Below are 57671 nucleotides of genomic sequence, written 5' to 3' on the forward strand. Positions count from 1 at the left end.
GCGGCAACGCGCAGAAGGTCATCATCGCCCGCGAGTTCTCCCGGCCCCGCCGGTTCCTCGTCGCGGCGCAGCCGACCCGCGGCGTCGACGTGGGCGCGAGCCAGTTCATCCACTCCCGGCTCGTCGCCGAGCGCGACACCGGCACCGCCGTGCTGCTCATCTCGTCCGAACTGGACGAGATCTACGCGCTCGCCGACCGCATCGCGGTGATCTACAACGGCCAGATCGTCGGCGAGGTCGCCCCCGACACGCCCCGCGAGGTGATCGGCCGCCTCATGGTGGGCGGCGGCATCCACGACGGCGCCGCAGCGGCGAGCCCCGAGGAGCCGGGCGCCCCCGAGCCCCCCGCGGCCGAGGAGGCCCCCGAGCCCCCCGCCGCCGATGAGACCAGCAACGACGAGGACGCCAACGGAGGTGACCGATGAGCACGACGGATACCCAGGCCCCGGCCGCCGACCAGCCTGAGGCGGCGGAGGAGAAGCCGAACTTCATGCGGCTCTTCGGCCGCTACCTGACCGAGGCGAACTCGGTCATGGTCACCATCTACTCCCTGCTCCTGGCGTTCCTCATCGGCGCGATCCTCCTCATCGTCTCCGACGAGTACGTGCGCTCCACCTATACTTACTTCTTCGCCCGCCCCCAGGACGCCCTCACCGCCTCCTGGTACCTCGTGCGCGACTCCTACATCGCGCTGTTCGAGGGCGCGATTCTCAACCTCAACATGCTCGACCGGTTCGCGGCGGGCAACGCCGAGTTCGGCGACCTGCTGCGGCCCCTGTCCGAGACGCTCACGTACGCGACCCCGCTGATCTTCACCGGCCTCGCCGTCGGCCTCGCGTTCCGCGCCGGCCTGTTCAACATCGGCGCCCAGGGCCAGATGATCTTCGGCATGCTCGGCGCGCTCATCATCGGCTTCGGCCTCAGCCTCCCGGCCGTGATCCACCTGCCGCTGGCGATCATCGCCGGCGCGATCGCGGGCGCCGCGTTCGGCGCCGTCCCGGGCCTGCTCAAGGCCACCACGGGCGCGCACGAGGTCATCTCCTCGATCATGCTGAACAACATCGCGGCGCTCTTCCTGGTGTGGGCCATCGGCACCGACTTCCTCCACTCGGAGACGAAGACCGACCTCATCACCAAGCCCGTCGACGAGACCGCGGTCATGCCGAAGCTCCTCTCCGGACTGAGCGAGAGCCTCCGCGTGAACTGGGCGCTGCCGCTCGGGATCCTCGCGGCGGTCTTCACCTGGTGGCTGCTCTCCCGCTCCACCTTCGGGTTCCGCATCCGCGCCGTCGGCTTCAACGAGCACGCCTCCGCGACCGCCGGCATGCGCATCGGCTCGACGTACACGACCACGATGGCCGTCGCGGGCGGCCTCGCGGGCCTGGCCGGCGCGGCCCTGTCGCTCGGCGTCGGCTCCGCGGGCCTCACCACGAACACGGCCCTCGAGTACGGGTTCGACGGCATCACCGTCGCGCTCCTCGGCCGCGCCAACCCCGGCGGCATCGTCGCGGCGGCGCTCCTGTTCGGCGCGCTCAAGGCCGGCGCCCTGTCGGCCCAGCCCGATGTGCCCGTGGACATCTCGACCCTGCTGCAGGCGATCATCGTGCTCTTCATCGCCGCCCCCGCACTGGTCAAGGCGATCCTGCACCTGCGCACGCCGCGCGGCGGCCTGGTCACCCTCGAAGCGAAAGGCTGGTGAGCCCCATGGCAGTGGACACCATGACGGCCTCCCCGGCCGTCGTCGACGAAAGCGTCCCGGTCAAGTTCGCCAAGCCCGGCGGCGTGCTCGCCGCGCTCGGCCTGCTCCTGGTCGCCATCGCGTTCGCGGTGGTCGGCGGGGACGACACGACCACGATCGCGTTCGACAGGACCCTCACCGACGTCGAGTGGGCGCTGCCCACCTCGATCACGGTGGCGCTCCTGGGCGCGGTCACTGCCGCGGGCGGCGCCTGGATGATCATCGGGCTCCCCAAGCGCCGCTTCAAGCTCGTCGCGGGCGTGGCGGTCACCGCGTTCGTCCTCGGCCTGCTGTTCTGGGCGTACTCCCAGCCGGGCACCGTGTTCCGCGCGGAGTCGATCCTCGCCGGGGCGCTGTTCCTCTCGCTCCCTTACCTGTTCGGCGCGCTCTCGGGCGTCGTGTGCGAACGCTCGGGCGTCATCAACATCGGCATCGAGGGCCAGTTCCTCATGGGCGCCTTCACCGGCGTCCTGGTCGCGAACATCACCGGGAACGTCTACGCCGGCATGGTCGGCGCCATGGCCGCGGGCCTCCTCTCGACCATGCTGCTCGCGCTGCTCGCCACGAAGTACCAGGTGAACCAGGTCGTCGTGGGCGTCATCCTCAACCTGCTGGCGCTCGGCTTCACCAGCTTCATGTACGACCAGCTGAAGAAGGCCGAGGGCCTCAACAGCGCGTTCTCGATCCCGGCGATCTCCTGGGGGCCGCTCGCGGACATCCCGGTGCTCGGCCCGGTCCTGTTCAACCAGAAGATCTTCGTCTACATCGGACTTGTGCTGGTGTTCGTGATCTGGTTCCTGCTCTACCGCACCCGCTGGGGCCTGCGCACCCGCGCGGTCGGCGAGCACCCGGCGGCCGCGGACTCCATGGGCGTCAACGTGAACCGCCTCCGCTACTGGAACGTCACCCTCGCCGGCCTCATCGCCGGTTTCGGCGGCGCCTGGTTCACCATCGCGAACTCGCTGGCGTTCAGCAAGAACATGACCGCTGGCCTCGGCTTCGTCGCGCTCGCCGTCATGATCGTGGGCCGCTGGAACCCGCTCGGCGTGCTCGCCGGCGCGCTCATCTTCGGCTTCACCACGCAGGTCGCGCGCGACCTGGACGCCTCGGGCGGCTCGGTCGTGCCCGGCGAGTTCCTGCAGATGCTCCCGTACGCGGTCACGCTCGTGGTCGTCGCCGGGCTCATCGGCAAGGCCAAGGCGCCCGCCGCCGACGGCGTGCCCTATAACCCGGGGGACAAGTAGCGATGGCCGACGTCGACTGGGACGCCTTGCGCGACAAGGCTCGCGAGGCGATGCGCCACGCGTACGCCCCGTACTCGAAGTACCCGGTCGGCGTCGCCGGCCTCGTCGACGACGGCCGGATCGTCTCCGGCTGCAACGTCGAGAACGCCTCCTACGGCCTGACCCTGTGCGCCGAGTGCGGCATGGTCTCCGAGCTCGCCGCCACCGGAGGCGGCCGCCTGGTCGCCGTCGCCTGCGTCGACGCCGCGGGCGAACCCCTCACCCCCTGCGGCCGGTGCCGCCAGCTCCTGTTCGAGCACGGCGGACCCGACTGCCTCGTGGACGACCGGCCCGGGCCGACCACCGTCGGGGCACTGCTCCCCGGCGCGTTCGGCCCGGACCACCTGTCCGCCGATTGAACCCGTACCGCGAGGGACGGCCCGCCCGGGTCGTCCCTCGCGTTCGGGCTGTCCACCATGGGAACTAGCGAGGGAAAGCCAATGATCACCGCTGTAGACGTCATCCGCACCAAGCGCGACGGCGGCGAGCTCTCGACCGCCCAGATCGACTGGGTCATCGACGCCTACACCAAGGGCGTCGTCGCCGACGAGCAGATGTCCGCGCTCGCCATGGCGATCTTCCTCAACGGGGCGCGGCCGCGCGAGATCGCCGACTGGACGGCCGCGATGATCCGCTCGGGCATCACCCTCGACCTCTCGGCCGTGGGCAAGCCGTGCGTGGACAAGCACTCCACGGGCGGCGTGGGCGACAAGATCACCCTGCCCCTGGCGCCGCTCGTCGCGGTCTTCGACGTCGCCGTCCCGCAGCTCTCCGGCCGCGGCCTCGGCCACACCGGCGGCACGCTCGACAAGCTCGAGTCCATCCCCGGCTTCCAGGTCGACATGACCGAAGCGCAGGTCATCGAGCAGCTCAAGGACATCGGCGCGGTCATCTGCGCTGCCACGGGCGACCTCGCCCCGGCCGACAAGAAGCTGTACGCCCTCCGCGACATCACCTCTACTGTGGAGGCGATCCCGCTGATCGCCTCGTCGATCATGTGCAAGAAGATCGCCGAGGGCGCCGACGCGATCGTCCTCGACGTCAAGGTCGGCTCGGGCGCCTTCATGAAGGACTTCGCGCAGGCCCGCGAGCTCGCCGAGACCATGGTCCGCCTCGGCGGGGACCACGGCGTCGACACCCGCGCCCTCCTCACCGACATGTCGATCCCCTTGGGCCGCACCGCGGGCAACGCCCTCGAGGTGCGCGAGTCGGTCGAGGTCCTGGCGGGCGGCGGCCCCGAGGACGTCGTCGAGCTCACGGTCGCCCTCGCCAAGGAGATGCTGGCGGCCGCCGGCAAGCCCGACGCCGACCCGGCCGCGGCGCTCAATGACGGCCGCGCGATGGACGCCTGGCGCAAGATGATCACCGCCCAGGGCGGCGAGGTCGACGCCCCGCTCCCGGTCGCCCGCGAGTTCGAGGAGATCAAGGCCGACGCCGACGGCTTCATCGCCGAGATGGACGCCTACGCGGTCGGCGTCGCCGCCTGGCGCCTCGGCGCGGGCCGCGAGCGCCAGGGCCAGCCGGTCCAGTTCGGGGCGGGCATCGAGATCCTCAAGACCGTCGGCGAGCCGGTCAAGGCCGGCGAGACGGTCTTCCGCCTCCACACCGACACGCCCGAGCGCTTCGCCGCCGCCAAGGAGACCCTCGCGGGCGAGTGGACGATCGGCGCCGAGCCTTCGAAGCGCGGCCCGATCATCCTCGACCGCGTCACCGCCTGACGATTGCAAGGCCGACCCTGCTCCAGCAGGGTCGGCCTTTTGCATGCAATGAATAACAATACAGATTAATTGGACAATTGCTGTACCTGCCTCGAATGTCCATCGTTGTTCACTGTGGAAGGTGCTTCCACGGATGAAAGGACAAAGAATGAACGTTTCGCGTTTCGTCGCCTCCGCTGTGGCTGGTGCCGCTGCCGCCGTCGCCATCGCCGCCCCCGCGCTTGCCGCCGCGCCGGTTGATGCCGAGCAGGCGCTCGGCTCGGTCACGCAGGACGCGGGCGCGATCCTGAACGCCACCACCTCGCAGGCCGGCCTCGAGTTCGGCCTCGACACCGAGGGCAACGGCATGGACGACGGCGAAGGCTCGAACTCGGCGGACGACTTCGGCAGCGCTTACGGCGACGCGGTCTTCCACGACAAGCAGTCGGCTCTGATCGCCTCTTACGGCGCCCCGCTCGTGCACGTCGACGCCCGCTGCGTCGACGCCATGGGCGGCATCGGCGGCTACGGCAACGGCGTGCTCGGCAACTCGGCCAAGTGCAACCTGGACGACGTCACCCAGGTCGACGACTCCAACGGCCTGCTCGGCTAAGCAGTCGCGACGGGCACCAGCGCAGGGGCCCGATGCAACAAGAGCGGGGGTCGGACCCGATCGGGTGCGACCCCCCCATCGCGTGTCCGCGGTGGCCCACCGGCGGCCGGACCCGGCGACTCGGGCCGGGCACTTTCCGCTACGCTCCCGACCTCCGGCGCTGCAGTGCCTCTGCGACCGCGAGCAGTGCCCTGGTCCGATGCTCGCCCGGCTCCATCGCGAGGGCCAGCCGCTCAGCCCGAGCCGGCGCCGACTCGCAGAGCTCGCCGACCAGCACCGCTATGGTCTGCAGGCGCTCCCACTGATCGCTGATCTTGAACGCGAACTGCTCGGCCCGCCTGGGATCGGCGGGAGCCATCGCAATCGCAGCACTGCGAAGGTAAAAGTCACGGCTCCTCGAAGACTCGCGCGATTCCGATGCGATCCGCTCCGCCTGCGTGGGCGCGATAGCCGCCCAAGCGACCATGATCTCGAGCCGAGTCTTGCCGATGAGCATGTTGCCGCCGGCCGCTTCCGCTGGCACTAGCCGCTCTGCTGCAGCGAGCAGCTGGGAAACCCGAAAGGATACCAGCCCGCTCTTGATGTAGGAGTTGGCGATATTGCAGATCACCGATCCCTTGAGGGGGCCGTCGTCCATCAGGTCGGCACTGCGCTCGGCCAGTGAGAGCAGGTACTCGGCCTGGTCCGGTCGATGAGGGGAGAGCGCTCGACTCGCACTGCACAACGCGGTGGCCCTGTCGAAGGCGCATTTGGCATCAGTCGGGATCTTCCGGGCGAGGACAGCTGCCCGATCGGGGTCGGCTGCCGCGATCCTGCTGACGAGCGAGTGCAGCGTGTGGGCGCGTTCGGCCGTGTCGCTGAGGCCGAGCGCGATCTCGGAGGCTTGGTCCGGCTCGCTCAACATCAGGTTTCTGGCCGCGAGAGCGATGATTGCCTGCTTGTCCCGCGAATCCGCCATCGACGCCACGAGTCCGACCGCGAGGGCGGGGTCGACTTCGGCGATCCCTGAGTAGACATCGAATACCCGGCGCTCGTCGTGGGAGGTGAACTCGACGGCGAGGGGTTCGATCCGGTCCGGGAATGATCTCGTGAAGACGTTGGCGACCCGCCTGATCGCACCGGCTTGACGATAACTTGTCTCGGGAATCGCCCTGACCAGTCGAAGCGCGTGGTCGGGGTCGATCGCGGCGAAGGCTTCAGCGAGGGAGGCGATCTTGTCGGCCTGCTCGGTCTCATCGAGGATCGAGAGCACCAGGCGCTCGGCCGCGGTCGCTATGGACCGCGCCGCGACCGCATCCACGGTCGCGGCCTTTCTCGCCAGACTGATGAGTCCCGCTCGTGCCCGGTCTTCGTCCGGATCGAGCCGCAGCAGACGACCTGCAGCCGCTGGGGCGGTGGCGACCAGGTGGTCCGGTGTGACACGGAGCTGCCAATACTCGTCTTCAGGGACTTGATCGACTGCCCGCTCCACCGCGGTGACCAGGTGTCCGGCGATCGCGGGCGCGGGTCCGGGCGAAGCGCGAAGCAGTTCGTGCAATGCGCTGTACAGCGCGGTCCAGTCTTCTGCGGTGTGGCAGCGTCGCTCAGCGATCTCGAGAAGTCGGTGACCGGTCGGTGGGTCGAAACCAAGCATGGCGCCCGCGCCTCGGACGATTACAGGAATGGCCACCTGCGTGAGGGATCGCTCTTGCAGGAAGCGCCCTTCAAGGACAAAGAAGTCGAGGGCGGACCCGGGATCGAACGTCGCGAGTCGCAGCGCCACCTCGGTATGGAAGGTCGGCTCCGACGCGGGGACCCGATCCTGCTTGAGGAACGCGTGGAGTTCGGCAACCGCGTCAGTCCATACTCGCGGGTCCCACTCCATCAGGTCCCGCGCCACGCGAGCGAGCGCGGCATCGGCTTCTCCGGGCTCCCGCCCGCATGCGTAGGAGTGGATCTCTAGAAGCCGCAGCGCCAGCAGCACTTCGCGTTCCCCATAGTGCGAGGTGCTGTGGTTGATCGCGGTTTGCAAGCTCCGAAGCGCCAGCTCAGGTTCGCTTTCAGGAAGAGCTGAGGCGATGGCCAGGTGCGCGCCGGTGTGCTCCGGGGAGCCTTCGGTGAACTCACTCGCGAAGTCGAACGCGCGGTGCGGGTCGCGCTTCGCGAGCCCGGCGGCCGTTGCTTCGACGAATGCCTGCTTCTCGCCGCCGTCAGCGAGGCGTTTGAAGACTGCCCGGGACCACCGTGCATCGAGACCGACCGATACGTCGATTACCTCGCGCAGCCGGTCGACGCTCGCCTGCTCGCCTCCGGCGGAGAGCGAGGAGGCGGCCGCTTCGTTGAGCAGGCTCCAGAGGTGGCTGCGGGGCTCGGGAAGCGTCAGCCATGAGGGTTCGTCCTCTTCGCCGTCCGCGCCAGGGGATTCGGGTAGTTCCCCTGCCATGGGATGCTGCTCGGTCGGATCGGATTCGGGCCTCCGATCCGGCTGTTGAGGCGTGGAGAGCTCGAGAGCTGACGACGGAGGGCCATGGGAGTACCTGCGGGCGAGGGGGATCGCTCCTTCACCGTCGAAGAAGAACTGGGGGCGGGAGTTGCCCGCGGAACTGAGTTCGGTCTCCAGGTAGTCGTAGAGGACTTGGGCGGTCAGCCGGCCTTCGGCCCGGGCGTATCGCAGGCCGGTGACCAGGGCGCTGGTGAATGGGCTGGTGCCGCCGGGGCCGATGGTGTCCAGGGCGAGTTCGGTCGCGCTGGCGCTGGTGATGACGCACCGGCCCTTGCCGGTGGCCTTGACCTTCAGCTCGCCGCCGCGGAAGGCGCCGCTGTGGCAGCAGTCGAGGACGGTGACCGCCGAGGAGGCGGGAGACTCCTTGACGAGCGCTTCTATGTCCTCTTTGTACTTCAATGCCGTGACCGGCAGCGAGCCGACCCGCGTATCGCTCGCGCACAGGTGCAGGCGCCCTTGAAGATCGAGTTTGCCGTGGCCGCTGTAGTAGAGGAGCAGGACATCGTCTCGCGCCGCCTCTTCGATGAAGAAGCGGTACAGCTCCTCGCGGAGGCTCTGCACGTTCCGGTCGATGAGGGGTTCGATGTCCTCGGGGGCGAACAAGCCGGACTGGGGATCGGCGAGGGCCTCGCAGAGGGCGTCCACGTCGGCGCGCGGCCCGTGCAGTTTCGGGAGGCCTTGGGGGTCGCGGCGGAAGACGGCGTTGCCGATGAGGAGGGCGCGGTACCGGCGGTCGGTCATCAGCGGCCCTCGATCATCCGGCCGATCGATTCGCTGAGCGCGGTGAGGGACTGCTGGTCGAGGTTTTCACCGGTGAGGGTGATGCGGCGCTCCCTGCCGTCCTCGTCGGTCCAGGTGGCGGTGATGGAGCGGGTCTTGTCGCGGCCGACCCAGGCGCGCAGGATCTCGACGGCGGCTACCAGGGCACCCGAGGTGCCGAGTGCCAGGATGACGTCGACGAACCCGCCCTTGGTGCCGGGGGCGGGCTCGGATCGCATTGCGACAGCGCCGGTCTCGCGCTGCAGGTCGGTGCGGAGGGCGGCGACCTGGTTGCGCCAATCGGGATGGTCGGGGTCGTACTTGGCGGTCTGCGTGGAGATCGCGACTTCGACGGTCGAGGACATGGCCACCTCTCAGGCGAGTGTCGCTCAATGATATTTGCCGACCGCCCCACGTGGCGGCCCGCAAGCGGCCCCGGCGACAGCGGGTGAAGATTTGTTTCACTGGAGGACTTCTCAACGAAAGATTTCTCCGATATGGTTCCGTTACACGACAGATGTCGCGTCGATCACCCCTCGGTGCGAAGCTCCTGGAAGGGACCCAATCGATGACCTCCCAACCGTCCGCAACACCCGACACCCACTCCCGGCGCTGGCTCCTGCGCCGCGCCGTCATGGCCGCCGGAGGCATCGGCGCCGCCACCGTTCCCGCCGTGTTCATGGCAGGGACCGCCGAGGCTGCCGCCACGGTCGACATGGAACTCGTGCTCGTCGCGGCCATGGTCGACCCGCCGAAGTCCGGCACCGGGACCACGCTCACCGCGGGACCGCACGTCAAGGTCGTCGAGCAGGCCCTCGACGCCAAGAACTTCCTCGCGGCGAGCTCAGTCGACGGCCACTACGGCACCACGACCGTCAGCGCCTACGCCGCGTGGCAGAAGTCGCTGGGGTACAGCGGACTCGACGCCAACGGCATCCCCGGCCCGACCTCGCTCACCCGTCTCGGGTCCGAGACCGGCCTGTACACCGTGACCCGGCAGATCAGCGTCGGATCGAGCACCGACTCGTACGGCGGCCGCCGCGTCAACACCCGCACCAAGAACATGCTCGCCGCCGCGGACGCGAAGCTCTCGTGGAGCATCGTGCTTTCGCAGGGGTCCTACACGACCGGGAACCCGGACTCGGCCGGGACGCACGACGGCGGCGGCGTCGTCGACATCAGCGTCAGCTCGATGTCGACCACGCAGCGCTGGCAGACGGTGAAGGCGCTGCGCGATGTGGGGTTCGCGGCGTGGCTGCGGACGCCTGAGCAGGGGTTCACGTACCACATCCACGCGAATGCGGTGGGCGACACGGACATGTCGAGCCCGGCGCAGCGGCAGGTGCACGACTACTTCTACGGCAAGAACGGCCTCGCGAGCCACGCGGCGGACAACACGCCGGCCGCGTATAAGGGGTCGTTCACGTGGTGGGAGCAGTACAAGCGGAGCCTGTAGACGGCGGCCGCTGATCGCCGATTGAGCCGAGCCGACCGGTCCCAGCCCCCGTGGGCCGGTCGGCTCCTTGCCGCGCGCGGCGGTTGATGGCGTGGATCACCGCAAATCGGCGGAATGGGGGCGGGGTCGTCGCTCGTTGTGACGGGTTATGAGCATCATCGGACTTATCGGCAGCGGCCACATCGGCGGCACCATTGCGCGCCTGGCAGTGGGCGCGGGTCACGAAGTCGTCCTCAGCAACCGGCGCGGGCCCGATTCGCTCGCCGACCTCGTCGCGGAGCTCGGGCCGAAGGCCCGGGCGGCGACGCCGGCCGAGGCGGCCGCTGCAGGGGACCTCGTCGTGGTCACCGTCCCGCTCCACGCGTACAAGAGCGTCCCGGTCGAGGAGCTGCGGGGCAAGGTCGTCATCGACACGAACAACTACTACCCGCAGCGCGACGACACGATCGCCGAGCTCGAGGACGAGTCCACGACCACCAGCGAACTCCTGCAGGCCCACCTCCCGGAGTCGTTCGTCGTCAAGGGATTCAACAACATCTACTTCAAGCACATCGCCGAGCTCGCCCGCCCCCGCGGCGACGGCGGGCGCTCCGTCCTCGCCATCGCCGGCGACAGTGAGGCCGCGAAGCTGGCGGTCACCGACTTCCTCGACTCGATCGGTTGGGACGCTTACGATGTCGGTCCGCTCGCCGAGGGTTGGCGCTTCCAGCGCGACACCCCGGCATACGGCCTCCCGTACCTCTCCGAGAAGCCGCAGAACGGCAGCCTCGACGTGCCCGGCCGCCAGGCCACCGCTGACGACTTCGAGCCGCTGCTCAAGGCCGCCAAGCGATACCGCGACATGTAGCCGGACCGCGCGAGAGCAGGGCCGACGCCTCCTGGCGTCGGCCCTGCCGTGCGCCAGGTGCCGTCAGCGCGACGACAGGTCCGCGACAGGTCGGGACGCGAACATGCTCTGCATGAACACGCAGACCCCGGCCGCGAAGACCGCCGCCCACCCGCACCGCCGCCCGATCCGATTCGTCGAGAAGCTCCTCGCCGACAAGCACTCCATCCCGTTCTCGATCGCCCTCCACCTCGTGCCCGGCGCGCTGATCGTCGCCGTGTACGCCTTCGTCGCCGCGCCGCTGGTGCGCCAGACCCCGTTCCCGCCGTTCCTGTCCTGGGCGATCGCGCTCGCCGTCGTCCTGTTCCCCATGCACTTCGGGATGCTGTGGCTCGGCAAGTACCGCACCGGCAAGTACTCGCTGCGGGGCGCCCTGGGCTACATGGACCGGCCGGTGTCGCGCGGCAAGGTCACCGGCATGATCATCTTCTGTCTCGTGTGGATGTTCGTGGTCTCGCTGGCGCTCATCCCGTACGTGGACACGCCGATCTACAACGCGCTCTTCACCTGGGTGCAGTACGAGGGCGCGGACCCGTCAGGGGTGGGCTACCTCGACGGCTACTCGCAGCGGATGCTGCTGATCACGCTGCTCATCTGCGGGCCCTTCACCGGGTTCACCCTGCCGCTGATCGAGGAGTACTACTTCCGCGGCCTGCTGCTGCCCCGCCTGCCGCAGCTGGGGAACTGGGCGCCGATCTTCAACATGTTCCTGTTCTCGGTCTACCACTTCTGGGCGCCGTGGACGGTCGTCTCCAAGATGATCTTCCTCTTCCCCGGCATCTGGCTGGCCTACAAGAAGCAGGACATCCGCATCTCGATCGGCATGCACCCCGGTGCCGCCGCCCTCTCCACCGTCCTCGGTGTCATCGCCATCTCCCTCGGCTACACCTCCCTGTAGGACCCGCACGGCAAAAGGGCGCCGTCCGCGAGGACGGCGCCTTATTCGTCTCTAGTGGACTGACGTGCTCAGCCCTTGAGGGCCTGGGTCTGGTTCTGGAGGTTCTCCAGCGAGTCCTTGGCGGCCTGCAGCATTCCTTGGACCTGCTCGAGGCCCTCCTTGATCGCCTGGGCCTGGCCGACCTTGTCCTCGACGCCGAGGACCTGGAACTGCCCGATCAGCTCTTCGCCCGTCGCCTTGGCCGCTTCGATGGCGGCGCGGGCCTGTTCGACACCTTCGCCGCCCGCCGCGATCGCGCTTGAGAACTCGTCGATATTCGCCATAGCCGAGGCCTTCCTGGTTTCCTGACTGCGCTTCCCGAACCGCGCTCCGCGCGACACGACCGCAGCTCACCTTACCGGAACCGGCGGTCCGCCACATCCCGCAGCATTGCGGCGACGCCGCACTGGCCATGCCTCGCAACAGGTGCCAAGTCATCCGACAGCACGGCCCCGACCCTCGAGCGTAAGCGGTGCACGCCGAGGACGAGCGCACGACCCAAGCTATCGGCAACCACACCCGCAAAAGTTATCCACAAGCACCTGACCTGCGACTACCCCGAGTTATCCACAGGCAGGAAAGTTCTTGTTGCCTTGCAGTCACCATGCGTGAAGTATTGAGTAGCAAAAACACCTCAAACGGATCAGCTTGAATCGGGTTCTCGTAGGAGGCGGCAAGTGGGACGATCGGAGCCGCCAGCAAAGGCCGCGGGCGGGTGCACCCGCCCGCCCGCGGCGCCTACGAGAACCGCTGGGTCCGTGCCTGACTGAGGCAGTCGGGCGCGGACCCGGAATCCCCGCGCGGGGGACGCGGGTGGGCCTGTCGCGACAGGCCCACCCGCGAAATACTCGGCAGCGCAACGCAAGGGCCGCAACCTCGCGGGGCGCGGTACGGGCTCCAATAACGCCGCTGCCCGCGGTGTGGCCCTGGCAAGACGCTGCTCGCGGTACGGGCCGCAATAACGCGCTGCTGGCGGCCCTCGAATCGCTTTCGGCTGCGGCGGTGAGCAGTTCGTCGATGAGATGCCGGGCGTATCGGGGGCACTCGTTTCCGGGCTCCCAAGTGCAGGCGATGGTCATCGCGGCGACTCTCCCGGTGGCGAGCACGCCCAAGGCGGCCTCCCGCAGCTGCTCGATGCTCGGGCCGGGCGAGAACGGGTAGCGAAGGCCGGGAAGGGAGTCGGCGTCGATGACGTCCAGGTCGAGGTGCAGGTAGATCGGGCCTTCGGGGGTGCTTGTCGCGGCTTCGACGGGGATGCGGCTGACGGGGCTGTCGGCCAGATATTCGCGTTCGGGTCCGTCGAGGTCGCGGGCGTCGACCAGGGTGATGCGGTGGGGCGGGACGGGGGTGAGTCCGGTGGTCTCGGCGACCGTGGGGTCGCCGTCGCCGATGAGCATGCGCAGGACCATGCCGCCGGGGTAGGCGGAGGCGCTGCTCTCGGGTGTGTGGAGGTCGCCGTGGGCGTCGAACCACATGATCGAGGGTTCGATGCCCTGGCGCTGGAGGCCGCTGACGACGCCGAGGGCCACGGTGCAGTCGCCGGTCACGACGACGGGGTGCGGGGCGGTGGCGACGGCGTCGCCGACGAGGTCGTAGAGGCCCGCTACGCGGGACCAGAATGTCTCCCCATGCAGCTCTTTGGAGACGACGCGGTCGGCGGTGACGGGGAACTCGCTGTCGGGCAGACGTTCGTCGAGGTGGTACGGCACCAGGAGCACGGTCATCGAGAGCCTCCGAATCGGGTCGCGGGGTTCAGCGTGGTCTGGCCCATTATTGCCGGAAAACCGGTGGATCGGTCAAGACCGTTGTGATGCCGCCGTGGCGGACGCCACCGGTTCCCGGGCTGGGCGGGTTCGGTCGGCGGCGCTGGTCAGCAGTGCCAGGAGCCCGAGGGCGCCGATGACGGCGACGCCGGCGATGACGGCGCGCATGCCCGCGAGCGAGTATCCGGCCAGACCCCACGCGAGGGTCGCGAGGGAGGGGGCCATGCCGATGGCGCTGTGGCGGAAGAGGCTGATCGCGCCCGAGGCGGTCGAGGCGAGGTGCGGGGGGATCGCGGCGAGGGTCATCGCGGTCTGGGAGCTCGCGTAGAGGCCGACGCCGACGCCCACCAGGGCGATGCGCCAGAGCAGGTCGATGATCGTCCATTCGGGAGAGAGGAACGCGATCGCCGCCGCGCCGCCGGTCATCGCGGCCATGCCGAGGGCCGCCGTGGGGCGGGTGCCCCAGGCGTCGGCGAGCCAGCCGGCGGCGAGGCTGGTCGCGGCCATGGTGGCGGCGAGGACCATGCCGGGCAGGCCGATCACGGACTCGGCGACGCGCAGCTCGCCGGAGAGGAAGAACGGGATCATGAGCATGATGACGAGCTGCACCGACATCTGCGCCGCGAGTGAGAGCAGTGCGCCCCTGGCTCGGGGGACGTTGAAGATGCCGCGCACGTCGCGGCCGGGCGCGGTTCGCAGCCACGCTACGACTGGCGGCACCGCGATCGGCAGGAGCAGCAGCCAGATCGGGCCGAGCTCCACCGTGAGGGTGAGTGCGGTGAGCGTCGCGGCGGCGGCCGTGAGCAGGTACGCGGCTTGGACGAGCGTGGCCCGGTCGGGCGCGCGGAGCGGTTCGGTGCGGGGGCGGCGCAGCACGATCGCGAGGATCGCGGCGGCGACGGGGAGGTTGAGGAGGAAGGCGGCGCGCCAACCGAACTCGTCGGCGAGCAGTCCGGCGAGGACCGGCCCGGCGATGCCGCCGACCGGGCCGATCGCGAAGACCAGGCCCATCGCGCGTCCGCGCAGCGCCGGCGCGACCGCTTCGGCGGCGACGAGCGGGAGCAGCACATACGTGACGGCCGCGAAGCAGCCCTGGAGGAAGCGGGCCGCGATGAGCCAGCCGATGCCGTGTGCGAGCGCGACGAGCACGCCGACCCCGGCGAACCCGCCGACCGAGAGCAGCAGGGCGGGCCGGCGGCCGACCTGGGCGAGCCAGGTCCCGGCCGGGACGACGGCGGCGATCGCGGGGAGGGTGAAGCCGAGGACCGCCCATTGGGCGGCGGCGGGCGAGATCGCGAAGTCTTCGGTGATCGCGGGGATGACGGTGGCGACGGTGAAGACGTCGATGTTGATCATGAAGAGGATCAGCCCGGCGGCTACGACCATCGACCAGTGGTTGGATCCGTTTGGTTGGGCTGCAACGGGAGACGGTGGCGGAGGTGCTGGTGTCATCGACATGGCTCCTTCCGGAACTTCACGGGGTGTGAAGCTAGTAAACTACACGCCATGGGAAGTTGCAATGGCGTGAAACCGGCGTCACCATGAGCCCCGCCGAACCGCAGAACGCGCGCGGCCGCCGCACCCGCGCCGCGCTGCTGCGCGCCATCTCGGAGATCGTCGAGTCCCAGGGCTTCGGCGCCCTCACCATGAACGCCGTCGCCGACAAGGCCGGCGTCTCCCGCCGCGCCGTCTACCTGCACTTCCGGTCCCGCGCCGAGCTGATCCCGGCCCTGCACTTCTACGTGGTCGAAGAACTCGGCCTCACCGAATCCATTGCGCGCGTGTGGGAGCACGACACCCCGGAGGCCGTGCTCGACGAATGGGCCGCGCACCTCGTCCGCGTCAACCTGCGCGCCATCGGCGTCGACCGCGCCGTGCGCTACACGCGGCACACCGACCCCGACGTCGAGGCGTACCGCAGGGGCGTCGCCGAGCGGCAGCGCCGCTACTGCCGCATGGTGATCGAACGGGTCGAGGACGCCGGGAGGCTGGCTCCGCAATGGACCGTGGAGGACGCGGTCGACATGCTGTGGTCGCTCATCTCGACCGACATGCTGGAGGCGCTGGCCGACGAGTGCGGTTGGGAGACGGTCAAATTGGCGCAGCGGTTGGGGTTGCTGCTGCGGCGGACGTTCCTGGCCGATTGAGGGGCACGGCGAAGGGGCCGGAGCATCGGCTCCGGCCCCTTCGCTCCTCGTCCCTGAAGCGTTAGCCCAGGAAAGCGGTGTTCAGCAGCAGGTTCGGGCTGCCGTTGGGGTCGGCGACGGCGTCCGGGACGGCGCCTTCGGTGAGGGCGGTCGCGACCTCGTCGGGGGTCGCGCCCGGGTTGGCCTCGAGGAAGAGCGCGGCGACGCCCGCGACGTGCGGCGTGGCCATCGAGGTGCCGGAGATGGTGTTCTCGGCGTCGGTGCCGTCGATCCAGGCGGAGGTGATGCCCACGCCGGGGGCGAGGAGGTCGACGCATTCGCCGTAGTTGGTGAAGGAGGCCGCGGCGTCGTCTTCATCGGTGGCGCCCACAGTGATCGCGCTCGCCTCGGAGCCGGGGGAGACGTTGCAGGCGTCCTGGCCCTCGTTGCCGGCGGCGATCGCGAAGGTCACGCCGGACTCGACGGCGGCGGCGATGGCGTCGTTGAGCGCCTGGCTGAAGGACCCGCCGAGGCTCATGTTGGCGACGGCGGACTCGCCGGCGTTGGCGGCGACCCAGTCGATGCCGCCGATGATGGCGGCGTAGGAGCCGGAGCCTTGGCAGTCGAGGACGCGGACGGGGCGGATCGTGGCGTCCTTGGCGACGCCGTAGGTCGTGCCCGCGATGGTGCCGGCGACGTGGGTGCCGTGTCCGTGGCAGTCGGCCGGGTCGGCGTCGTCGTCGATGAAGTCGTAGCCTTCGCCGATGCGGCCCTCGAACTCCTGGTGCTCGAGGTTGACGCCGGTGTCGAGGACGAACGCCTCGACGCCCGTGCCGGACTGCGTGTACTCGTACTGCTGGTCGAGCGGGAGGGCATCCTGGTCGACGCGGTCGAGGCCCCATGAGGGCGGGTCGGCCTGGACTTCGGAGGCGTGGGCCATCTGGTTCTGCTCGACGTAGGCGACGGCGTCGTCGGCGGCGAGTTCGACGGCTTCGGCTTCGCTCATCTCGGCGACGTAGCCGTCGACGAGGCCGAGGGTGTCTTCGACGTCGACGCTGACGCCGAGGTCGTCGGCGAGGGCGTTGAGGCCGCCGGTGGCGTCCGCCGCCTTATCGTCGAGGACGACGATGTACTCGCCGGCGATGGCGTCGGGGGAGTCGGCGCCGATGATGAGGTCACTGGCGTCCGGTGCCGGGGACTCTGCTGCGTTGGCGAAGGCCGAGGCCGCGACGAGCGAGCCTCCGGCCGCGGCCGCCGCGATGCCGATCGCGGTGGCGGTTCGGATGCGCCGTTTCGTTCCTGCCATAGGAACTCCTTCGGTTGTGCGGGGCGTCCGCCTGCTTGGGGGCGGCCGTCCCCGGGGGGAGGGTGGTGTGGACCGGCGGGCGCGGACCGGGCGGGGGCCCGGTCCGCTTCACCCGTCCGGGCCCAGCGGCTCTGCGACGGGCCGTCAGGCCCTGGCAGTGAGCCTAAGGGCTAGAACAAACTGTGTAAACCCCCCGAATCACATCAAGAGATCAGTGAATGAGCAAATCCAGCGTTTGGTCTAAAAGGGATAAACAGAACGAGGCCTTGCGCTCACTGAGCGCAAGGCCTCGCGGGTGCTGCGGTTTACAGGGTGTACAGCAGCCGGTTCGGGCTGCCGGTGCCCGCGCCGGTCACCAGGCCGGTGGTGGCGTTGCCGGTCACCCAGCTCGCGACCGCGGAGGTCGACGCGCCCGGGTTGGCCTGCAGGTAGAGCGCGACGGCGCCCGCGACGTGCGGGGTGGCCATCGAGGTGCCCGAGATGGTGTTGGTCGACGTGTTGCTGGTGCGCCACGCCGAGGTGATGCTCGAGCCCGGCGCGAACACGTCGAGGCAGGAGCCGTAGTTGGAGTAGCTGGCGCGCGCGTCGCTGGAGGTCGTCGCGCCCACGGTGATCGCCGACGGCGTGGAGGCCGGGGAGACGTTGCAGGCGTTCTGGTTCTCGTTGCCCGCCGCCACGGCGAAGGTGACGCCGGAGGAGACCGCGGCCGCCACGGCGTTGTTGATCGCCGAGGAGTAGCCGCCGCCGAGGCTCATGTTCGCCACGGCCGGCTTGATCGCGTTGGCCGCGACCCAGTTGATGCCGTTGACGACGCCCGCGGTGGTCCCCGAGCCGGAGTTGTTCAGCACGCGCACGCCGTGGAGCGTGACGCCCTTGGCCACGCCGTAGACGGTGCCGCCGATGGTGCCGGCGACGTGGGTGCCGTGGCCGTTGCCGTCCTGCGGCGTCGAGTCGTTGGAGACGAAGTCGTAGCCGTTGCCCACGCGCCCGGTGAACTCGGTGTGCGTCGAGTTGAGGCCGGTGTCGATGATGTAGGCGTGCACGCCCGCGCCGGTGTAGTTGTATGTGTAGGTGCCCGAGAGCGGGCGGTTGCGCTGGTCGATGCGGTCGAGGCCCCAGGTCGCGTTCGACTGGGTGGCGCTGAGGGAGACGACGGCGTTCTGCTCGACGAACGCGACGCCGTCCTCCGCGGCGAGCTCCTTGGCCTCGGCTTCGCTGGCCTCCATGAGGAAGCCGTCGATCTGGTCGAAGGTCTCGACGACCTCCTCGCCCTCGATGCTCTTGACGGCGGTCGAGACCGAGGTGCCGTCCTCGAGGACGACGATGTACTCGCCCGCGATGGCGCCGGCGGCGTCTTCGCCGACGATGGCGCCGACCGCCGGTTTCGCCTCGGCGGCGGTGGCGGTGAACGCGAGTGCGGTGAAGGCGGCGACGCCGATGACGGCCGCCGCGGATCGCTGCTTGTGCTGCATGGACATGGGGTCCCTTCGGGTGGTCCGGGCCGGTCCAGGGCCCGGACGGGATGCGGAGGTGTGGAAATCGAAAACGGACGGGGATCGGATCGGCTCGCGCCGACGTCTACTAGGGGGTGCGGGTCCGCGGTGCGGGACCTGGCGCGGCGCTCGCGGCGGGCGACGGCTCCAGGTCGCTGCCGGTGCGCCGCGGTCGACGGGGAGGGCCCGCCCGCGGTCGCCCGCTATTCAGTTGTGCGGGGGAGTCACAGCTCGAGGGTCCAGGAGTTCAGCGTCCCCGAGTCCCCGGAGTACGCGTCCACGATGCGCAGGGTCCAAGTGCCCGTGGCGGTCTCGCTGGAGAGGTTGACCGGGTAGGTGGCGACGACGTTGTCCGCCGAGTCGCCGCTCGAGGAGGTCTTGAGCGTGTAGCTCGTGCCGTCGGGGGCGATCAGGTAGATCGCGAGGTCCCCGCGCCAGGTGTGGGTGATGTTGACGGCCACGCTGCTGTTGCTGCGGGCGTTGCCGTCGCAGGTGAGCGCCAGGGTCGAGTTGACGGTGGCCCGGTCGGGGAGCGCGGTGGCGGTCGACTTGGTGGCCTTGCAGTCGCTCGGGTCGGGGTCGGTGCCGCCGCCGGTCCCGGTGTAGAGCAGCAGGTTCGGGCTGCCCTGGACGTCGGCGACCTTGCCGGTGGAGGCGTTGCCGGTCACCCAGCCCGCGACGGCGTCAGTGGTTGCGGACGGGTTGAGGCCCAGATAGACCGCGGCGGCGCCGGCCACGTGCGGGGAGGCCATCGAGGTACCGGAGATGGTGTTGGTGGCGCTGTTGGAGGTGTGCCACGCGGAGGTGATGCCCACGCCCGGCGCGAACACGTCCACACAGGACCCGAAGTTGGAGAAGTAGGCCCGGGTGTCGGTGTTGTCGCTGGCGGCCACGGTGATTGCCGCCGGGGCCGAGGCCGGGGAGACGTTGCACGCGTCCTGGTCCTCGTTGCCCGCCGCGACCGCGAAGGTCACGCCGGAGTTGACCGCCGAGGTGACGGCGTTGTTGAGGGCCGAGGAGTAGCCGCCGCCGAGGCTCATGTTCGCCACGGCCGGCTTGATCGCGTTCGTGGCCACCCAGTTGATGCCGTTGACGACGCCCGCGGTGGTGCCCGAGCCGGCGTTGTCGAGGACGCGGACGCCGTGCAGCGTCACGTTCTTCGCGACGCCGTACGTGGTGCCGCCGACGGTGCCCGCGACGTGGGTGCCGTGCCCGTTGCCGTCCTGCGGGGTCGAGTCGTTCTGGATGAAGTCGTAGCCGTTGCCCACGCGCCCGGTGAACTCCGAGTGGGCCGCGTTGATGCCGGTGTCCACGATGTACGCGTGCACGCCCGAACCGGTGCCGAGGTATTCGTAGCTGTTGCTCAGCGGCAGGTTCACCTGGTCGATGCGGTCGAGGCCCCACGTGGCCGGGGACTGCACGGCGTCGATGGAGACGACCGCGTTCTGCTCGACGAACGCCACGCCGTCGGCGGCGGCGAGCTCCTTCGCCTCGGATTCACTGGCCTCCATGAGGAACGCGTCGACCTGGTCGAAGGTCTCGACGACCTCCTCGCCCTCGATGCTCTTCACGGCGGTGGAGACGGACGTGCCGTCCTCGAGGACGACGATGTACTCGCCGTCGATGGCGGCCGGGGCGTCGGCGCCGAAGATCGTGCCGACCGGTTCGGCCTGCGCGGCGAGGCCGCCGACGGCGACCGAGCCGAGCGCCGCGGCGCCCGCCAGGGACGCGACCGCGATGCGGCGCAGGGTCCTGCTTCGAACAAGGGTGTGCGAGACGGTCATAGGGGGGTACTCCCTCTCGGTTCAGACGGGTTGGTGCGCAAGGGATCGATGGGGGCGCACCGCCCGTAGGGCGCGGTTCGGTGGAACCGGTCCTTTCGGGCTTTCAAACCGAGGTTAGGGAAATCACAATGAATTGTGAAGACCCTGGAAGAGCCCCATAAATCAGTGAATGAAGACTCGGTTACCAACCGGTATGGGAGCGTTCGGAACCGCTAGAATATTCGGCTCCGTTATGACTCCGTTGCCAAAACTGCTATGAACCGGAGCGCGGCCGCGCCGCCAGCGGCGCGGCCTATCGGCAAGCGGTGCAGGGCATTCGCCCTACTCCGCGAGCTCCATCCAGCGCTCCTCGATCTCGTCGCGCTCCGTTTCGAAAGCCGTGACCTGGTCCTGCAGTTCGCCCAGCTTCGCCGGGTCCGTCGCGTGCTCGGCCATGTCCGCGTACAGGCCCGCGATCTTCTCCTCGACCTTCGCCAGGCGCCGCTCGAGCTTCGACAGCTCCTTCTGCGTCGCCCGGTCGTCCGCCGCCGACGACTTCGGAGCGGCTGCGGTCGTGCTCTTCGCCTGCGGCGCAGCGGACTTGTCCGCCCGGCGCTCCAGGTACTCCTCGATCCCGCGCGGCAGGTGCCGCAGCCGGCGGTCGCCCAGCAGCGCCCACTGCTCGTCGGCGACCCGCTCGGTGAAGTACCGGTCGTGGCTCACCACGACCATCGTGCCCGCCCAGTCGTCGAGCAGGTCCTCCAGCTGCGTCAGCGTCTCGATGTCGAGGTCGTTCGTGGGCTCGTCGAGGAACAGCACGTTCGGCTCGGCCATGAGCAGCCGCGCGAGCTGCAGGCGGCGGCGCTGCCCGCCCGAGAGGTCGCGCACGAAGGTGCGCTGGCGGCCGCCGACGAAACCGAGGCGCTCGCCGAGCTGCCCGGCCGACATCTCCTTCTTGCCCAGCTGGACCCGCTTGGCGACGTTCTCGATCGCCTCGAGCACCCGCCAGGACCCGTCGAGGTCCTCCATGTGCTGGGTGAGCCACGCGAGCTTCACGGTGCGGCCGACCTTGACGCGGCCCGCCGCGGGCTGCTCGTCGTGCAACGCGTTCGCGAGGGTGCGCAGCAGCGAGGTCTTGCCCGCGCCGTTGACGCCGAGCAGGCCGATCCGTTTGCCCGGGCCCAGGATCCAGTCGAGGCCTTCGAGGAGGACCTGGTCGCCGGCCTTGACGGTGACGTTCTCCGCCTCGAACACGGTCTTGCCGAGGCGGCCGGTCGCGAAGCTCACCAGTTCGGCGGTGTCGCGCGGCGGCGGCTCGTTCGCGATGAGCTCGTTCGCGGCGTCGACGCGGAACTTCGCCTTCCCGGTGCGCGCCTTGGCGCCCCGGCGCAGCCACGCGAGCTCCTTGCGCATGAGGTTCTGGCGCTTCTCCTCGGCGACGTTCGCCTGGCGCTCGCGCTCGGCGCGGGCGAGGACGTAGGCGGAGTAGCCGCCGTCGTATTCGAAGACGTTGCCGCGCTGCACGTCCCAGATGCGGTCGCAGATCTCGTCGAGGAACCACCGGTCGTGGGTGACGGTGATGATCGCCGCGCGCGTGGCGTTGAGGTAGGCGGCGAGCCAGGCGATGCCCTCGATGTCGAGGTGGTTGGTGGGCTCGTCGAGGAGGAGCAGGTCGGCGTCGGCGGAGAGGACGCGGGCGAGGTCGACGCGGCGGCGCTCGCCGCCGGAGAGCACGCCGATCGGCGAGTCGAGGCCTTCGGGGAGGACGGGCGCGTCGAGGCCGCCGAAGAGGCCGGTGAGAATCTCGCGGACGCGCGGGTCGGAGGCCCATTCGTGGGCGTCGGCGTTGCCGAACAGCTCGTCGCGGGCGGTGGCGTCGTCGCGGAGCGTGTCGGTCTGGCCGAGCACGGCGATGCGGGTGCCGCCGGTGTGCACGACCCGGCCCGAGTCGGGCTCGTCCGTGCGGGCGATGAGTTTGAGCAGCGTCGACTTCCCGTCGCCGTTGCGGCCGACGACGCCGACGCGCTGACCTGCGGCGATGCCGAGGGAGACCGCGTCGAGGACCACCTGGTCGGGGTAGGCCTTGGAGACGGTTTCGAGGTTGACGAGATTGGGCGCTGACACGAGTGACAAGCCTACCTGCGGTCGCGCGGCGGTGCCGAAGCGCTTGCCCGGGCTGTGGACCGGGGATTGCGAGCGCTTGCTGCATCCGCTATGGTGTCGTGAAACAGTCATCATGACGTCATGAATGGATTCATATGACACCCCCGAATGCCACCGACCGGCGGTTCGAGACCGGGCGGGCCGTGCTCGCCGTCGCCCGGCTCCTGCCGCAGATCAGCCGCCCGCGCACCGCCCTCTTCATCGCCACCACCGTGCTCGTGGCGGCCCTGCCGCTCGCGATGACCGTCGCCACCGGCCTCCTCATCGGCGCCGTCCCGGCCGCCGCCGAGGCCGGGCCCGGCTCGCCCGAAGCCCGCGACGCCTACCTCCTGCTCGCCGCCGGCGTCACCGCCCTGCTGCTCGGCCGGCTCGTCGACAACGTCCACCGCGCCAACGCCGTCAACCTCGGCCGCGAACTCGAACTGCTCCTGCAGGACCGGCTCGTCGCCGCCGTCGCCCGCCCCGCCGGGATCGCGCACCTCGAGGACGACGGCGTGCTCGCGCTCCTGCGCATCGCCCGCCAGCTCGGCGCCGACTTCATCCGCCCCGAGCGCGCCGTCCGCGGCCTCGCCGCCATCGCGCCCGAGTTCCTCGCCGCCGCCGGCGCCTCGATCGTCTTGTGCACCTTCAACCTCTGGATCGGCCTCGCCTGGCTCGTCGCCTGGCCCGCGATCTTCCTCGCCATGCAGCGCGAGTACACGCGCGTCGGCCTGACCGCGTACATGCGCTCCACCGAGATGCGCGAGAGCGAGTACGTGCGCGACCTCGCCATGGACGCCCGGCCCGCCAAGGAGATCCGCGTCTGGGGCCTCATGGGCTGGCTCCTCGACCGCTACGACCGCCAGTGGGCCGACCGCCTGGACCACTCGAACCGGTTCCAGCGCATGCGCGTCCGCACCGCCGTCGGCGTCATCGGCGCCCTCGGCGCGCTCACCGCCGCCACCGGACTGCTCCTGGCGCAGGCCGGGCTCTCCGGGGCCGTCGGGTTCGCCGCGCTCTCGGTGTACCTGGTCGCGATGACCGGCATGTTCAAATTCACCGCGTTCGACGACGTGGCCGCGTTCCTCGCGCTCGGCTCGCTCCCGGTGCCGAAGGTCCTCGCCCTCGAATCCGAGCTCGCCGCCGACGAACGCCCCGTCACCACCGAGCTCCCGGCCGAAGCCCCGGCCCGGTCGGTGCGGTTCGAGCAGGTCGCCTTCGCCTACCCCGGCGCCTCGCGGCCCGTCATCGAAGGGCTCGACCTCGAGATCGAGGCCGGCACTTCCCTTGCGGTCGTGGGACACAACGGCGCGGGCAAGACCAGCCTCGTCAAACTCCTCGCCGGCCTCTACGAGCCCACCGGGGGGCGCATCACCGTGGACGGCACCGACCTCGCCGGGGTCGACCCGGCGGCCTGGCGCACCCGCCTCTCGGCCCTCTTCCAGGACTTCACCCGCTACCAGCTGACGGTGCGCGACAACATCGCCCTCGGCGCCCCGCACCTCGCGGGCGACACCGACCGGATCTGGAAGGCCTGCGAGCCCATGGGCATCCGCGCCCTCATCGACTCGCTCCCCAATGGACTCGACACGGTCCTGTCGAGCGAGTACGAGGGCGGCACCGACCTCTCCGGCGGCCAGTGGCAGCGGATCGCCCTGGCCCGCGCGCTCTTCGCCGTCCAGGCCGGCGCGAAGATCCTCATCCTCGACGAGCCCGCCGCCGCCCTCGACGTGCGCGCCGAAGCCGAGCTCTACGAGCAGTTCCTCGACATCACCGCCGGTCTCACGACCATCGTCATCTCGCACCGCTTCTCCACGGTGCGCCGCGCCGACCGCATCGTCGTCCTCGACGGCGGCCGCGTCGTCGAAGACGGCTCCCACGACGAGCTGATGGCCCTCGGCGCACGCTACGCCGAAGCTTTCACCCTCCAAGCCAACCGCCTCGCCCGCACCCCCCACGCCTAGGAGACTCCATGAAGGACACGATCGCGACCCGCCTGCGCGGCCTCGGCAGCGGCCTCGCCGTCGGCTGGCGCTCCCACCCGCGCGCCGTCAACACCCTCATCGGCCTCGGCATGCTCCAGGCCGCCCTCATGCCGCTCCTCGTCTACCTCTCCAAGGTCGTCATCGACGCCGTCCAGCACGGCCACGAGCAGCAGGCCTGGCTCGCCGCGGCCGGACTCGCGGTCGGCATCGCCCTGGTCTGGACGATCGTCTTCGTCTACGTCAAGTTCGTCTTCATCGTCCTCGACCACACCAACCGCGCCGCCGACCGCGAACTCATGGTCCTCATGGGCACCCCGCCCGGCCTCGACCACCACGAGCGGCCCGACTACCTCGACGAGGTGCAGCACATCCGCGAGGACCGGGGGCTCCTCTCAGGCGGCGTCAACCAACTGGCGCAATGGATCCGCGCGGTGATCACGATCCTCGTCGGCGGCGCGCTGCTCTTCCAGGTCCACCCGCTGCTGCTCGTCTTCCCGCTCTTCGCCCTGGTGGCCATGGCGATCTCGCACAAGGCCGGGATGATCGAGGACAAGGTCCACGCCGCCACGAGCGAACCCGAACGCAAGCGCCGCCACCTCTTCGAGGTCGCGACCCTCGCCGAGTCCGGCAAGGAACTGCGCATCTTCGGCGCCGCCGCGGCCGTCGCCGAACGCCACCACGAGACCGGCGCCGCCGTCGTGGCCGAACGCAACCGGGGCCAGTGGCAGGGCGCCCGCCTCGCCACCGGCGAAGGCCTCCTCTCCGCGGCCGGCATGGCCTCCGGGATCGGCATCGTCCTCTACCTCGCGATCCGCGGCCAGGCCACCGCCGGCGACGTCGTGCTGCTGGTCGGCCTCATCGGCATGGTCGCCGGGGCCGCCGCGAACGTCGCGTTCCAGTCGATGTTCCTCGCGCGCTTGGCCAAACTCGGCGAACGCGTCACCTGGCTGCGCGACTACGCCGCGAAGACCGGCGGCCCGACGGAACCGGCCGAGGTCCCCGCCCGCCTCACTGCCGGCATCACCCTCGAAGGCGTCACCTTCGCCTACCCCGAGTCGAAGCGGACGTCCCTCGACGACGTCCAGCTCCATCTCCCGGCCGGCAAGGTTGTCGCCCTCGTCGGCGAGAACGGCGCGGGCAAGACCACTCTCGTCAAACTTCTGTCCGGTTTCTACCAGCCGACCGCCGGTCGCATCAAAGTCGACGACTGCGAACTGACCGATTTCGCCGTCGACGCTTGGCGCGAACGCATTGGCGCGACCTTCCAGGACTTCACCCGCTTCGAGTTCACCGCCCGCGAGACCATCGGCATCGGCGACCTCAAGGGCGGCTTCGACGACGCCTCCGTGCGCGCCGCCATGACCCGCGCCGGCGCCGAAGACGTAATCGACGACCTCCCAGGCGGCCTCGACACCCGCCTCGGCGTGCGCTGGGACGACGGCACCGACCTCTCCGGCGGCCAATGGCAGAAGCTCGCCATCGGCCGCGGCCGCATGCGCACCGACCCGCTCCTCGTCCTCTTCGACGAACCCACCGCCGCCCTCGACCCCCAGACCGAGCACGCCCTCTTCGAACGCTTCGCCGAGGAAGTCCACGCCGGCCGCCAGCGCGGCACCGTGACCGTCCTTGTCTCCCACCGCTTTTCGACGGTGTCGATGGCGGACCTCATCATCGTCCTGGAGGAGGGCCGCGTCGCCGAATCCGGCACCCACGACGAACTCATGGCCAAGAACGGCGCCTACGCCGAGCTGTACTCCCTGCAGAGCTCCGCCTACCGATAGGATGCGAGGCGCCCTGGCCGCGAGGCCAGGGCGTTCCTCTGCCTCATTCGAAAGCCCCTCAATGGATCACGACCCTGACGCCGAAGCGCGCCATGACCCGGTCATCTATGTCGAGCCCGCGCCGTTCGAGCCCGGGGTGGGCGAGAGCCTGGAGGACAGGGCGCGCGCTCGCGACACTGCCCTCATTGCGCCCGCCCCTGCTCTCCGGTGTCCGCATCGGGTGAACTGGTGGGATTTGAAGACTGCCAACCGGATCGCGTTCGTGCTCGTGGTGCTGCCGATCTGGGCGGCGGCGGTGATGGCCATGGCCGGCCTGCCGTTCGGGATCGCGCTGAGCCTGCTGGGCTGGCTCCAGGAGGACCTGCTCGGGTTCTTGATCGGCGTGGCCCTCTTGGCCATCGGCGGGCTGCTGCTTTCCGGTGTGGTGGTGTGCCATCGGGTCTGGCGTCGTCTGCACCGGCCCGGCCTCCTCGTCTGCGCGCTCAACACGTTCGCGCCGCCGCTGGTGCTGGCGTTCGTGGGGTACATGGTCCTGGAGGGGGCGTGGCCGTGGCTGGTGCTGTTCGTGGTGCCGCCGGTCGCGCCGATGATCGTGCTCTGGTGGTTCCGCTCGGTGCTGTATTCGGGTGCGACCTGCGTGGGTCATCAGTGGCTGCCGCCGAGGATCGCGGGGATGCTCAGAGGCTGACGCGCATGGTCGACGGTTTCACTCGGTCGATGCGGCGGGTTGCCCTGTCCGCCTGACGCGATGATGGTCGGGGGCCAGTGCTGCCGAGGCCTTGTCGAAGGCCGGGGGATGCGCCCAGGCGGTGATGGATCCGAAGGACACCTCCATCGCCTCGGGATTCAGTCCGAAGAAGGCGATGTCCGAGCCGGTGAACGAGCCGCGGTCGAACACCAGGTTGGCGCGGTTGACGAACCGGCAGCTGTCGAAGCGGACTTTCCCTCCGGAGAACACGGATGCGGCGAACGAGATGCGCCGGTGGTGGAACCTGGTGCGGTTGAAGTTCAGGAAGCCCGCCGCGACGGTCAGTTCGCTGAAGTCGGCTTCGCTGTCGAATTCGGCGGCGTCGAAGAGGACGCGGCCGCCGGAGTAGTGCGAGCGTTTGAAGCTGACGGGGCCGTGGAAGACGGCTCCGACGAAACCGACTGAGCCGCGCGGGAAACGCGTGTACTCGAAGGAGGCCGTCCCGAGGAACAGTGTCCCGTCGAAGTTCCCCTCGTCGATGGTCGCTCCGGTGAAGTCGAATGCGCATTCGTGCCAGGTCCGGCCGGGGATCGGCTTGAGTCGGAGCCGTTCAGTGATGACCGCGAGGACGGTTTTGCGGACGAGCCGTTCTTCCAGGACCGTCCGGAACTCCTCCATCCCGGTGGCCTCGCGTTCAGCGCGCGGTGGAGGGGATTCGTACGGCATGCGCATGTACGCGCAGAGGACGTTGACGCAGGTCTGCCGTCCGGCTTCCCATTCGTCGGCGAGGGCGGCCATCGCGTAGACCCCGGCGAGCCGGTTGGCGGCGCGCTCCGATGCGAGCTGGTCGGCCGCGGCGGCGAAGCGCTCGTTGAAGAGCTTGGCCCGTTCGCCTTCGGCCTCGGCCTCGTTGAGGCGCTGCTTCCGGTAGGCGACGGTCAAGGCGATCACGCCGCCGATCCCGGCCACCGCATAGAAGGCGAGTCGGATGACCTCGAGGATGATCTGGTCGGTCGGCGCGCCGCTCAGCGGCGAGGTCCGGTCGCTGGTGAGCAGCCACAGCAGGCCCGCCAGTACCGCCAATGCGGCGGCGACCATGAGCAGGACATGCGCCGCCAGCGGCAGTTGCCTGCGGGAGCGGGGGCGAGCACGATCAGGGGTCACTGTCTGGTTGTACCAGAGTTTCGGCGGTGGCGAGTGCTGCGCAGACGGCGAAGGGCCGCAGGCGAACCCGCCTGCGGCCCCTGAACTGCTGTTGCTATGCGCGGTTGTAGGCGCTCGCGACCGCTCGCATCGTGGCCAGGACGATGTTCGGGTGCACGCCTGCGCCCCAGACGGTCCGGCCGTCGATGGCGCACTCCACATACGACGCGGCCTGGGCGTGCTGGCCGGCTGACAGGGCGTGTTCGGCGTAGTCCAGGACCTCGACGTTGACGCCGACCGCGGACAGGGCGTCGGTGAAGGCGGAGAGCGGGCCGTTGCCGGTGCCGGAGATCTTCTGCTCGACGCCGTTCAGGACGATGTGGGCGTCCAGGGTCAGCGTCTCTCCGGTGTAGACGGTGGTGTGGTCCTCGACGACCAGGCGCGGCGTGGGCTGGTACTCGGGGTGGTACTCGCGGCGGAAGATCTCGTGGATCTGCTGCGTCGAGACCTCCTTGCCGGAGGCGTCGGTGTGGCGCTGGATGGCGCCGCTGAACTCGATCTGCATGCGGCGCGGCAGGTCGAAGCCGTACTCGCTCTGCATGACGTAGGCGACGCCGCCCTTGCCGGACTGGGAGTTGACGCGGATGACGGCCTCGTAGTTGCGGCCGACGTCCTTGGGGTCGATGGGCAGGTACGGTACGCCCCAAGTGAACTCGTCGACGGGGACGCCCGCGGCGGCCGCGTCGGCCTCCAGGTGGGCGAAGCCCTTCTTGATGGCGTCCTGGTGCGAGCCGGAGAACGCCGTGTAGACCAGGTCGCCGGCGTACGGGTGCCGCTCGGGCACGGGCAGCTGGTTGCAGTACTCGACGGCGCGCTTGATCTCGTCGATGTTGGAGAAGTCGATGCCCGGGTCGACGCCCTGGCTGAACAGGTTGAGGCCCAGGGTGACCAGGCAGACGTTGCCGGTGCGCTCGCCGTTGCCGAACAGGCAGCCCTCGACGCGGTCGGCGCCGGCCTGCATGGCCAGTTCGGCGGCGGCGACGCCGGTGCCGCGGTCGTTGTGGGGGTGGACCGACAGGATCAGGGACTCGCGGTTCGGCAGGTTGCGGTGCATCCACTCGATCGAGTCGGCGTACACGTTCGGGGTGGCCATCTCGACGGTGGCGGGCAGGTTCACGATCAGGGGCCAGTCCGGGGTGGGCTGGATGACCTCGGCGACCTTCGCGCAGACCTCGACGGCGTAGTCCAGTTCGGTGCCGGTGTAGGACTCGGGGGAGTACTCGTAGCGGATCGCGGTGTCGGGGGTGTGGATCTCGCGGTACTTCAGGCACAGCCGCGCGCCCTGCGTGGCGATGTCGGTGATGCCGTCCTTGTCCAGGCCGAACACGACGCGGCGCTGCAGCGTCGAGGTCGAGTTGTAGAAGTGGACGATGGCCTGCTTGGCGCCGCGCAGGCTCTCGAAGGTCCGCTCGATCAGGTGCTCGCGGCACTGGGTCAGGACCTGGATGGTGACGTCGTCGGGGATGAGGTCCTGCTCGATCAGCTGCCGCACGAAGTCGAAGTCGGTCTGCGACGCGGAGGGGAAGCCGACCTCGATCTCCTTGTAGCCCATGTCGACCAGCAGCTGGAACATCTTCTTCTTGCGGTCGGGGGTCATCGGGTCGATGAGCGCCTGGTTGCCGTCGCGCAGGTCCACCGCGCACCAGGTCGGGGCGGTCTCGGTGACCTTGTCCGGCCAGGTGCGGTCGGGCAGGTCGACCTTGAACTGGGAGTGGTAGGGCTGGTAGCGCTTGACGCGGTCCGCGAAGGCCGAACCGGTGGAAGACGTGGAAGTCACGGATGCTCCTGAAGAATGTCGCTGGTGGTCTGAAGCCGTAGTCGCCTGAGCCAGCCGGCATGCGAAAACCCGCGACGAGGAGCCGACCTAGTTGGCCCCGCCGCGGCAGCTAAGGAGCATCGAGTACCGCATGACCCCGAGAGCGTACACCGGCGGCGCGTCTCCGGTCGACTTCGACGCCCGCATGTTGGGACGGGTGCGTGGGGCGGCGCCGCGTCGCCGCGCCGCCCCCACCGGCCCGGCTACGGGTGGATCAGCAGGTCGTCGACCGCGAGGCGGGCGCGCGGGGCCCGGTCGGGGCCCGCGACGGCGTCGTCCAGGTCGGCCGGGTCGCCCGGCTCGCCGATCGCGACCACCGTGGTCGGCACGAGCGGCGCCTCCAGCCCGAACTCGGCGGCCAGCGCGGCGGCGTCGAAGCCGCCCATCTGGCGGACGGTGAGCCCTTCGGCGGCGGCCTGGAACGTCAGGTGCGCGATGGCCTGCCCGAGGTCGTAGGCGGCGTGCGAGAGGGGGCCGCGCGCGTTGGCGTCGGTGCGGACGGCCACGAGGAGCGCGGAGGCGTTGGCGGCCCAGTCGCGGTTGCCGGGGTTGAGGGTCTCGAGGACGCGCTTGAACTCGCCGGTGTCGCGGCGGGCGAGGAGGAACCGCCACGGCTGCGTGTTGCCGGCGCTGGGGGCCCAGCGGGCGGCTTCGAGGAGGGCTGCGACCTGCGGTTCGGTGAGGTCGATGCCGGGGGCGAAGGCGCGGGTGGAGTGGCGGGCGGCGAGCAGCGGGTGGATCGGGACCGCGGTCTGGGCGTGGCGGTCGGTCGGTGCGGTCATGCGCGTTCCTTCGTTGCTGGTCTCGCGCGGCGCGGCCGGTGTCCCGGCGGGCGCGTCGGCTGTCGGTGACGGGGGTGCCGTCGTGGTAGCGGCGTCGTCGCTCGCCATCGTTCATGGTGCCACGGAACGGGAGCGGAACGCCTGCTCGTGTCGCCTTCCTTACTCTCGTTCACTCCGCGGGAGCGGGTTCGGGCGATGGCGTTGGTGTCGGTGTGGCGGCCGGGTCCGGTGGGGGCGTCGCGGACGGGTCGATGCTCGGGCTCGGTTCGACGGGGGCCTTGCGGCTCAGCGGTTCGGCGTCGCTGAGGTCGCCGGGGAGTTCGACGGTGGCGACGGCTTCGGCGGGCGGGGCGGCGAGTTCGAGGGTGCCGAAGCCGCCGCTCTGGACGGACAGGATCGTGCCGGCCTCGTCGAGGCACCATTCGCCGGGCGGGATGGGCGGGTCGACCGCGATCGTGTTGCGGGTGAGGGTGAAGCAGTCGCCGTCCTGGGTGATGACGAACGGCAGGTGCCGGTCGAGGAGCTGCGGGAGCCATTCGACGAACGGGAGCTGCACCTTCGGGTCGTAGTCCTTGGGGATCTCGCCGGTGATGCCGGCGATGCGCACGCACCGGCCGGCCGCGCATTGGAAGAACCCGCCGGTGGTCCAGGCGACGGTGACGTCGATCGTGCCGTCGTGCGCCCAGCTGGGGACGTCCACGCGCCAGGTGCCGTCCGCGGCGGCCCACACGGTGACGGTGCCGCCTTCGGACCACGCGTACTCGGCGGTGAAGGTCTCGTCGAGGGCGAGGCTGACGCGGCCGATGAGGGTCGCCTGGGCGCTGGCGCGCCGGGGCGACTGCTCGGGTTCGTCGACGGCGGTGGCGGTGCCGCAGCCCGCCAGGAGCGCCGTGAGCGTGAGGGCCGCCACTGCCTTGCCCGTCCATGTCCATGCCACCGCCCGATTCTCTGTCCCACCACCCAGAACGACCTGGCGACACACCGGTATGCGCAGCTAAGGTGAGGTGGCCGTCCCCGACCGGACGGCTTCGAGTGACCTGAGACACAGCGAGTGAGGTGAAATCCGTGGCGCTAGTCGTGCAGAAGTACGGCGGTTCATCGGTGGAGAATGCCGAACGCGTCAAGCGCGTCGCCGAACGAGTGGTCGCGACGCGAAAGCGCGGCGACGACGTGGTCGTCGTCGTCTCCGCCATGGGTGACACCACCGACGAGCTGCTGGACCTCGCGGCCCAGGTCTCGCCGGTGCCGGAGCCCCGGGAACTCGACATGCTGCTGACCGCCGGCGAGCGCATCTCCATGGCGCTCCTGGCGATGGCGATCAACAACCTCGGCTTCCAGGCCCGGTCGTTCACCGGCTCGCAGGCCGGCATGATCACCACCGCCGCGCACGGCGTCGCCCGCATCATCGACGTCACCCCCGGGCGCATCCGCTCCTCGCTCGACGAGGGGTTCATCACCATCGTCGCCGGGTTCCAGGGCGTCAGCCAGGACACCAAGGACATCACCACGCTCGGCCGCGGCGGCTCGGACACGACCGCCGTCGCGCTCGCCGCAGCGCTGGAAGCCGACGTCTGCGAGATCTACTCCGACGTCGACGGCGTCTTCACCGCCGACCCGCGGATCGTGCCGAACGCGCAGAAGCTCGATTCGATCACCTTCGAGGAGATGCTGGAGATGGCGGCTTCGGGCGCCAAGATCCTGCACCTGCGCAGCGTGGAATACGCCCGCCGCTACGGGATGCCGCTGCACGTCCGTTCGTCGTACTCGACCAAGACCGGCACGATGGTGTCGGGTTACATGGAGGAGCTGCCCGTGGAGCAAGCACTCATCAGCGGCGTCGCGCACGACCGCTCCGAGGCCAAGATCACCGTCACCAGCGTCCCGGACAAGCCCGGCGCCGCCGCCTCGATCTTCCAGGTGATCGCCGACGCCGAGATCGACATCGACATGATCGTCCAGAACGTGTCGACCGCCGGCAACGGCCACACCGACATCTCGTTCACCCTGCCCAAGGAGTCCGGGCCGAAGGCGACCGAGCAGCTCAAGAAGCACCAGGACGCCATCGGCTTCGCCAAGCTCATCTACGATGAGAACATCGGCAAGATCTCGCTCATCGGCGCCGGCATGCGCTCGCACCCGGGCGTCACCGCGAACTTCTGCCAGGCGCTCGCCGACGCCGGCGTGAACATCGAGATCATCTCGACCTCGGAGATCCGCATCTCCGTGGTCTGCCGCGACACCGACCTCGACGCGGCGGTGCGCGCGGTCCACGACAAGTTCGAACTCGGCGGCGCCGAAGAGGCCGTCGTCTACGCGGGAACGGGGCGGTAACCATGGCGCGCAAGCTGAACGTCGCCATCGTCGGCGCGACCGGCGTGGTCGGATCGATCATGCGCCGGCTCATCGCCGAAGAGCGCGGCAACTGGGGCGAGGTGCGCCTCGTCGCCTCCGCCCGCTCCGCCGGCAAGATCCTGTCGGTGGGCGATGAGCAGATCGAAGTGCAGGCCATCGGCGCCGACGTCTTCGACGGCATCGACATCGCGCACTTCGACCTCCCCGACGAGGTCAGCGCCGAATGGGTTCCCGTCGCCGCCGCCAAGGGCGTCGTCGTCATCGACAAGTCCGGGTACTTCCGCATGGACCCGGACGTGCCCCTGGTCGTCCGGGAGGCCAACCCGGAGGCCGCCGCCGTGCGCCCCAAGGGGATCATCGCGAACGCCAACTGCACCACCCTCGCGCTCATCCCCTCGCTCGCGGCCCTGAACGAGGCGTTCGGGCTCGTCTCCATGTCCGTGGCCTCCTACCAGGCCGCGTCCGGCTCGGGCAAGGAAGGCCTCGAGGCCCTCTACGCCCAGATGCAGAAGATCGCCGGGATCGACGGGGTCGGCACCGCCGGCAACGACCTGCGGCTCGTGCTCGGCGAGGAGTTCAACACGCCGTTCGGGGCGCCCCTGGCGCTCAACGTCGTGCCGAAGGTCGGCGGCTGGAAGGACGACGGCTGGACCTCCGAGGAGCTCAAGGTCCGCAACGAGTCGCGCAAGATCCTCGGCCTGCCCGACCTCAAGGTCGCCTCGACCTGCGTGCGTGTGCCCGTGGCCGTCGGCCACTCGCAGGTCGTGCACGCCACCTTCGAACGCGAAGTGACCGTCGCCGACGCCCACCGCGTGCTCGCCGCCGCCGACGGCGTCGACCTCGTCGACGACCCGGCCAACATGGTCTTCCCCATGCCGATCGACTCGGCCGGCAAGAGCGGCACCCAGATCGGGCGCGTGCGCCAGTCGATCGACTTCCCGAACTCCCTCGAGTTCTTCGTCGTCGCCGACAACCTCATGAAGGGCGCCGCACTCAACTCGATCGAGACCGCGGACCTCGTCCGCCGCGAACTCGAAGCGCAGCGCTAGCCAACGACGAGACGGGCGGCCCGGGAGCACATCCCGGGCCGCCCGTCTCGTCGTCTCGCCTACGCGTCGCGCTTCTTGAACAAGGTCCAGGCCGCGGCGATGACAACCGCCGCGAAGACCGCGAACACCGCGCCCGAACCCCAGCGGCCGAAGTAGTCGAAGTCGGGCATGCCCGGCCCCGTCATCGCCGTCAAGTCCACCGCCATCAGCCTCGCCCCCGACGAGAACGGCAGGAACCTCACCACCGGCACCAGCCAGTCCGCCGCGGGCAGGAACGACAGCCCGAAGATCAGGTTCTCGATGATCAGCGGCGCCAGGAAGATCACCACCAGCGCCGACGGCACGCCCCGGAACAGCAGGCCCAGACCGAGACCCGTCAACGTGTAGATCAGCGTGTACACCACGTAGCCGATCAGCGCCGACCGCAGCGGGTCCTCGAACAGGCCTGGCACGTCGCCCCAGAAGATCAGCAGCGTCAACGCGTTCAGCGCCAGCGACAGCACCGTCACCGCCACCGTCACCCCCGAGACCACCAGGATCTTCGCCAGGATCAGCCGCGACCGCTGCGGCAGCGCCGTCAGCGTCGGCTGGATCGTCCCGTGCCGGTACTCGTGCCCGGTCGCGAAGATCCCGATGATCGCCATGAACACCGCCAGGAACGGGATCCCGAACGCCGCACCGCCGTTGAGCCCGGCCGCGGCCGTCGTCTGGTCCAGCGGCTGGTCCGACACCGCGAACCCGGCGATCACCGGAATCGCCAGCGCGGCGAGCACGCCGATCCCCGAAAGCCAGTACGTGGACCGCAGCGTCGTCAGGCGCGTCCACTCGTAACGAAGGGCGTCAAGCATGGTCGGCACCGCCGGTCGAGGTCGAAGAGGCATGGGTCGAAGGGGCGGACGCGGCGGGGACCGCGGCGAGCGGCTCGGCCGCCACGAACTCCTCGGCAGCGCCCGTCGCGGACATGAACGCCTCCTCCAGCGAGGCGCTGCGCGTGGACAGCTCGGCGAGCTCCACGTGCTCGGTGAAGGCCAGGTGCCCGACCGCGCCGATCTCCATGCCGGAGACCACGAGCTCGCCGTCCTTGCCCTGCGCGACCTGGGCGCCCGCGCCCTCGAGCGCGGTCGTGAACGCCGCCGCGCTCGGGCTGCGCACGACCACCGTGGACTGGGTGAACTCGCGCACGAACTGGTCCACGACGCCGTTGAACAGCATCGTGCCGCGGCCGATCACCACCAGCTCGTCGGCCATCAGCTGCATCTCCGACAGCAGGTGGCTCGAGACGAAGATGGTGCGGCCCTCGGCGGCCAGGTGCTTGAGCATGTCGCGCATCCAGTGGATGCCGTGCGGGTCGAGGCCGTTCGTCGGCTCGTCCAGCAGCAGGATCCCCGGGTCGCCGAGCAGCGCCTGCGCGAGCCCGAGCCGCTGGGCCATGCCCAGCGAGTAGCCCTTGGGCTTCTTGCGCTTGACGGTGGCGAGGCCGACGAGCTCCATGACCTCGTCCACCCGCTTGTCGCCGATGCCGTTGGCGCTGGCGAGCATCCGCAGGTGGTTGCGGGCGGAGCGGGTGGGGTGGAACGGCTTCGCCTCGAGGAGGGTGCCGACCTTGTTCATCGGGCGGCGGATGTCGGTGAACGACTCGCCGTCGAAGAGGGTCTCGCCCTCGCCGTGGTCGAGGCCGAGCATCAGCCGCATGGTGGTGGACTTTCCGGACCCGTTGGGGCCCAGGAAGCCGGTGACGACGCCGGGCCGGACGTCGAACGACAGGTGGTCGACCGCGACGGTCTTCCGGTATCGCTTGTACAAGCCCTTCGCAGTGATCATCAGGCTCCAATCGGACTGAGGGGTACGCGGGCGGCGGGCGGGACGGGGTCCCGAGGAACGCGGTCAGTCTATGAGGACGGAGCCTTCGCGCGCACCGGCTCGCGGACGGAGATCCGCCTCCTGCCAGGGGAGGAGCACGGGGGCGGGGACAGTACCGGGGTACTACGGGCACGCCGGACACCGGTTGATTTGCGAATTTCGAGCCCCCGGTCAACAACCCTGCCGCAGGGGTACGACGGTTCCGGGGGTGAACGGCTGGGGCCGTGAGGGACGACACGGGCGGTGCGGGCCGGACACGCGGGCCGGGGCGGGGTTCGGGCGTGGCCAGGTTGTTTAGACTTGTCGGGTGAGCCTGCGACTGTACGACACCGGTACCCGATCCGTTCGCGACTTCCAGCCCCGGAAGCCCGGCGAAGTCGGCGTGTACCTGTGCGGGCTCACCGTCCAGGGGCCGCCCCACATCGGGCACCTCCGCGGCGGCGTCGCCTACGACATGCTCATCCGCTGGCTGCGCCGCACCGGCTACAACGTCACGTACGTCCGGAACGTCACCGACATCGACGACAAGATCCTCGTCCGCGGCGAGGAGCAGGGCCGCCCGTGGTGGTCCATCGCGTACGAGAACGAGCGCAAGCTCAGCCGCGACTACGCCGCCCTCAACGTCGAGCCGCCCACGTACGAGCCGCGCGCCACCGGGCACATCACCGAGATCATCGACCTCATCTCGGAGCTCGTCGAGCGCGGCCACGCCTACGCCACCGAGTCCGGCAACGTCTGGTTCTCCGTGTCCTCCTGGGCCGACTACGGCGAGCTCTCCAACCGCCGCCCCGAGGACATGCTCTCCAGTCCCGACACCGGCGACAAGCGCGACTCCCGCGACTTCGGCCTCTGGAAGGCCCACAAGCCCGGCGAGCCCGAGGACGCCGCCTGGACCTCCCCGTGGGGCCGCGGCCGCCCCGGCTGGCACATCGAGTGCTCCGCGATGGCCCGCCGCTACCTCGGCGACGGGTTCGACATCCACGGGGGCGCGACCGACCTCATGTTCCCCCACCACGAGAACGAGCTCGCCCAGTCGCGCGGCGCGGGCCTCGACTTCACGAACTTCTGGATCCACGGCGGCCTGCTCAACCTCTCCGGCACCAAGATGAGCAAGTCGCTCGGGAACACGCTCAGCGTCGCCTCGCTCGGCGAGAAGGGCTTCCGCCCCGCCGACATCCGCTACTACCTCACCACCGGGCACTACCGCTCTCCGCTCGAGTTCTCCGAGGACCTCCTCGCCGAGGCCAAGACCGGCTGGGAGCGGCTGTCGAACTTCGTGCACCGCGCCGCCGAATCGCTCGGCGCCGAGGCGACCATCGGCGGCGGGCTGAGCCCCGACTTCGTCAACGCCATGGATGACGACTTGAACACACCCGCGGCCATCGCCGCGATCCACGACATGGCCCGCGAGGGGAACACCGCCCTCGATTCGGGGAATGACACGGCCGCGACCAGCAGCGCGGGCGGCGTCCGAGCTATGCTCGACCAGCTCGGCCTCGACCCGCTCGACCCGCACTGGGAAGACCCGGGGGACGCGAAGCTCCACGGCGCTGTCGACGCGCTGGTGAAGCTCGCGCTCGAACAGCGCGCCGAGGCCAGGGCCCGCAAGGACTACGCGGCTGCCGACCGCATCCGCGACGAGCTCGCGCACGCCGGCATCACCGTCAAGGACACCCCTCGCGGTCCCGTGTGGACAGTCGACTAGGCGCGAGCCCGAACACGACCGGCGGCGGTGCGACCGCCCGGACCGGAACGGTGCGGGCCGAGCCGCCGCGAGCAACCGACGAAGACCTGGGGAACCGAGACCGATGAGCAGCAAGGGTGGACACCCGAACCGCCGCAAGACCTCCAAAGCCGGACCGAAGATCGGCTCCGGCGGCGGCAAGAAGGGCCTGGCCGGCAAGGGGCGCACCCTCAAAGCCGAGGACCGTCCCTGGCACAAGGAGTACACGGGCGACGACAAGCCCCGCAAGACCCAGTGGAAGCAGGCCAAGGAGCGCGCCAAGGCCGCCTCCGAGGGCCGCACCAGCAACATCGGCCGGTCCAGGCCCGCCGGGTCCCAGACCCGCCGCCGCGACGACGAGCCCGAGCTCATCCTCGGCCGCAACCCCGTGCTCGAGGCCCTGCGCGCGAAGGTCCCGGCCACCGCCCTCTACGTGGCGTTCGGCACCGAGCTCGACGACCGCGTCGCCGAGTCCGTGCGCCTCGCCGGCAACCGCGACCTCCCCATCAAGGAGCTCGCCCGCCGCGACCTCGACCGCCGCACCAACAACGCCCTCCACCAGGGCATCGGCCTCCAGATCGAGCCGTACCAGTACGCCGAGTTCGAGGACCTCCTCGAGATCAGCCGCACCTCCGGGACCGCGCCGCTGCTCGTCGCCCTCGACGGCGTCACCGACCCCCGCAACCTCGGCGCGATCATCCGCTCCACCGCGGCGTTCGGCGGGCACGGGCTCATAATCCCGTCCAAGCGCGCCGCCTCCGTGACGGCCGTCGCCTGGCGCACCAGCGCGGGCGCCGCCGCGCGGCTCCCCGTCGCCAAGGTCGTCAACCTCACCCGCACCATCCAGGCCTGCCAGCAGGCCGGGTTCATGACCGTCGCCCTCGACGGCGGCGGCGACGTCGACGTCTTCGACCTGCCCGTCGCGACCGACCCGCTCCTCATCGTCGTCGGCGATGAAGGCAAGGGCGTCTCCCGGCTCGTCGCCGAGACCTGCGACCACCGCGCCGGCATCCCGATCTCCAGCGAGGTCGAGTCGCTCAACGCCTCCGTCGCCGCCTCTGTCGCCCTCGCCGAAGTCCAGCGCCAGCGCCGCTGAGACCCGCCCGCGCGGGGACGCCGCGACCGACCACAAACGGTCATCCCGTGACCGCGCGATTCGCCGCGCCGGACTAACCTGGAACGACCCTGCACCAAAGGGGAGTCCACCGACCCCCGGCGGCCGCAGGGTGCCCGGAAACACCCCCTAGCGCCCCCGGAGCTGCGACCACATGCCGGCTGAATACCTCCTGAGCGTCGACCTCGGCACCTCCCACACCGTGGCGGTGCTGGTGTGGCCCGACGGCCGCACCCGGCCGCTGCTGTTCGACGGCTCCCCGGTCATGCCCTCGGCCGTGTTCCTCGACCCCGGCGGGATCATCCACACTGGACGCGACGCCGAGCGGCTCGCGCTGACCGCGCCCGAGCGGTTCGAACCGAACCCCAAGCAGCGCATCGCCGACGGCACCATGCTCCTCGGCGACCGCGACGTGCCCGTCGCGGCCGCGCTCGCCGCGATCCTCGGCCGCGTCGCCCGCACCGCCGTGGAATCGGTCGGGCACCTGCCGAACACGGTCCTCACCTGCCCGGCGGCGTGGAGCGAGCAGCGCCGCGCCACCCTGCACGACGCGGCCGCGAAGGCCGGGTACCGGCCGGTCAAGATCCTCACCGAACCCGTCGCGGCCGCGCACTACTACACGTCGCGCCTCTCCCACCCGATGCGCCCGGGCCAGGCGCTCGCGGTGTTCGACTTCGGCGGCGGCACGCTCGACATCGCCGTCCTCGAGCGCCGCCCGGACGGCTCGTTCGGCGTGCTCGCCGACGGCGGCCTGCCCGACTTGGGCGGCCTCGACTTCGACGCGGCGCTCGTCGCGCACATCGGCGAGACGGTGAAGCAGCGCGACCCCGACATCTGGAAGCGGCTCGAGAACCCCAGCGGCGCCAGCGAAATGCGCAACCGCCGCGAACTGTGGGAGGAGGTGCGCGCGGCGAAGGAGATGCTCTCGCGCTCCTCGGTCGCGCCGGTGACGGTGCCCGACATGGCCCAGTCCCTGCACCTCACCCGCGGCGAGCTCGACCAGCTGTCGCGGCCGCTGCTGTCGCGCGCGGTCGGCGAGACGCAGCGGGTCCTCGGCCTCACCGGCCGCCGCCCCGACCAGCTCGCGGGGCTCTTCCTCGTGGGCGGCTCGAGCCGGATGCCCATGGTGTCCAAGATGCTCCACGAAGCGCTCGGCTTCGCCCCCACCGTCCTCGAGCAGCCCGAACTGCCCGTCAGCGAGGGCGCCGCGCTCGCGTTCGCGAGCCCCGCGCCGGTGACGCCTCCGGTGCAGGTGCCGCCGACCCCGCCGCAGTCGCCCACGGCCCCGCACGCGATGTCATCGCCGCCGCTGCGGTCGGGCAGCCTGCCGCCCGTCACGCCGGGCACGGACGAGACGGTCACCCTGCGCCGCGGCGAGCCCGAACCCCCCAGGCGGAAGATCCCTCCGAAGTGGATCGCGATCGCGGCCGCCGTGGTGGTCCTCGCGATCGTGCTCCCCATCGGCTGGTGGTGGCTCACCAACCCGTACAAGCAGCAGCCCTTCGACGACGAGCTCGCGCCGGTCGGCGACGTCACCGCGTTCGCCGCCGAGCCGAACGACGGCATCTACCAGGTGCGCGCCTGGGACGACCGGGCGCTGTTCGCCTACACGACCGCATCGACGGACCCGAGTGGCGAGGAGCTGCACCTGCGCGCCCTCGACACCGGCTCCGGCGAACCGCTCTGGGACCAGGACGTGGTCGTCACCGGCGGCGGCTGGGACGGCAACTTCTACGTCTCCGAAGACCTCATCGCCTTCTCGCAGGAGGTCGCGACCGGCGAGTACCGGTACCACTTCCTCGACTGGAAGACCGGCGACACCCGCAACACCGTCGACAGCACCGACGGCACGGCCGCCCGCTCGGGCGACCTCCTCGTCCTGGCCCCCCTGGGCGGCAACACGTTCAACGTGTACGACGGCGACGGCGAGAAGGTCGCCGGCTGGAAGCTGGGCAACGTCGACGAAGGCGTCACGGTGTCGAAATGGGACCTCGTGGGCACGCCCGACGACCTCGAGGAGCCGTCGATGCGCGCCAACGGCAACGGCCGCGTCTGGGCGGTCACGAGCGACAACGTCGTGCACGTCTACGACCTCGAGTCCGGGGAGACCGTGGCCGAGAAGGAGATCGAGACCGTCGACGACCTGTACTACGGCTGGGACAACCTGCTGTACGTCGCGGTCGACAAGGAGACCGGCTACGACCTCAACGTGTACGACATCGACGACGAGCTCAAGGCGTTCGACAGTGAGTTCGTGGAGTCCGACACGCCCGCGCCCGACCAGGTGAAGGCCTGCGGCGAGGCGCTGGTGTGCGTGCGGGAGCCGGTCGAGTCCGCGACGGACGTCTACACCTGGCGGATCTACAACCCCGACAAGGAGAAGGTCGTCCACGTCTTCGACGACCGCGAGTACCGCAACATCACGCCGCTGGGCAACCGTCTCATGGTGGAGCACTACGAGGGCGACGACGTGCGCACCTGGATCTACGACCAGGGCTTCGACCAGGTCAACAACGACGTGGGCGACAACGACTTCGAGGCGATCGACGGCGGCAGCGCCCTCACCTGGCCCGCGTCCTCCGGGTTCAGCGTCAGCACCGGCAACGTGATCGGCCTCGGCCGCGACGGCACCCGCACCGCCCTGCGCACCGAACTCGAGGTCTTCACCTGCGACGCGAGCGAGACCCGCCTGTCGTGCCTCACACTGGAAGGCATGCAGGTCTTCTCGTTCCGGGACGCCTGAAAACCGGGGCCGCGCAGGGATCGCCGCGGCCCCGGCCGTCTCACCTGCGCCGGCGAGGCCGCCAACGACGGGTCTCAGCGTCCGCCGGCGGGCTTCAACTGGTACACGGAGGGCATGGACGGGCCTTTCCGATGGGGTGCAGGGGTTCTCGCCTCAGGCGGCGACGGCGCGCACTTTGGCGCGCACATGCCAGGCGATCTGCAGCAGCGCGCCGATGGCCGGGATCGACCAGGCCGCCGCATGCAGGAGCGGGTGCACGACCGGGATCGGGGAGCCTTCGTAGGAGCCGGTGGCGGTCGTGCCGCCGACCGTCCCCCACGCGGCGACGACGAAGCAGGCGAGCGCGCACGCGCCGTAGAAGAGCCGCCGGGTGCGCACCAGCCCGGCCGCGACGCCGAAATACGCGGCCGCACCCAGGAAGATCAGGACTGCGCCGGTCTGCCGCTCCCCGGCCTCGGCCTCGAGCCCGCCGAACTGCCCGATGACCGCCGACAGCGCCCACCCGACGACCAGCAGCAGGACCGCTTCCGCGACGAACGTCGCCGCGTCCGGCCGGGGCGAACGCCGGCACACCACCAGGAACAGGACCGGCAATGCTCCCGCCATGCACCAGACCAGCACCTCGGAGATCGCCGTGACCCCGGCGAGGTCGGTGCCGTAGTAGGCGATCAGGAACCAGTACCAGAACGCGGCGGCCACCGACGCCGGCACCGCCAGCCAGGCGATCGCCCTCGCGGCCGTGCTCGCGGACGTGAAGGCCACGACGACCGCGACCGCCATCGCCAGCGCGCAGGGGATGACCGCCGGGCCGGCGTCGACCTCACCCCACTCGTCAGGGCCGATGCCGAACAGCCACGTCTGCACCGGCGTGGTGCTGAACAGGAACGACAGCAGGAACAGGAGAGTCACGAGCGGGCCGCCGACGATCTCGGGGTGACGGCGCAGCCGGGAGGAGGGAAGGGTGGTCATCGGGACTCCTTCAGGAGCGGGAGGGAGCGGTCGGGGCCGCGAGGGGCGCGGCCCGGCGTTCGTCAGGCGGTGCGGTTCCTGCGGCGCAGCCACCACAGGAGCTGCAGCAGCGCGCCGAGCGCGGGCAGGCCGAGGAACGCCCAAGCGAACAGCTCGTCCGTCGTGATCCAGTCGATGCCCGGGTAGTAGGAGGTCTCCGAGTGCAGCACCCGCATCCCGATCCCGATGACCGCACAGGAGAGCGCGGCGAACCCGTACGCGATCCGCCTCCCCGGGAGCGGCACGGCGGCGGCGATGAAGACGGCCCCGGCGGCGAGGTAGATGACCGTGAACGCGATCGGCGCCGGGCCTTCCCGACCGATCATGAAGGCCAGCACGGTCGCGTAGAGGGCGATCAGACCCGACAGCAAGGCGCCACCCTCGGCGACGTACGTGTCCACGCGGGGCCGCGGCATCCGCCACGCCGTCCACAGCAGCCACGGCGCGGGCAGTGCGAGGACGACGGCGATGGTCACCGCCCACGCGGGATCCCCGAACCCCGAGTAGAGCGCGGCGAGGAAGAGCAGGAACCAGACCACGGGCGCGAGCGCCCAGATCACGACGGCTTTGGTGCGACCGTCGCGGTCGACGGTGTTCGATGCGGTGTTCATGGAACCAGTCTCGCAACCGAGCGCAAGCGCCCCGCTACCAGAATCGTGCCATCGTTGTAGGGTCCCCACAACGAACCCCCGCACCAGCGCCCGCTACACCCCGGTTTTTTCTAGGTTTCCGCCAAACGGGCCGGCGCGCAACAGCGGCTACTCCTGCTCGTAGATGTCCGCCGGTGTGACGAGTGTGAGGCGCTCATCGGTCTCGGCGTGCTCGAGCAGGCGCGCGGAGAACCCCGACCGGGAGAAGAGGTATCGGATCGGGGCGTCAACGCAGCGCTCGATGTGCGGAGCAAGGCGGTCGAGCAGGTTCAACTCGTCGAAGTCGACCTCGTTGCCGGTCCACTTGCACATGCCGACGACGGTGACCCGGCCCTCGTGGTCGACGCCCGCGACATCGATCTCTCGGACTTCCACACGGCGGCCCTCACCGGTCGGGACGCTGCCCCACCAGCGTCCGACCTTGTACAGGTCGGGCTCCTTGCGGTGTGCGTAGTCCTGGCAGATCTCCTCCCAGGTCTCGAAGACGAAATGATCGAACTCCGGCAGCTGACAGGCAAGTGCCGTCCCGACTTTCGCCACCAGACGTTGATCAGGCTTTCGAGGCCCTGCGACTGCCGGGCGAGGAACTGGAATTCGTCGAAGACGATCAGGGTGCGCCGGTCGCCGATGAAGTCGGTGAGGCGTTCGAGCGCGGCCCGCCATGAGGGCAGCGGCGGGCCTTCGGCCGGGTTCTCGCCCGAGGCCAGCGCCAGCGCTGCGGCGAAGGCGCCGAGCTGGTCGGTCTCGGTCGTTTCCGTGCCTTCGAAGACCAGTGACCTGACCTCGGTGGCGAGCCGGTCGAGCAACTCGGTCTTGCCGACGCGCCGCCGACCGTACACGACCAAGAGAGTCGGCGCGGTCCGACTCAAAACATCTTCTGATGACGGAAAATCTTCTGAAGCAGGGTCGGGCGAGGCCGCGGTTCAGCCATATCCCGTCGGACGAACCTTGTCCAGTAGACTCGGTACGTCGCTCCGCGAAAGCAGTGCTGACCAGCCGGTGTAGCTTTAATTGGCAGAGCAGCCGCCTTGTAAGCGGCAGGTTGCGGGTTCGAGTCCTGTCACCGGCTCCATCGCCCGGCCCATGGCCGGGCGTTTTTCGTGTCCGGGTTCAGGTCTCGGAGGGGCTGCCGGTCGCGGCCCGGCGGCACCACTGCCGGGAGTCCGCGCCCGCGAGCGACCAGGTCAAAGCGAGGGTGATCAGGCCGAGCAGGGCCAGGGCCGCCCAAGGACCCGGGCTGCCGAGGAGGTCCCGGACCGCGGCGGCGATGAGCCAGGCCGTGTAGGCGGCGGTGAGGGCGAGGGTCGTCCAGCGGGCCCAGCCGCGGTGGAACGAGAAGCCGATGTTCAAGGCGGCGTGGACGAGTGCGAGGAGCATGACCGCGCCCGCCGTCCAGGCCGCGCTGTCGGCGGCGAGGCGGACGTCCTCGCCGGCGCGGTCGAGGAGGCCGCTCGCACCGAGGTGGAGCGCGGTGCCGGTCGCGGTCCACAGGACCAGGAGCGAGACCAGGACCTGGTTCGGCGGTTGCGCGGCCCCGGCGGCCTTGGGGCTGTGGCGGGGCGCGTCGCAGTCGCACCAGTCGCGGGCGGGACGCAGCAGCAGGAGGACGAGCAGCAGCGCGAACAGGAGCGCCGCGACCGCGCCGGTCCCGGCGTTGAGTGCGGCCCCGGTCATGACCGCGGCGGCGAGGACGAGCGCGCTCACGATGACGACGGTCCGCCGCGCCCAATCGCGGCCGCTGCGGACTTTGACCGCGAGCATCGCGCACGCGGCGGCGACGGCCGCGATGAGCGCCGGCTCCACGAACTCCAGCGGACTCCACGCGCCCGCGTAGCGGACGCTCACCTCGAACGCGGTAGCCACAGTGGACACGACCGTGACCGACGCGGCCGCGGCGGCGAACAGCCACAACAGCACGACCGCGACGAGGACCGCAGCCGGAGTGCGCGGCTTCGGCGCCGCGGCGGCGGCGCCGGTCCCGGATCCAGGGGGTCCCGGCGGCGCCTCTTGCCCGGGCGGCACGGCATCGCTCGGCTTCGGGGCTGCTGCCGGTGCCTTTGGCGCGGGCGGCTCCGGTGGCACGGCGTGGCTCGGCTCGGGCGGTTCGGGCGTTGCAGCGCGGTCCATATGGCGCCTTTCGACGGGCGAGGCCAACACTTTCGACGGTAAGGCATCCGGCCCGCCCGCACCACCTTCAGATGTTTCCGCAGGTCAGTGCCGTATGTTGTACCCGTATGGGAGGGTGTCCTTTTCATTGGCAGCGGTGAAGGTGGGATCGGGAGGGTACCCGGGACCGCCCGTACGGCCCCGCGGCCGCGCCCCCGCGGACGCCCTCCGCCCCGCTACTCCTCGACGGTCACCGCACCCGAGACCAGGCCCGCCGCCGCCTCTGCCGCGAGTGCCGCCGCGTCGGCTTCCGCCTTGGCGAGCGTCGCCCGCAGGTCTTCGAGGGCCGCGTACGCGGCGCCCCTCCGCTGCTGGTCCGCCAATGTCAGTCTAGGGATCTTCACCGAGAGGAGCCGGCGCTTCGCGCCCGTCGCCGTCCGCTTGGTCGCCGTCGGGAGGCGCGCCGCGAGCGCGGCCGCGATCCAGGCGAGGTCGACCGTCGGCTCGCAACTGACCGTCCACTGTGCCTCAGTGGCGTCGCCGCGCCAGCCGAGCCGCACCTGCGGCTCGCCGACCGGGTCGACGATGATGCACCTGACGTCGCCGGCACCGGCGACCGCCTGCGGAGCCGCGGATTCGGCGGTGCCCGGTGTGATGATCAGGTGCCCGTCGCGTTCGAGGTCCGCCAGGCTCGTCTCCGGCGCGCTCTCCTCCGCGCCGGTTCCGAAGCGCGGCAGCGGATGCCGTGCGAGCTCGTCCAGGCGGCCGCCGAGACCGGCGACGGCCTCGGCCAGGCTCGCCGCGTCGCCGGCCGCGCTGGCGAGGTAGACGGCGGGGGAGATGTCGACGTCCTCGTCCCACAGCCGCATGAGCGGCACCGTGGTCGAGTCGGCCGTCGCGAGCGGCGCGTCGGGGGCGGCCGTGAAGGAGCGCCAGGCTTCGGCGAAGTCGCCGCCGCCGGAGACGAGGAGCTGCGTGGTCTCGCCTCGCGGGGCGAGGATCCAGATGTGCGCCTTGGCTTCGGGCGCGTCGACGACAGCGCGGAGCGCGCCCCACCGGAGCAGTTCGGAGCGGATCCGCCGCCCGGTGCGGCGGTGCGCGACCTGGGCCGGCATGCGCACGACCGCGTGGCCGCCGGGAGCCAGGAGCGCGACGCAGTGGAGCGCCCACGCGAGTTCGGGTTCGGTGCGCGGCGGGGTGCCGTAGGCGAGGCGCGGGTCGTCGCCGACCGCGTACTCGTTCGCGCCGCCGTCCTTGACGTTGAACGGCGGGTCGCACACCACGAGGTCGTACCGCTCGCCCGGCACGGGCCGCAGCAGCGAATCGCCCACGCGCGCAAGCACTTCCGCGCCCTCGTCGAGCAGTCGCAGGCGATGTTCGGCGATGGCGGCGCGGGGCGCGGAGAGGTCCTGGCCGCTGAGGACGCGGCAGCGGCCGAGGCGGCGCGCGGTCTCGGCGAGGAGGTCGCCTTCGTCGCAGGCGGGGTCGTGGACGCTCGGGGTCGCGGTGTCCGCGGTGACGACGGCGGCGATGTCCGCCAGCGGTGCGATGCCTGGCGGGACGCCGGTGCCGGCGGCTTCGCGGGCGCGTTCGATGAAGAACTCGAAGAGCGCCGAGGCGGGCGTCTCGCGGGCCAAGTCCTTGAGCTCCTTGGCGATCGCGGGATCGCCGCCGGTGCCGAAGGCCGCGGCGACCGCGCCGAGCGCGGCCTCGGCGGTGAGGTGCGATCCGGCGAGGGAGAACCAGAGGCGGTCGGCGCCGGTGACGTGGAGGACCCGGCCGTGGCGTTCGGCCCATTGCTCGAGTTCGCGCAGTGAGAACCGGGAGCGGCGGCCCGATTCGTCGACGGGGGCGGGGAAGTCGGTTTCGCGGCGGCGCCAGTTGCTGACGGCGTTGCGGCCGACGCCCGCGAGTCGGGCCAGGTCGGTCAGCGTGATGGTCTCGCCGGAACCGGTGTCACGGGTGGTCATGGGGCTCCCCTGTCTGGATTTATCGAATCGTAACCCACCCCGCGTTGCGGAGGCTCGACACAGTCTACTAATCTCGTGAAGTGAGTTCACAAGATCTGAACCACGAACACCACTCCACAGAAGGTAGACCATGAACCTCGAATTCCCCGAGATCTCGAAGCGCCTCCTCGCCGCCTCCGGTGCCGCCCTCATCGCCCTCGCGGCCCTCTCCGCCTGCAGCGGCGAGGACACGGGCTCGGGCGACACGTCGAACGCCGCCGAGGAGGCCGGCGACGAAGCGGGCGCCGAAGAGGACGCCGCCGAAGGCGCGGCCGGCGACGGCACCAGCCCCGAGGCCCCGCTCCCGGCCGGCTCCACTCTCGACGTCGGCGACTGGACCGTGACCCCCACGGCCACCCTCGACGCGACCGACGCGATCGTCGCGGCCGACGACTTCAACGCGGCCCCGGCCGCCGGCTTCCAGCAGAGCCTGGTCACCCTCGAAGGCACCTACAACGGCACCGAGACCGGCTCGCTGTGGCTCGACGTGACCTTCGGCGTCTGGGCCGACGGCACCTTCTACGACAGCATCGACTGCATGAACACCGTCGAAGACCAGATCACCCTCGTCCCGGACGTCTCCGGCGGCGGCACCTCCGCGGGCTCGGCCTGCGTCGAGGTCCCGGCCGACGCCGACACCTACCTCCTGTACTTCGAGGACATCCTGAGCTTCGACGGCACCCAGTACTTCGTCGAGATCGGCTGAGTACCCCCGAGCCGGAGGGCGCGGTGACCATTGGGCGGAACCCGCGTCCTCCTTTGCCTCCCAAGGCAACCGGCGAGATCAGTTGCGTTCCCTTGCGGCTTGACCAAATTGCAACCGATGTGATCCTCGCCATCCGAGCCGCTCCGAGATCCCCGGAACGGCATGAAATCCCAGGTCAGCAGTGTGACGACCGGCGAGGTGACGATCCCTGCCGTCTCGGTAGTTGAATCTCTCCCATAGTGTCGCGCTGAATTCCCTAAGCACCGCCGGACCCGATCAGGCGGTGACCCACAGAAAGCAGCTCATGAACCTCAACACCGAGACCTTCGGTCCCATCCGCCGACTCCTCGCCATCGGCGGCGTCGCCCTCGCGGGCAGCGTCGCCCTCTCCGGCTGCGGCATCCTCGAAGACGCCGCCTCCGACAGCGCGACCGACAACGAGGTCAGCAACGAGCAGGTCGACGCCGTGGCGGACGCCAAGGCCGGCGACTGCCTCCCCGAAGAGATGATCAGCGCCGACCCGTCGATCTTCGCCGTCGAGTGCTCCGACCCGACCGCGTTCTGGACCATCACCCAGATCGAGGCCGACCCGGGTCTCACCGCCACGGCCGACGGCTCCGGCGTCGAGGACCCCCAGGCGATCTTCGACCTCTGCGGCGAGACCGTCGGTGCGCAGGTCCCGGGCGCGACCTGGACCGACTGGAGCATGATCTACGACCAGACCACGTACGCCGTGGACTACGTCTTCTGCGTCGAGGCCAACGGCGTGCCCAGCTCTGAGGGCGTCACCCCGACCGTGCCCGCCAACGCCGGCGAGTGCACCCTCACCGCCACCACCCAGTGGAACTTCGGCACCATCGACTGCGCCGCGGGCGACGCCGTGATCACCTCCGTGATCGACATCCCGCAGGCCGAGTGGGAGACCGCCGACGTCGACGCCCTCGCCGCCGAGTGCACCGGTTCGTCGTACTACCCGGCCGAGGACCAGTTCGGCCGCACCGCTTCGGTCTTCTGCCTCGAGTAGGACCCCCAGTGCGCTCCCGCAGCGCGCGACGCATGCCCAAGGCCCCGAGACTCGTCTCGGGGCCTTTTCGCTTGCGCTGCTTGAGGACGCGCTAGGGGATGAAGACGCAGTACTCGCGCAGGTGGTGCTCGAACGTCGGGCTGATCTCGATGACGAGCATGACTTCGCCGAGGCTGCCGAACGGGCCCGACTGCGCGACCCAGTCCTGGATCTGCCGCGCGCTGCGCTCGGTCACGCCCGGCAGGGACATGAGGACCGACAGCGGGGCGTGGTTGAGGTCGACGAGGCCGCCGTCGTCGAACTGCCGCGGCAGGTCCGGGCGGCCGATGCCGAGCCGCTTGGCCAGCATCGGATCCGCCTCTGCGGTGCGGCGGGCCTGCTCGCGCAGCTTCCGCGCGCGGTCGACCACTTCGAGGCTCGAGAGGCGCGCCACCGGCACCTGCAGCCGCGCGGGCGGCGCCCACACGGCCGCGCGGATCACCAGCAGGTGCGCGGTGGAACCGAACGCGCACAACGCCATCGAGGTGGCGAACACCGTCAGCGCCCACGTCGGGATGGGGTCGGGCGAGCCGAACACGGCCGAGCAGCCGATGGCGATCAGGACCGAGTGCGCGACGAGCGCCGCCAGCGTCAGGTTGTCGCGGCGCCTGCCGAGCGCCAGGCCGAACATGATCGGTGCGGCGTACCCGCAGGTGAGCAGCGGCGCGAACGCCCAGAGATAGGAACCGATGAGAGCGAGGCGGCGGGTCTTGACGTTGTCGGCGGGCGGGGCGTAGGGACCGAGGGCGGTCATCGCGGAGGACTCCCAGGCGAGGCGGGGGGCGGCACCGGCCATGCGGGGCCCGCCAGGGGCCCGGCCGAAAGGCCCTGGGGCGGAGCGGACCAAGTCCGCAGCAGCCGTTGGGCTTCGATGGTATCGGCATCGGCGGGGCCGAGCGCCGCGGCCATCTCATGAACCACAGTGGTCAACTCCCGGTGCGCCTCCGGGCCGCGGCCCAGCACCGCGAGCAGGTCCGCCGCCACCCGCCGCGACCGCAGCGTGGACCGCGCCCGCTCGCCCTCCAAGCGCCGCTGGCGTTCGATGACGCTCGTCAGACCGGTGAGCGCGCTCGCCGCGTTCCCCAGGGCCGCAAGGCATTGCGCCGCACGCATCTGGCAGTGCAGGGCCAGTGCGGGGTCGGGGGTCTCGAAGTCCTTGGCGAGGGACCGGAACGCGCTGAGCGCGCCGTTGTAGTCGCCCATCCCGAAGGCCCGGTCGGCGTCGGCGATGCGCTCGCGCCGGTCCGGTGCGGCCGGGGCGGGGCCGCGCGCGGCGGCGACGGCGGCGACACGGGCGGGCGCGAGCGGGGCGCGGAACGGCCAGGTCGGGTCGCCGCAGTCGTGCGCGGGCGCGCCGGAGGCGGGTGCGTCGGCGAGGAGCGCGGCGAGGCGGAGGTGGACGGTGGCGGCGTCGGAGCCGCGCTCGGCGGGTTCCTTGGACAGGAGGCGGGAGACGAGGCCGTCGAGTTCGGCCGGCAGGTCGGGGCGGCGGCGGCGCACGGGGTCGGGGAGTTCCTTGAGGTGCGCGGTCTGGACTTCGTAGGCGGAGCCGCGGTCGGCGAAGAGGCGTTCGCCGGTGGCCATCTCGTAGAGGAGCGCGCCGAGGGCGTAGAGGTCTGCGGCGGGTCCGGCGGGCTGGGCGCGGATCTGCTCGGGCGCCATGTAATTGAGGGTGCCGGGCTTGTCGCCGGTCATGGTGAGGCGGGAGGCGTCGGGTTCGAGGACGGCGGCGATGCCGAAGTCGACGACGTGGACGAGGCCTTCGGGGCCGACGATGATGTTGGCGGGCTTGAGGTCGCGGTGGACGACCTGCCGGGCGTGGGCGGCGGCGAGGACGGAGGCGAGCTGGGCGCCGACGGCGAGGGTCCAGTCGCCGGGGAGGGCGCCGGTCTCGTCGAGGAGGTCGCGGAGGTTGAGGCCGGGGAGGTAGGCCATGACGAGGTAGAGCTCGCCGGAGTCCTCGTCGAGGCCGGCGTCGAAGATGGCGGGCACGCCGGGGTGCTGGATCTGGGCCGTGACGCGGGCTTCGCGGCGGAAGCGGGCGGCGGCCTCGTGCTTCTGGGGTCCGTCGAGGAGGTCGGGTCTGACCACTTTGACGGCGACCTCGCGTTCGAGGTGGAGGTCGAGGCCCTGCCAGACGCGGCCCATGCCGCCGGCGCCGACGGGCCGGACGAGCCGGTACCGGCCGCCGAAGACCTGGGGAGTGCTCACGGTACAAGCATGCCCGGCGGGCCGGGGCGGGCGGAGGCCGGACCCTCGGGGAGGCGGGGGTCCGGCCCGGCGGGGGCCGGGAGGACCCCTGTTGTAGACGCCGTCCGATGTGACCGGAGTTGCCCGCGGTTGCGGAGGGATCGTGCCGATGCGGTCGGTTCGCTGTCGAACGGGCGTCGAACGAACGGAGCTACCCGTCGGTTCGTTTTGCCCCGGGAGACACATGCGACTCAGGGGCGGCGGGAGTGAAACACCTGCGTAACACGTAGATAGAACCTTGAATATTTCCCCTTCCCGCGTTGACTCGGGGCTGTGGTGGACGCTACAGTTCTTCACAATCACCCTTCCTAGTGAACGCGCACTCACCCCTCGGGTGAACCCCAAAGTGGTAGGGAGCCCTATGCCGACGGCGATCTCAGACCAGCGAAGCGTTCGACTGCGCACAGTGGACGGACTCAACGCGCTCGGCATACCCGCGCCCCCGCAGCAGTTCCCCCTCCCCTTCCCCGCCGGCCAGCTCCCGCGCCTGCGCCCCCGCGGCCACGTGGAGGCCCGCGCCGCGATCCTCAACATCGTCCAGGCCCGCGTCTTCGACATGCCCGAGGAGCTGGCGATGCGCTGGCTGCTCGACGCCCACGTCCTCGACCACCTCTCCCCGGACGAGTGGGGGTTCATCGCCTGCGGCCGCGGCGACCGCGAGCGCTACGCCGACCAGCTCGAGAGCCTGTACACGGTCTCGTGGCTGCTGGGCCTGGTCGACCACCTCGACCCGGCGGTGCCGTGCAGCGAGGAGCTGCCCGAGCTCCTGCCGGACCTGCGCCGCCCGGAGTCCTTCGGGTCGTGGCGGGACCGCCAGCTGACGCCGACGCGCGACCCGGCCGTGATCGCCGAGATGCTCGACCTCTACTACTGCCTCGACTGGGTGTGCGACCAGGCGCGCCGCGCCGGACAGGCCCCGCCGCGCGGCGTGGACGACAACCTGGTGTGGCACCGCCGCTGGGCGCTCGAGTGGGCCGTGGTCTTCGCCGACGAGCGGCCCGTCCACTGGGACGAAGTCCGGCTGTGAGGCAAACCCGCGTAAGCGGCTGACTATATTCATGGGATGAATTTCACGGCTTCGAACGTTCCCACCCATGACCAGCTCCGCGCTGCCCCCAAGGTCGTGCTCCACGAGCACCTCGACGGCGGCCTGCGCCCGCAGACGCTCATCGAGATCGCCGACGCGATCGGCCACACCCTGCCCACGACCGACCCCAAGGCGCTCGCGGACTGGTTCTACGACGCCGCCAACTCCGGCACGCTGGAGCGCTACCTGGAGACCTTCGCGCACACGGTCGCCGTGATGCAGACGGCCGACCACTGCTACCGCATCGCCGCCGAGGCCGCCCAGGACCTCGCCGCCGACGGCGTCGTCTACGCCGAACTGCGCTACGCGCCCGAGCAGCAGCTCCTCGGCGGCATGAGCCTCAGCGAGGTCGTCGAGGCCACCCTCGCGGGCTTCGAGGCGGGCGAGCGCCTCGCCGCGGACTTCGGTCACCGGATCAAAGTCCGCACGCTGCTGTGCGGCATGCGGCACACCGACCGCGCCCTCGAGATCGCGAAGCTCGCGGTCGAATTCCGCGACAAGGGCGTCGTGGGCTTCGACATCGCCGGCGGCGAGATCGGGAACCCGCCCGAACGGCACCTCGAAGCCTTCGAGTTCCTGCGCCGCGAGTCGATGCAGTTCACCATCCACGCCGGGGAGTCCGTCGGCGTCGAGTCGATCTGGGGTGCGGTCAACGTCTGCGGCGCCAGCCGGATCGGCCACGGCATCAAGATCATGGAGGACATCAAGTTCGGGACCACGGACCAGCTGGGCCGGGTCGCCGAGTACCTGCGCGACCGGCGCATCGCCTTGGAAGTGGCCCCCTCGTCGAACCTCCAGACGGGCGGCGCCGGATCCATTGCCACGCACCCGATCAACGAGCTCTACCGGCTCGGGTTCAACGTCACCGTCAACAACGACAACCGCCTGATGAGCCGCACCCACACCTCCCGCGAGTTCGCGCTGCTCGTCGAGAACTTCGGATGGGACTGGTCGGATGTCCGGCGCTGCACGGAGAACGCCATGGAAGCCGCCTTCCTGCACTACCCCGACCGGGTGGCGATCCTCGACGAGGTGATCCGCCCCGCCTACGCCGCGCTGGAGTCCGTCCACCCTGAGTAAGCTCGGGTCCATGCACGTATACACCGCTCCTGTCGTCGTCCCGGTCGCGGACGAGCCGATTCGCGAGGGCGCGGTCGGGGTCGACGACGGGCGGATCGCCTACGTTGGCCCCGCCGCGGACGCCCCCGAGGCCGAGTCGACCACCGCCTTCGACGGCGTCCTCACCCCCGGACTCGTCAACGCCCACACCCACTTGTGCTACTCCGCGTTCGCCGACATGTACGGCAACGAGAAGGAGTTCTTCGAGTGGATCCAGGACTTCGCGCGCCGCAACCCCGAGACCGCCGACGACGCCTGGAAGGCCTCCGTGCAGCTCGGCATCGACGAGTCGATCGCGCACGGCGTCACGGCCGTGGCCGACATCGTCACGCCCGCAGCCGGATTCGCGCCGCTCTTCGCCTCCGACCTGGCCGGGGTCGCCTACTGGGAGGCCTGCTTCATCGACGGCGGCGCCTGGGAGGCCCGCCGGGCCGCCTGGCGCGAGGTCGTCACCGACAGCCGCGCGGTCAACAACTCCGACATCGCGGTCGGCATCAGCCCGCACACGCTCTACACGATCGGCACCGAGGTCGGCAAGACCCTCGCGGAGCTCGCGCGGACCCTCGACATCCGCCTGCACCCGCACCTGGCCGAGACCATGCACGAGGACATGTTCGTGCGCCGCGGCTCCGGCCCGTTCGCGTTCATGAACCGCCGCGCCGGCCTCGACCTCGAACTCGCCGACGGCGGCGCGGGGCACTCCCCGGCCGCGCAGATGGAGAAGGTCGGCTGGCTCGGCCCCGACTCCCATGTGGCGCACGGCGTCCACCTCGACAAGGCCGACCGCGAACTGCTGCGCACCCTCGGCACCGCGGTCGCGCTCTGCGCCCGCTCGAACGCGCGACTCGAGGCGGGCGAGCCGCCGGTCGCGGCCTACCGCGCCGAGGGCAACACGGTCGCGATCGGCACCGATTCGCGCGCTTCCAGCCCCGACCTCGACGTCGCCGCCGAATGGCCGCTGCTGCGCAAGCTCGCGCTGGCCCAGGGCGACGGCGGCGAGGGCCTCAACGAATGGCTGGTGCGGGCCGCCACCGAGGGCGGGGCGAAGGCCCTCGGCCGGGACGACATCGGCGCCATCAAGGTCGGCAACCGCGCCGACCTCGCGGTCTTCGACGTCGACACCGAGGGCGACCCGTATGCGGCGCTCGTCAACGGCGCGGCGGGGAAGTGCACCGCGACGGTCCTCAAGGGCGGTCTCATCCAGCGGTAGACGTTGAATAACGCTTCGATCTCGGCGCTTGTCGATCGGCCGCGGGTCCGCAATGCTGAATAGGGCCTGAACGAAGGCCGAACGACTTCCATCACCGGAGAGGTCCGCCTCTCTGTGTATCCCCTGGAGAAGGCGGGGCGCGCATGCGCGCCCCGCCGTTTTTCTTTTTCGACTGGCCGTTGCCGGACACGGGGCTGCAAAACGGCGGAACCTGCGGTTTTCCGGCGAAGGCATACGAGTGCGTCGCTCCCTGTGACAACCGGCACCCCGTTGCTATCGGAAGGGTTACACGGGATAACGGTTCGGTTTCATAGATCGACATCACAGCCTGGATGCGTCAATGTGGTCGTGTAGCGCAGACCGCACTCGGGAGATCTCTCAGCGTCATCCCAGCCGGGATCGAGGCCGGTCCGCTACTTCGAACCGAAGACGGCAAAGGAGGCGCCGATGCACCGCTCACCCGAGCACACCGCCGCGTCTTCCGGTGCGCCCCAGGCGCTCCCGCCCGTCACCCGGGTTCCTTCCCCAGCTTCCCTTCCGGGCGAGCGTGCGGCCGTACCCTGCTCCCTCATGGCCGCTCGCGCCGCGTTACCCCGCGCGCGCCCGATATAACCCCTTGATCCGCCGGGGCCCACACCGACAGGGCTCCGGCGGATTTTCTGTTTTCCGTGTGCAAGGCTGTGCGAGTGATCGAGGCGAACGAAGCGAATACCCCGCGTAAAGAACCCGGCCGCATCGCGGCGATGTTCGACCGGGTCGCGCCGGGCTACGACCGCACCAACACCGTGATGGTCGCCGGGCAGGACAAGCGGTGGCGCAAGGCCGTCCGCGAGGCCCTGAGCCTCCAGCCGGGCGAGCGCTGCCTCGACCTCGGCGCGGGCACCGGCGTCTCCACCGCCGAGCTCGCCAAGTCAGGCGCCGACGTCATCGGCGTCGACTTCTCCCTGGAGATGCTGAAGCACCACCAGGACCGCCAGGTGCCGCTCGTGAACGCCGACGCGCTGCGCCTGCCGTTCGCCGACGACGCCTTCAACGCCGTCACCGGGTCCTTCTTCATCCGCAACGTCGTCGACCTCGACGCCTGCCTCACCGAGATCCGCCGCGTCCTCGCCCCCGGCGGGCGCATGGTCCTGTGCGAGGTCTCCCGGCCGGTCTGGAAGCCCTACCGCAAGGCCCACGGCGTCTTCGTCAAGCACGTCCTGCCGAAGGTCGCCTCCCGCGTCGCCTCCGACCCCGAGGCCTACAAGTACCTCTCCGAGTCGACGATGGCCTGGCCCGACCAGGCCGCGTTCGCCGACCGCATCGTGAAGGCCGGCTTCCGGAAGGTCGCCTGGCGCAACCTCGCCGGCGGCGCGGTCGCCATGCATCGCGGCTTCAAATAGAGGAGCGCCGCCCGGCCGCTTGGTGGGTGCGGCGCGGACGGCGCGTGCGGGCGGGGATGTATGACGATCACCTGCCCGCAGCTTGCGAGCCCGCCCCGTGGTCGGGCCCCACAGCTCTAGTTGAGTTGGAACGAGCGCTTCGAAAGCCCGAACCAGTACCCGTCGATGACGGTGGTCGCCGCCTGCTCCTGCTCGCTCGCGGCCCCGTAGGTCACGAACAGCGGCACGTAGTGGTCCACGGTGGGATGCGCGTACGGCATCCCCGGCGCCTGCGAGCGGTACCGCGCCAGCTCCTCGATGTCGCCGCGCGCCAACGCCTCTGAGGCCCACACGTCGAAGTCGGCGGACCAGCCGGGGATGTTCTCGGGGTGCTGGAAGTCCACGAACGGCAGCCCGTGCGTCATGAACCCGGAGCCGACGACGAGGTAGCCCTCTTCGCGCAGCGGGCGCAGCCTCGCGCCGATCGCCATGAGGCGGTCGGGGTCGTGCGTGGGGATCGACATCTGGAGCACCGGCACGTCCGCGTCGGGATACATGACCTTGAGCGGGACCCAGGCGCCGTGGTCGAGGCCGCGGCTCGTGTGCTGGTGCAGCGGTTCGGTGTCGGGCATGGCGGCGGCGACGCGCTCGGCCATGGCGGTGGCGTCCGGCGTCTCGTACCGCATCCGGAAGTACCGCTCGGGGAAGCCGCCGAAGTCGTAGACGAGCGGGGTCGCGGCCGCGGGGCTGGAGATCATGAGCGGCGCGGCTTCCCAGTGGGCCGAGACGATGAGGATGCCCTTGGGTTTCGGCAGGCCCTGCGCCCAGTCGAAGAGCCGGCCCATCCACGCGGCCTCGTCGAACAGCGGGGGCGCGCCGTGGCTCAGGTACAGCGCGGGCAGCGCGCCGTCCTCGGGCGTCCAGTCGCGGCGTTCGGCGGCGGCGGGCGCGGTGGTCTCGAGGAAGGCGTCGAACGCGGCGCCGGGTCGGCCGGGCATTGGTCACTCCGATTCATTGAATGTTCAATAAACCTAGCTCGGAATTCTTGATGTATCAAGTAGTCCAGTTAAGCTTGTTGCATGAGTGATGAAGCGCCCTGGCTCGACGAAGCGGAGATGGCGACCTGGCTGGCGCTCATCGGCGTGGTCATGCGGCTCCCCGGAGCCCTGGAAGTGCAGCTGCGCCGCGACGCCGACCTCAACCACTTCGAGTACTGCGTCCTCGTCGGCCTCGAGCACGCCGAAGGCGGCACGATGCGCATGAGCGACCTCGCGTTCCTGTGCAACGGCTCCCTCTCCCGACTCTCCCACGTCGCCCGCCGCCTCGAGAACGAAGGCCTCATCGAGCGGTTCGCCTGTCCCGACGACGGCCGCTCGACCCTCGCCCGCCTCACCGGACCGGGCCGCGAACGCCTCGCCCAGGCCGCGCCCGGGCACGTGCGGCTCGTGCGCGAACTCGTCTTCGACGAGCTCGACGGCGACGAGATGCGCCAGATGGGCGAGCTCGCCAAGCGCGTCCTCGCCCGCATCCAGTCCTGAGGCGGCGCGACCCGCGCGATTTGA

Annotated in this window: 48 protein-coding genes, 1 tRNA gene and 1 pseudogene (1 of these 50 only partly in view); 26 read left to right on the forward strand and 24 right to left on the reverse strand. The window is 70.3% G+C overall.

The annotated features are described in order from the left end of the window. The 6 genes from J5V16_RS20370 to J5V16_RS20395 form a co-directional block, all read left to right on the forward strand. A protein-coding gene (locus J5V16_RS20370; RefSeq protein WP_208498817.1) for an ABC transporter ATP-binding protein crosses the window boundary here: on the forward strand, positions 1–425 show its 3' end. It extends 1207 nt beyond the left edge of the window; 425 of the gene's 1632 nt are visible here — the last part of the coding sequence; the start codon falls outside the window, past its left edge; it ends in the stop codon at positions 423–425. Further along, positions 422–1699: an ABC transporter permease gene (locus tag J5V16_RS20375; protein WP_208498818.1), complete on the forward strand. Its 1278-nt coding sequence runs from the start codon at positions 422–424 to the stop codon at positions 1697–1699. Before J5V16_RS20370 ends, J5V16_RS20375 begins: the two co-directional genes overlap by 4 nt. A 5-nt stretch (positions 1700–1704) precedes the next feature. Further along, positions 1705–2982: an ABC transporter permease gene (locus J5V16_RS20380; protein WP_208498819.1), complete on the forward strand. Its 1278-nt coding sequence runs from the start codon at positions 1705–1707 to the stop codon at positions 2980–2982. A gap of 2 nt (positions 2983–2984) precedes the next feature. Beyond that, on the forward strand, positions 2985–3380 hold the full coding sequence (locus J5V16_RS20385; RefSeq protein WP_208498820.1) for a cytidine deaminase: 396 nt from the start codon (positions 2985–2987) through the stop codon (positions 3378–3380). An 81-nt stretch (positions 3381–3461) separates the two neighbouring features. Then, positions 3462–4739 carry a thymidine phosphorylase gene (locus J5V16_RS20390; protein ID WP_208498821.1) on the forward strand — a complete coding sequence of 426 codons (1278 nt, stop codon included), beginning with the start codon at positions 3462–3464 and terminating at the stop codon, positions 4737–4739. 148 nt (positions 4740–4887) lie between these two features. Beyond that, positions 4888–5331: a hypothetical protein gene (locus J5V16_RS20395; protein WP_208498822.1), complete on the forward strand. Its 444-nt coding sequence runs from the start codon at positions 4888–4890 to the stop codon at positions 5329–5331. A gap of 139 nt (positions 5332–5470) precedes the next feature. Here J5V16_RS20395 and J5V16_RS20400 read toward each other — a convergent pair whose 3' ends face one another. Both J5V16_RS20400 and J5V16_RS20405 read right to left on the reverse strand, forming a co-directional pair. After that, the gene (locus tag J5V16_RS20400) at positions 5471–8554 is read right to left on the reverse strand and encodes a caspase, EACC1-associated type (RefSeq protein WP_208498823.1); all 3084 of its coding nucleotides are present in this window, start codon (positions 8552–8554) and stop codon (positions 5471–5473) included. After that, positions 8554–8937: an effector-associated constant component EACC1 gene (locus J5V16_RS20405; protein ID WP_208498824.1), complete on the reverse strand. Its 384-nt coding sequence runs from the start codon at positions 8935–8937 to the stop codon at positions 8554–8556. Before J5V16_RS20405 ends, J5V16_RS20400 begins: the two co-directional genes overlap by 1 nt. A 203-nt stretch (positions 8938–9140) precedes the next feature. Between J5V16_RS20405 and J5V16_RS20410 the strand changes: the two genes are divergently transcribed. The 3 genes from J5V16_RS20410 (at position 9141) to J5V16_RS20420 (ending at position 11812) form a co-directional block, all read left to right on the forward strand. Beyond that, a complete protein-coding gene (locus J5V16_RS20410) occupies positions 9141–10028 on the forward strand; it encodes a peptidoglycan-binding protein (RefSeq protein WP_208498825.1) in 888 nt (295 codons plus the stop codon). Between the two features lie 148 nt (positions 10029–10176). Continuing rightward, positions 10177–10875, forward strand: coding sequence for an NADPH-dependent F420 reductase (locus J5V16_RS20415; RefSeq protein WP_208498826.1), 699 nt, complete (start codon positions 10177–10179; stop codon positions 10873–10875). 112 nt (positions 10876–10987) lie between these two features. Continuing rightward, positions 10988–11812 (forward strand): CPBP family intramembrane glutamic endopeptidase, encoded by an 825-nt coding sequence (locus J5V16_RS20420; protein WP_208498827.1) that lies wholly within the window; start codon positions 10988–10990, stop codon positions 11810–11812. Between the two features lie 68 nt (positions 11813–11880). Here J5V16_RS20420 and J5V16_RS20425 read toward each other — a convergent pair whose 3' ends face one another. The 3 genes from J5V16_RS20425 to J5V16_RS20435 form a co-directional block, all read right to left on the reverse strand. Then, positions 11881–12135: a hypothetical protein gene (locus tag J5V16_RS20425; RefSeq protein ID WP_208498828.1), complete on the reverse strand. Its 255-nt coding sequence runs from the start codon at positions 12133–12135 to the stop codon at positions 11881–11883. Positions 12136–12450: 315 nt separating this feature from the next. Next, entirely contained in the window at positions 12451–13575 is a 1125-nt protein-coding gene (locus tag J5V16_RS20430; protein ID WP_208498829.1) for an arginase family protein, read from the reverse strand. 72 nt (positions 13576–13647) lie between these two features. After that, positions 13648–15000 carry an MFS transporter gene (locus J5V16_RS20435; RefSeq protein ID WP_208498830.1) on the reverse strand — a complete coding sequence of 451 codons (1353 nt, stop codon included), beginning with the start codon at positions 14998–15000 and terminating at the stop codon, positions 13648–13650. Positions 15001–15128: 128 nt separating this feature from the next. Between J5V16_RS20435 and J5V16_RS20440 the strand changes: the two genes are divergently transcribed. After that, positions 15129–15761 carry a TetR/AcrR family transcriptional regulator gene (locus tag J5V16_RS20440; protein WP_208498831.1) on the forward strand — a complete coding sequence of 211 codons (633 nt, stop codon included), beginning with the start codon at positions 15129–15131 and terminating at the stop codon, positions 15759–15761. Positions 15762–15822: 61 nt separating this feature from the next. Here the strand turns inward: J5V16_RS20440 and J5V16_RS20445 are convergent, their stop codons facing one another. From J5V16_RS20445 to J5V16_RS20460, 4 genes are all read right to left on the reverse strand, one after another. Beyond that, entirely contained in the window at positions 15823–17046 is a 1224-nt protein-coding gene (locus J5V16_RS20445) for a S8 family peptidase (RefSeq protein WP_208498832.1), read from the reverse strand. Between the two features lie 305 nt (positions 17047–17351). Beyond that, positions 17352–18524 (reverse strand): S8 family peptidase, encoded by a 1173-nt coding sequence (locus J5V16_RS20450; protein WP_208498833.1) that lies wholly within the window; start codon positions 18522–18524, stop codon positions 17352–17354. A gap of 239 nt (positions 18525–18763) precedes the next feature. Further along, the gene (locus J5V16_RS20455) at positions 18764–20323 is read right to left on the reverse strand and encodes a S8 family serine peptidase (RefSeq protein WP_243901494.1); all 1560 of its coding nucleotides are present in this window, start codon (positions 20321–20323) and stop codon (positions 18764–18766) included. 321 nt (positions 20324–20644) lie between these two features. Continuing rightward, complete coding sequence (locus J5V16_RS20460; protein WP_307793029.1) at positions 20645–22426, reverse strand: ABC-F family ATP-binding cassette domain-containing protein; 1782 nt, start codon at positions 22424–22426, stop codon at positions 20645–20647. Positions 22427–22560: 134 nt separating this feature from the next. On the opposite strand from J5V16_RS20460, the gene J5V16_RS20465 reads away from it, so the two are divergent. The 3 genes from J5V16_RS20465 (at position 22561) to J5V16_RS20475 (ending at position 26898) form a co-directional block, all read left to right on the forward strand. Continuing rightward, a complete protein-coding gene (locus J5V16_RS20465) occupies positions 22561–24408 on the forward strand; it encodes an ABC transporter ATP-binding protein (RefSeq protein ID WP_208498835.1) in 1848 nt (615 codons plus the stop codon). A gap of 8 nt (positions 24409–24416) precedes the next feature. Further along, on the forward strand, positions 24417–26210 hold the full coding sequence (locus J5V16_RS20470; protein WP_208498836.1) for an ABC transporter ATP-binding protein: 1794 nt from the start codon (positions 24417–24419) through the stop codon (positions 26208–26210). Positions 26211–26271: 61 nt separating this feature from the next. Continuing rightward, positions 26272–26898 (forward strand): hypothetical protein, encoded by a 627-nt coding sequence (locus J5V16_RS20475; RefSeq protein ID WP_208498837.1) that lies wholly within the window; start codon positions 26272–26274, stop codon positions 26896–26898. 18 nt (positions 26899–26916) lie between these two features. On the opposite strand, the gene J5V16_RS20480 is transcribed toward J5V16_RS20475, so the two are convergent. The 4 genes from J5V16_RS20480 to J5V16_RS20495 all read right to left on the reverse strand — a co-directional run bounded on the left by J5V16_RS20480 (position 26917) and on the right by J5V16_RS20495 (position 31636). Beyond that, positions 26917–28062: a pentapeptide repeat-containing protein gene (locus J5V16_RS20480; protein ID WP_208498838.1), complete on the reverse strand. Its 1146-nt coding sequence runs from the start codon at positions 28060–28062 to the stop codon at positions 26917–26919. 94 nt (positions 28063–28156) lie between these two features. Further along, positions 28157–29878, reverse strand: coding sequence for a 2-isopropylmalate synthase (gene leuA, locus J5V16_RS20485; protein ID WP_307793030.1), 1722 nt, complete (start codon positions 29876–29878; stop codon positions 28157–28159). 242 nt (positions 29879–30120) lie between these two features. Continuing rightward, complete coding sequence (locus J5V16_RS20490; protein ID WP_208498839.1) at positions 30121–30699, reverse strand: nitroreductase family protein; 579 nt, start codon at positions 30697–30699, stop codon at positions 30121–30123. Between the two features lie 169 nt (positions 30700–30868). Continuing rightward, positions 30869–31636, reverse strand: coding sequence for a hypothetical protein (locus J5V16_RS20495; RefSeq protein ID WP_208498840.1), 768 nt, complete (start codon positions 31634–31636; stop codon positions 30869–30871). Between the two features lie 128 nt (positions 31637–31764). Between J5V16_RS20495 and J5V16_RS20500 the strand changes: the two genes are divergently transcribed. Together J5V16_RS20500 and J5V16_RS20505 are read left to right on the forward strand one after the other, a co-directional pair. After that, a complete protein-coding gene (locus tag J5V16_RS20500; RefSeq protein ID WP_208498841.1) occupies positions 31765–33030 on the forward strand; it encodes an aspartate kinase in 1266 nt (421 codons plus the stop codon). A 2-nt stretch (positions 33031–33032) separates the two neighbouring features. After that, the gene (locus J5V16_RS20505) at positions 33033–34100 is read left to right on the forward strand and encodes an aspartate-semialdehyde dehydrogenase (RefSeq protein WP_208498842.1); all 1068 of its coding nucleotides are present in this window, start codon (positions 33033–33035) and stop codon (positions 34098–34100) included. Positions 34101–34159: 59 nt separating this feature from the next. On the opposite strand, the gene J5V16_RS20510 is transcribed toward J5V16_RS20505, so the two are convergent. Continuing rightward, positions 34160–34873 carry an ABC transporter permease gene (locus tag J5V16_RS20510; protein ID WP_208498843.1) on the reverse strand — a complete coding sequence of 238 codons (714 nt, stop codon included), beginning with the start codon at positions 34871–34873 and terminating at the stop codon, positions 34160–34162. Positions 34874–34940: 67 nt separating this feature from the next. Next, the gene (locus tag J5V16_RS20515) at positions 34941–35921 is read right to left on the reverse strand and encodes an ATP-binding cassette domain-containing protein (protein WP_208498844.1); all 981 of its coding nucleotides are present in this window, start codon (positions 35919–35921) and stop codon (positions 34941–34943) included. 346 nt (positions 35922–36267) lie between these two features. Here J5V16_RS20515 and cysS point away from each other — a divergent pair, with 346 nt between their 5' ends. The 3 genes from cysS (at position 36268) to J5V16_RS20530 (ending at position 41540) form a co-directional block, all read left to right on the forward strand. Further along, positions 36268–37665: a cysteine--tRNA ligase gene (gene cysS / locus J5V16_RS20520; protein ID WP_208498845.1), complete on the forward strand. Its 1398-nt coding sequence runs from the start codon at positions 36268–36270 to the stop codon at positions 37663–37665. Positions 37666–37768: 103 nt separating this feature from the next. Continuing rightward, positions 37769–38779: a 23S rRNA (guanosine(2251)-2'-O)-methyltransferase RlmB gene (gene rlmB, locus J5V16_RS20525; protein WP_208498846.1), complete on the forward strand. Its 1011-nt coding sequence runs from the start codon at positions 37769–37771 to the stop codon at positions 38777–38779. 172 nt (positions 38780–38951) lie between these two features. Beyond that, positions 38952–41540, forward strand: a complete 2589-nt coding sequence (locus J5V16_RS20530) for an Hsp70 family protein (protein WP_208498847.1) — start codon at positions 38952–38954, stop codon at positions 41538–41540. 153 nt (positions 41541–41693) lie between these two features. On the opposite strand, the gene J5V16_RS20535 is transcribed toward J5V16_RS20530, so the two are convergent. From J5V16_RS20535 to J5V16_RS25830, 4 genes and pseudogenes are all read right to left on the reverse strand, one after another. Continuing rightward, positions 41694–42509 (reverse strand): hypothetical protein, encoded by an 816-nt coding sequence (locus J5V16_RS20535; protein WP_208498848.1) that lies wholly within the window; start codon positions 42507–42509, stop codon positions 41694–41696. A gap of 62 nt (positions 42510–42571) precedes the next feature. Further along, complete coding sequence (locus J5V16_RS20540) at positions 42572–43159, reverse strand: hypothetical protein (protein WP_208498849.1); 588 nt, start codon at positions 43157–43159, stop codon at positions 42572–42574. Between the two features lie 147 nt (positions 43160–43306). Beyond that, on the reverse strand, positions 43307–43738 hold the full coding sequence (locus J5V16_RS20545; RefSeq protein ID WP_208498850.1) for a DUF234 domain-containing protein: 432 nt from the start codon (positions 43736–43738) through the stop codon (positions 43307–43309). A gap of 68 nt (positions 43739–43806) precedes the next feature. Further along, positions 43807–44037 (reverse strand): annotated as a pseudogene (locus J5V16_RS25830) (ATP-binding protein); the annotation flags it as partial. A 156-nt stretch (positions 44038–44193) separates the two neighbouring features. Here J5V16_RS25830 and J5V16_RS20555 point away from each other — a divergent pair. Next, a tRNA-Thr gene (locus J5V16_RS20555) sits at positions 44194–44270 on the forward strand. Positions 44271–44308: 38 nt separating this feature from the next. On the opposite strand, the gene J5V16_RS20560 is transcribed toward J5V16_RS20555, so the two are convergent. Both J5V16_RS20560 and J5V16_RS20565 read right to left on the reverse strand, forming a co-directional pair. Next, positions 44309–45115, reverse strand: a complete 807-nt coding sequence (locus tag J5V16_RS20560; protein WP_208498851.1) for a hypothetical protein — start codon at positions 45113–45115, stop codon at positions 44309–44311. A 425-nt stretch (positions 45116–45540) separates the two neighbouring features. Further along, positions 45541–47274: an N-6 DNA methylase gene (locus J5V16_RS20565; protein WP_208498852.1), complete on the reverse strand. Its 1734-nt coding sequence runs from the start codon at positions 47272–47274 to the stop codon at positions 45541–45543. Between the two features lie 130 nt (positions 47275–47404). Here J5V16_RS20565 and J5V16_RS20570 point away from each other — a divergent pair, with 130 nt between their 5' ends. Together J5V16_RS20570 and J5V16_RS20575 are read left to right on the forward strand one after the other, a co-directional pair. Next, on the forward strand, positions 47405–48019 hold the full coding sequence (locus tag J5V16_RS20570; RefSeq protein ID WP_208498853.1) for a hypothetical protein: 615 nt from the start codon (positions 47405–47407) through the stop codon (positions 48017–48019). Between the two features lie 304 nt (positions 48020–48323). After that, positions 48324–49043 carry a hypothetical protein gene (locus J5V16_RS20575; protein ID WP_208498854.1) on the forward strand — a complete coding sequence of 240 codons (720 nt, stop codon included), beginning with the start codon at positions 48324–48326 and terminating at the stop codon, positions 49041–49043. 91 nt (positions 49044–49134) lie between these two features. On the opposite strand, the gene J5V16_RS20580 is transcribed toward J5V16_RS20575, so the two are convergent. Beyond that, the gene (locus J5V16_RS20580) at positions 49135–49836 is read right to left on the reverse strand and encodes a ComEA family DNA-binding protein (RefSeq protein ID WP_208498855.1); all 702 of its coding nucleotides are present in this window, start codon (positions 49834–49836) and stop codon (positions 49135–49137) included. Then, the gene (locus J5V16_RS20585; RefSeq protein ID WP_208498856.1) at positions 49833–51293 is read right to left on the reverse strand and encodes a serine/threonine-protein kinase; all 1461 of its coding nucleotides are present in this window, start codon (positions 51291–51293) and stop codon (positions 49833–49835) included. The genes J5V16_RS20580 and J5V16_RS20585 overlap by 4 nt, the downstream gene beginning before the upstream one ends. Before the next feature lie 445 nt (positions 51294–51738). Between J5V16_RS20585 and J5V16_RS20590 the strand changes: the two genes are divergently transcribed. The 4 genes from J5V16_RS20590 (at position 51739) to J5V16_RS20605 (ending at position 56130) form a co-directional block, all read left to right on the forward strand. Then, positions 51739–52359 (forward strand): DUF4272 domain-containing protein, encoded by a 621-nt coding sequence (locus J5V16_RS20590; protein ID WP_208498857.1) that lies wholly within the window; start codon positions 51739–51741, stop codon positions 52357–52359. A gap of 36 nt (positions 52360–52395) precedes the next feature. Further along, on the forward strand, positions 52396–53499 hold the full coding sequence (locus tag J5V16_RS20595; RefSeq protein WP_208498858.1) for an adenosine deaminase: 1104 nt from the start codon (positions 52396–52398) through the stop codon (positions 53497–53499). A 10-nt stretch (positions 53500–53509) separates the two neighbouring features. Next, positions 53510–54748: an amidohydrolase family protein gene (locus J5V16_RS20600; RefSeq protein ID WP_208498859.1), complete on the forward strand. Its 1239-nt coding sequence runs from the start codon at positions 53510–53512 to the stop codon at positions 54746–54748. 743 nt (positions 54749–55491) lie between these two features. Further along, the gene (locus tag J5V16_RS20605) at positions 55492–56130 is read left to right on the forward strand and encodes a class I SAM-dependent methyltransferase (RefSeq protein WP_208498872.1); all 639 of its coding nucleotides are present in this window, start codon (positions 55492–55494) and stop codon (positions 56128–56130) included. Positions 56131–56246: 116 nt separating this feature from the next. Here the strand turns inward: J5V16_RS20605 and J5V16_RS20610 are convergent, their stop codons facing one another. Continuing rightward, entirely contained in the window at positions 56247–57107 is an 861-nt protein-coding gene (locus J5V16_RS20610; protein WP_208498860.1) for a dioxygenase family protein, read from the reverse strand. Between the two features lie 81 nt (positions 57108–57188). Here J5V16_RS20610 and J5V16_RS20615 point away from each other — a divergent pair, with 81 nt between their 5' ends. After that, positions 57189–57647 (forward strand): MarR family winged helix-turn-helix transcriptional regulator, encoded by a 459-nt coding sequence (locus J5V16_RS20615; RefSeq protein ID WP_208498861.1) that lies wholly within the window; start codon positions 57189–57191, stop codon positions 57645–57647. The last annotated feature ends 24 nt before the right edge of the window (positions 57648–57671 follow it).

It is taken from the genome of Glycomyces niveus, from assembly GCF_017592475.1.
Classification (GTDB): domain Bacteria; phylum Actinomycetota; class Actinomycetes; order Mycobacteriales; family Micromonosporaceae; genus Glycomyces; species Glycomyces niveus.

Bases quoted from the DNA above. Each gene is read 5' to 3' on its own strand.
- J5V16_RS20375 (WP_208498818.1), top strand. From the start codon at position 422: ATGAGCACGACGGATACCCAGGCCCCGGCCGCCGACCAGCCTGAGGCG.
- J5V16_RS20380 (WP_208498819.1), top strand. From the start codon at position 1,705: ATGGCAGTGGACACCATGACGGCCTCCCCGGCCGTCGTCGACGAAAGC.
- J5V16_RS20385 (WP_208498820.1), top strand. From the start codon at position 2,985: ATGGCCGACGTCGACTGGGACGCCTTGCGCGACAAGGCTCGCGAGGCG.
- J5V16_RS20390 (WP_208498821.1), top strand. From the start codon at position 3,462: ATGATCACCGCTGTAGACGTCATCCGCACCAAGCGCGACGGCGGCGAG.
- J5V16_RS20395 (WP_208498822.1), top strand. From the start codon at position 4,888: ATGAACGTTTCGCGTTTCGTCGCCTCCGCTGTGGCTGGTGCCGCTGCC.
- J5V16_RS20400 (WP_208498823.1), bottom strand. From the start codon at position 8,554: ATGACCGACCGCCGGTACCGCGCCCTCCTCATCGGCAACGCCGTCTTC.
- J5V16_RS20405 (WP_208498824.1), bottom strand. From the start codon at position 8,937: ATGTCCTCGACCGTCGAAGTCGCGATCTCCACGCAGACCGCCAAGTAC.
- J5V16_RS20410 (WP_208498825.1), top strand. From the start codon at position 9,141: ATGACCTCCCAACCGTCCGCAACACCCGACACCCACTCCCGGCGCTGG.
- J5V16_RS20415 (WP_208498826.1), top strand. From the start codon at position 10,177: ATGAGCATCATCGGACTTATCGGCAGCGGCCACATCGGCGGCACCATT.
- J5V16_RS20420 (WP_208498827.1), top strand. From the start codon at position 10,988: ATGAACACGCAGACCCCGGCCGCGAAGACCGCCGCCCACCCGCACCGC.
- J5V16_RS20425 (WP_208498828.1), bottom strand. From the start codon at position 12,135: ATGGCGAATATCGACGAGTTCTCAAGCGCGATCGCGGCGGGCGGCGAA.
- J5V16_RS20430 (WP_208498829.1), bottom strand. From the start codon at position 13,575: ATGACCGTGCTCCTGGTGCCGTACCACCTCGACGAACGTCTGCCCGAC.
- J5V16_RS20435 (WP_208498830.1), bottom strand. From the start codon at position 15,000: ATGGTCGTAGCCGCCGGGCTGATCCTCTTCATGATCAACATCGACGTC.
- J5V16_RS20445 (WP_208498832.1), bottom strand. From the start codon at position 17,046: ATGGCAGGAACGAAACGGCGCATCCGAACCGCCACCGCGATCGGCATC.
- J5V16_RS20450 (WP_208498833.1), bottom strand. From the start codon at position 18,524: ATGTCCATGCAGCACAAGCAGCGATCCGCGGCGGCCGTCATCGGCGTC.
- J5V16_RS20455 (WP_243901494.1), bottom strand. From the start codon at position 20,323: ATGACCGTCTCGCACACCCTTGTTCGAAGCAGGACCCTGCGCCGCATC.
- J5V16_RS20465 (WP_208498835.1), top strand. From the start codon at position 22,561: ATGACACCCCCGAATGCCACCGACCGGCGGTTCGAGACCGGGCGGGCC.
- J5V16_RS20470 (WP_208498836.1), top strand. From the start codon at position 24,417: ATGAAGGACACGATCGCGACCCGCCTGCGCGGCCTCGGCAGCGGCCTC.
- J5V16_RS20475 (WP_208498837.1), top strand. From the start codon at position 26,272: ATGGATCACGACCCTGACGCCGAAGCGCGCCATGACCCGGTCATCTAT.
- J5V16_RS20490 (WP_208498839.1), bottom strand. From the start codon at position 30,699: ATGACCGCACCGACCGACCGCCACGCCCAGACCGCGGTCCCGATCCAC.
- J5V16_RS20505 (WP_208498842.1), top strand. From the start codon at position 33,033: ATGGCGCGCAAGCTGAACGTCGCCATCGTCGGCGCGACCGGCGTGGTC.
- J5V16_RS20515 (WP_208498844.1), bottom strand. From the start codon at position 35,921: ATGATCACTGCGAAGGGCTTGTACAAGCGATACCGGAAGACCGTCGCG.
- rlmB (WP_208498846.1), top strand. From the start codon at position 37,769: ATGAGCAGCAAGGGTGGACACCCGAACCGCCGCAAGACCTCCAAAGCC.
- J5V16_RS20530 (WP_208498847.1), top strand. From the start codon at position 38,952: ATGCCGGCTGAATACCTCCTGAGCGTCGACCTCGGCACCTCCCACACC.
- J5V16_RS20535 (WP_208498848.1), bottom strand. From the start codon at position 42,509: ATGACCACCCTTCCCTCCTCCCGGCTGCGCCGTCACCCCGAGATCGTC.
- J5V16_RS20540 (WP_208498849.1), bottom strand. From the start codon at position 43,159: ATGAACACCGCATCGAACACCGTCGACCGCGACGGTCGCACCAAAGCC.
- J5V16_RS20565 (WP_208498852.1), bottom strand. From the start codon at position 47,274: ATGACCACCCGTGACACCGGTTCCGGCGAGACCATCACGCTGACCGAC.
- J5V16_RS20570 (WP_208498853.1), top strand. From the start codon at position 47,405: ATGAACCTCGAATTCCCCGAGATCTCGAAGCGCCTCCTCGCCGCCTCC.
- J5V16_RS20575 (WP_208498854.1), top strand. From the start codon at position 48,324: ATGAACCTCAACACCGAGACCTTCGGTCCCATCCGCCGACTCCTCGCC.
- J5V16_RS20580 (WP_208498855.1), bottom strand. From the start codon at position 49,836: ATGACCGCCCTCGGTCCCTACGCCCCGCCCGCCGACAACGTCAAGACC.
- J5V16_RS20595 (WP_208498858.1), top strand. From the start codon at position 52,396: ATGAATTTCACGGCTTCGAACGTTCCCACCCATGACCAGCTCCGCGCT.
- J5V16_RS20600 (WP_208498859.1), top strand. From the start codon at position 53,510: ATGCACGTATACACCGCTCCTGTCGTCGTCCCGGTCGCGGACGAGCCG.
- J5V16_RS20605 (WP_208498872.1), top strand. From the start codon at position 55,492: ATGTTCGACCGGGTCGCGCCGGGCTACGACCGCACCAACACCGTGATG.
- J5V16_RS20610 (WP_208498860.1), bottom strand. From the start codon at position 57,107: ATGCCCGGCCGACCCGGCGCCGCGTTCGACGCCTTCCTCGAGACCACC.
- J5V16_RS20615 (WP_208498861.1), top strand. From the start codon at position 57,189: ATGAGTGATGAAGCGCCCTGGCTCGACGAAGCGGAGATGGCGACCTGG.